This is a genomic window from Streptococcus handemini (assembly GCF_040984445.1).
GTDB classification, from domain to species: domain Bacteria; phylum Bacillota; class Bacilli; order Lactobacillales; family Streptococcaceae; genus Streptococcus; species Streptococcus handemini.
This window is the reverse complement of sequence record NZ_JBFRYH010000001.1, coordinates 1-57,671: the sequence shown is the minus strand read 5'-3', so window position 1 is coordinate 57,671 and position 57,671 is coordinate 1. Positions and strand designations below refer to the sequence as shown.

The window sequence follows — 57,671 nt, the reverse complement described above, 5'->3', positions numbered from 1 at the left end:
GCCGAATGGTCCTTTGAAGCCTGAATCGCTTGATAGAGTTTTGTAGCTGACTTTTCTTTAAAACCTTCTAAGGTCACTAAATTCTCAACAGATAGACGATAAATATCTGCCACATCATGGACTAGATTGGCAGAAAAGAGTTTTTCTACAATCGAACTCCCCAGACCAGCAATACTCATGGCATCTCGACTCGCAAAATGCTCTAATTTACTTTTTAACTGGGCAGGACAAAGTGGATTGATACAACGAAGAGCCACCTCGTCCTCATAGTGACACAATTCGCTTTCACAACTTGGACATTCTCTTGGAATGACTAGAGGTTCTTGCTGATTTCGCTTGGCTTGAACCACCGATAAGACTGCTGGGATAATGTCTCCCGCCTTATAGACGATAACCGTATCATGCAGGCGGATGTCTTTTTCAGCAATATAGTCCACATTGTGCAAGGTCGCACGGCTCACTGTAGTTCCCGCCAGCTGCACAGGTGTTAGATTAGCCGTTGGGGTTACAACCCCCGTCCGACCGACTGTCCAGTCCACCGATAGAATCTCTGCTTCCTTTTCTTCAGCAGGAAATTTATAGGCAATCGCCCAGCGTGGTGCCTTAACTGTAAAGCCTAATTCATCTTGAATAGCCAGGTTATTGACCTTAACCACAACACCGTCAATCTCATACGGCAAGGCTTCTCTGCGAATCGCTAAGTCTTGGATAAAATTCCAGACATCTTGAATCGTGTCTGCCAAATGGTAATCGTGATTGGTCACAAAGCCTAGCTTGCTTAATTTTTCCAAAATATGAGACTGGCTACCTGCCTCAGTTGGACTAGCTTCTTGGTATAAGAAGGTAGCAAGGCCGCGTTTGGCTACAATTCTGGTATCTAATTGACGCAAAGTACCTGCTGCAGCGTTTCGTGGATTGGCAAATTCGACTTCTCCAGCTTCTTGACGAATCTGATTGATCCGATCAAACGAAGCCTTAGGCATATAGCATTCGCCACGAACAGTTATATCAAGGGCTTCTGGTAATGTCAAAGGAATATCCTGTACTCGCTTGAGATTTTCTGTGATATTTTCACCGATACTGCCATCTCCACGAGTAGCCCCTACAACCAACTGACCAGCCTCATAGGTCAGTGAAATCGACAAGCCATCAATTTTTAATTCGCAAATATAGGTTACATCGGGAAATTCCTTACGAATGCGGCGGTCAAAGCTTTCCAATTCTTCAAAGGAAAAAGCATCTTGTAGGCTATACAAAGGGTATTCGTGTTGGTATTTGCTAAAACCATCTAAGAGTTTCCCACCCACACGATGACTAGGACTGTTGGGTAAGACCAAATCAGGATGTGCTTCCTCTAGTTCCACCAATTCGCGGTAAAGCTGATCATATTCAGCATCCGAGACCACCGGACGGTCTAATCGGTAATAAGCATCTGCGTATTGATTCAGCTGATTTACTAAGTCATTCATTCTATCTTTCATATCCTTATTATATCACGATTCAAGCCAGAATTCGAAACGAAACATCTACATTTCTCCTTTTGAAAATGGCTGAATTCTGCATTTTTCCAGAAGAAAGAGTATAATAGAATTATCATAATCATACAATTATTATTTGGAGGTGTTTCATGGCTGTTACATACAAGCGACAAGATGATTTAGAAAAAATGTTGGAAGAATTTGCTTCTTTTGATGCACTCGAAAAAGTGGAATTTCCAGATCCCAAAGCCCCAAAAGAAACAAAAGACCAGAAATCTGCAGAAAAATAGGTTCGCCTGATGTTGGGATTACAAAACTTACCAGCTTCTGTCTTACAAGCAGGAGCGATTTTTCTTTCTATTGTCATCGAGGCTTTACCTTTTGTACTCATCGGTTCCTTGATTTCAGGCTTTATTGAGGTCTATGTGACACCAGACCGTGTTCATCAGGCCTTACCCCAAAACCGTTTTTTGAGAATTTTATTTGGAACCTTTATCGGCTTTATTTTTCCTTCTTGTGAATGTGGCATTGTCCCTATTGTCAACCGATTGTTGGAGAAAAAAGTGCCTACTTATACAGCTATTCCCTTTCTAGCCACGGCTCCTGTTATCAACCCCATTGTCTTATTTTCCACTTTTACAGCCTTTGGAAATTCCGTCAAATTTGCCCTTTATCGAGCTCTTGGCTCCATCCTTGTAGCACTGGTTTTGGGATTATTTCTCGGTTTTGTACGGACAGATTCAATTGTAAAAGAAACTTCGACACCTCTACATGAACATCACTTTTCTCATCTAACCGGTTGGAAAAAAGTCGGCCAAGCCTTGGTACAAAGTATTGATGAGTTTTTCGATACCGGTCGCTATTTGATTTTTGGTTGCCTATTTGCTAGTCTTGTCCAAGTTTACATTCCAACCAGTATCCTGACCAAAATCGGCCACAATCCATTAACGGCTATTCTCCTAATGATGTTACTTGCCTTTTTACTATCACTCTGCTCAGAAGCCGATGCCTTTATCGGTTCTTCCTTACTTACGACCTTTGGTTTTGCTCCTGTTATGGCCTTTCTCGTTATCGGTCCTATGATTGATATTAAAAATCTCATCATGATGAAGCATTCCTTTAAGACATCCTTTATTCTGCAATTTATCAGCATTATCTCGGTTGTCATCGTCCTGTATTGTCTTGCGCTAGGAGGTATTTAGTATGATTCGTTTCTTAATTTTAGTAGGTTATTTTGAAATGACTCTCTATCTCTATATTTCTGGAAAATTGGATCAGTATATCAACCTTCACTACTCTTATTTGGCCTATCTCTCCATGGTATTAACCTTTATCCTGGCTCTCGTCCAACTCTACATTTGGATGAAGCAACTGGAAACCCATAGCCATCTTGCTACAAAAATGGCCAAGTTAACCAGTATCGGTCTTTTACTGATTCCACTACTTATCGCTTGGGGCTTCCCAACGGTACATCTTGACTCCACAACGGTTGCTGCCAAGGGCTACCATTTCCCGCTCGCAGCAGGGACAGATACAGAAATTCAAGAACAAGAAGGAACAACCGTTCAATACTTGAAGCCCGATACCTCTGCTTATTTCACTAAATCCAGTTATCAAGCAGAAATGCGCAAGGTCGCCGAGCGCTATCTAGACCAAGAGACCATATCCGTGACTAGTGAAAATTACATGGAAGTCATGGAAGCCATCTATGATTACCCAAATGAATTTGTTGGAAAAACAATTGAAATGGTGGGCTTTGTTTATAATGACCCTGACAATGCCAACCAGCAATTTCTCTTCCGATTTGGGATTATCCACTGTATTGCCGACTCAGGTGTCTATGGATTACTCTCAACTGGACAGGAAAAACAATTTCAAGATAATACTTGGGTCGTAGCTAAGGGAGTCATTCAACTATCCTACCATAGCTCTCTCCAACAGGCTCTCCCAACGCTCGAATTGACGGAATACAGCAAGATTGAACAACCAAAAAATCCCTATGTCTACCGTGTCTTTTAGGCAGGGAAAACGACTCTAACACATCCCCATCTAGCTCGCTCTTAGAACCTGTATTCATAAGCGAAGTCATTCTAATCGAGAGCTTATTTGACGATAATCACGGCGTTTTTTGAAGGAATACTGACTGTATTTCAAAAAAAGCAACGATGAGTAGCGGAAAATAAGCCCTAAATAGAGTTGCCGAGCTGGGAATACAGGTTTTTACAATGACGAATGCTAGCAGAAAAGAAATACGAGGAAGCTGGACTCAAGTCTGGCTTCTCTTATCTTTGATTTTTGACGAGTATTAGGTGAATTTTCAGACAATTTATGATATACTACTAATAAATTCTACAGATTGGAACTTGTATATGTCATCACACGTATTATTTACTATTTTTGGAGCGAGTGGAGACCTTGCTAAGCGCAAACTCTATCCCTCACTGTTTCGATTATATAAAGCCGGGCATATTGGACAGCATTTTGCCGTGATTGGTACAGCGCGTCGTCCGTGGACCAAGGAGTATTTTGAACAAGTCGTGATTGAATCGCTCGGAGATTTACCAGACAATACGCGTCAGGCGCATGAATTTGCCAGTCATTTCTACTACCAGAGCCACGATGTCAATGATACCGAACACTACATTGCCTTGAAGCAACTGCAGGAAGAATTGGACGCAAAATACCAAACTGAGCACAACAAGGTCTTCTTCTTATCTATGGCGCCTGAATTTTTCGGAACCATTGCCAAACACTTGAAATCCGAAAAAATTGTTGATGGAAAAGGCTTTGAGCGCCTCATCATCGAAAAACCATTCGGAACAAGCTTAGAGACAGCAGAAAAGCTCAATCAGGAATTGTCAGAAACCTTTGAAGAAGAGCAAATTTATCGCATCGACCATTACCTTGGTAAAGAAATGGTGCAGAATATCTTTGCTGTCCGCTTTGCCAATATCATTTTTGAACACATTTGGAATCGCAATTACATCGAATCCGTTCAAATCAACTTTGCAGAATCAATCGGTGTTGAAGACCGTGGGGGCTACTACGACCATTCCGGTGCCTTGAAAGACATGATTCAAAACCACGCGCTGCAAGTTCTATCGCTACTGGCTATGGATAAGCCAGCTAGCTTTAAAGAAGCCGATGTACGAGCAGAGAAAATCAAGGTTTTCCAACATCTGAAACAACAAACTGATGAGGAAATCAAACGCAATTTCATCAGAGGCCAATACACTGCTGGACATATTGACGGCAAAAACTATGTGGGCTATCTAGAAGAACCAAATATCGCAGCAAATTCTCAGACAGAAACCTTTGCAAGTGGTGTCTTCTTTGTGGATACTGATGCCTTTCGAGATGTGCCATTCTTCTTCCGTACCGGCAAACGCTTGACGGAAAAAGGAACACGGATTACCATTGTCTTTAAGCATGCTCATGATATTTTTGGGCAGCAGGCAGAAAAGAATATCTTAACCATTTACATTCAGCCAACAGAAGGATTCTCACTTTCCATCAATGGCAAAGAGGTCGGCTCCCACTTTGCACTCACACCCGCCAAGCTCAACTTCCGCCACAATGCGACTGCTCTTGGTAATTCGCCAGAAGCCTATGAAAAGCTCTTCTTTGATGTCTTGCATGGCGATTCCACAAACTTCAGTCATTGGGAAGAGGTCAAGGCCAGCTGGCAATTCATCGACCAAGTGGTGCGTATCTGGCAGGACAACCAAGTCCCTCTCCACTACTATCCAGCAGGAAGCATGGGGCCACAAGCTGCATTTGATCTATTAGAAAGCTACGGTAGCAAATGGGTATGGACACCAGATGTCTGGTATCGTGAACGAGGATTGTTATAAGATGACACAAAAATTCCAATCACCTGATTGGAATTTTTTCTTATACTAAACCTTCTAAAAGACCTTTCATAAAGGATTCGGAATGAAATTCACCGATGTCGTCAATCTTTTCGCCAAATCCAATCAGTTTGACTGGAATATCTAATTCTTGTCGGATAGCGAGTACAACACCACCACGCGCAGTACCATCCAATTTCGTCAAGACTAGACCAGTTAAAGGAGTAATTTTTGAAAATTCTTTGGCCTGAACCAGGGCATTTTGACCAGTAGAGGCATCAAGAGCCAACAAGGTTTCATGAGGAGCTTCTGGTAAACTACGCTTTATAATGCGACCAATTTTTTCTAGCTCAGCCATGAGATTTTCCTTGTTTTGCAGGCGACCAGCTGTGTCAATCATGAGAATGTCCACCTGCTCTGCCATAGCCTTTTCCATGCCGTCAAAGACCACGCTAGCTGGATCTGATTTCTCTGGCCCTGTTACCACAGGGACATCTACACGACGACCCCACTCAACCAACTGCGCTACTGCACCTGCACGGAAGGTGTCTGCTGCGACCAACATGACCTTCTTGCCTGCTTGCTTGTATCGATACGCCAATTTCCCAATAGAGGTTGTTTTTCCAACTCCGTTGACACCAACAAAAAGCATGACTGTCAGACCATTTTGAAAAGCAATCTGCTCGCTAAACTGACCATCTTTTTCGTAAATATCCACTAATTTCTCGATAATCAAACGGCGCAAGGCTTCTGGCTTTTTAGCATTTTCCAAGCGAGCTTCCTGACGAAGTTCTTCCGTCAAGTTAGAAGCAACCTGTACACCGACATCGCTCGTAATCAGCAATTCCTCTAATTCCTCAAAGAATTCCTCATCTACTGAACGGAAATTCGCAAAGAATTGATTGAGCTTGGCTCCAAATCCTGTCCGAGTTTTCTTGAGAGTCCGTTGGTATTTTTCCTCTTCACTCTCAGATGCTACTATTTCTTCTACTGCTGGCTCATTTTTCGTTTGAACAGCAGGATTTACTCCCTGCTCTTGTGCTTCCTGAATCCGAAGAGCGGCCGCTTCCTTAGCCGCATAATATTCTGCCATAAAGTCCAGTGTCCGCTGTTTTTGAGCATCTAGGGATTCATCAGAAGGCTCAGAAATAATGGGTTCTACAGGATCTATTTCTTCCAGTACTTCCTTAGATATTTCCTCGGTAGTCTCCGCTAGTTCCTCAATTACCTCTACCTGCTCTCTATCATCTATCTCTTGTTCTGCAACACCACTATCTTCTGTCTCCTCTTGTATCTGGTTTTCTTCTGACAGGGTGAGTGCTTCTTCTTTTTCCTTGTGACCAAACAATCGATCAAATAGTCCCATTTTCTTCCTCGCTTACTACATATTGCTCAATTGCCCAAGCAATACCATCTTCATCATTGGTAACTGGCAACACCACCTTGGCAACTTCTTTTAGTTTTGAACTAGCGTTTGCCATTGCAACACCGAGTCCAGCCCATTCGACCATACTGAGATCATTTTCTTCATCACCACAAGCCATTACTTCTGATTGATCAATTCCTAAATGCTCAATCAACTTGGCAAGACCGTTTGCCTTGTGAACTCCCTTAGGGCTCCATTCCAAGAGAATATCCCGCGATTTAAAAATTTCAAATCGATCATATAAAGTTGCTGGCAATTTAGCAATCTGTTGATCCAAAAATGCTGCTTCAACTGCTGTCACAGCCTTATTATAGGTCACATCTTCAGGAAGAGTAGCATCTGTCGTTGGAATAATACGTAGTAACGGATTGCAGGTTGAATAGAGTGAGGCGCGCGCCGCATCCAAGGAATAGACATCTCCACCGTGAATCGCATCAAGAGGCAATTCAAGCTGATTGGTCACCTCACGAATCGCACGCACATCTTCAACTGAAAAGCCAGTCTGTTCTAGAATACGACCTGTATTTTCTTGAACCAGTCCTCCATTAAAGGTAATCGAAAACTGTCCTTTCCCAAGCAAATCCAATTCTGTCAGAAATTGTTCAATCGCTTTTAAGGGCCGTCCAGTTGTCAAGACCACATAAACTCCCTGTTCTCTTGCTGCTTGCAAGGCTTTTTTGTTCTTATCTGAAATTCGCTTGTCAGATGTCAACAAGGTTCCGTCCAAATCTAAGGCAATCAATTTAATACTCATCTAACATCTCCTCTATATAAGCCAAGACTGCTTCGTCATTGCAATGTCCAATGACACTGTCAGCTACCTTTTTCACTTCTGGTTTTGCATTGCTTGTCGCAAGAGAAGTTCCTGCAAAATCAAGCATTTCCAAATCATTTTGATTGTCCCCAAAGGCTACTACATCAGCCGCCTCTAAACCACAATACTCACATAATTGAGACAAACCAACCGCCTTATGGCTGTCTGATAAAATAATATCAACCGAATTAAAGCCAGTCGTAACAGCTATTACATCATCAAACTCTTGATTCAGCCATTCTTGTGCCACTTCTACTTCCTCCGTTGGGAATGTAGCCACAATCTTGACAATATCTTCTGTCACTTCCGAAAAATCCGATACTAGAGTCGTCTTCACATAAAAGGGGGAGATCATCTCTATGAACTCTTTATCCCCACTCTTTAAGAGATAGGCACCATTTTTCCCTGATAGAATGATACAACTTTTCTGACCGTATGGACTAGCCGATAATCGACGGATAATTTCTAGATATACTTTCGGTTCAATGGGCTGATCTTCAAAAATAATCTTTCCTTTATAGGATACGATTGAACCATTTTCAGCAATAAAAGCCATTTCATCTTCAAAGCCTTGGAAAACGTCCTGCAAACTCATCAAGGAACGCCCACTTGCTGCTGCAAAAAGGTAATCTTTTTGATGAAATTGATCCAATATTTTACGGAATCGGTCTCGATTGAACTGATGGTCTTCTCGAAGAAATGTGCCATCCATATCCGTTGCGATTATTTTTTGAAACATCTGTTTACTCACTTTCTATCTCTTTCAACTTCACAGACACAATCTTTGATACACCAGATTCTTGCATTGTCACTCCATACATGGCATCTGCTGCCGCCATTGTCCCTTTTCTGTGTGTCACAACAATAAACTGACTAGATTGATCAAAGCGGTTGAGATAATCACCAAAGCGTTTCACATTGGCTTCATCAAGGGCTGCCTCTACTTCATCCAAAATGACAAATGGAATGGTTTTGACACGAATAATCGAAAACAGCAAGGCTAGAGCTGACAAGGCTTTTTCCCCACCAGACATCAAGTTAAGGGATTGAATTTTCTTTCCTGGTGGTTGAACAGAAATCTCCACCCCTGCTGTCAAAATATCAGAATTGGTCAAGATGAGATCTGCTGATCCCCCACCAAACATTTGCTGAAAGGTTCGCTTGAAACTATCACGAATAGCTTCAAAGGTCTGCTTAAAGCGTGCTGTCACCTCTGAATCCATTTCATGAATGGTGTCCAGTAAGAGATCGCGAGCTGATAGAATATCCTCGCGCTGTTCCTTTAAGAAATGCAAGCGTTGACCAACTTCTTCGTACTGTTCGATGGCTTCGATATTCACGGGGCCTAGATTGCGAATTGCTCGCTCCAATTCTTTTAAGGTCTGCTCAGACTGAGCCAAATTTTCCACTAGTTCTGCTTTTTGGCTCGCTTCATCAAAACTCATTTTATAATGCTCTGTTAGATTGGCCAACAAGAATTTTAAGCGATTAGCTTCCCGGTCATAGTCTGCTTCCAATTTCGCTTGCTTGCGGATAAACTCGTCATTTTTCAAGCGCATCTGCTCCAAACGTGTAGCAATGTCGTCAAACTGACCCTCGATATCCTCTAATTCTAGCTTCACCCGAACAATCAACTGATTGGTTTCATCCTGTTTTGCTTTTGCAGCAGATAATTGTTCCGTTAATACATCTAAGCTGGTATCGTCCTGGGCTTCTACTTTTTGGTCAATAACCGCCTGTAATATCTCTATTTCATGCGCAAAATTAGCCTGTTCTTCCTGCAAACGAGTCTGATCGGACTGAACAAAGCGCACCTCACTAGCCAACTGGCTTTGAGTGACTTTAAGACTAGATAGGCTGTCCTGTAAGGCCTGTATTTGCTCTTGGATAGCATAGCGATTGGTCTTCATCTCCTCAATCTGCCCTGACAATGCCACTTTCTTTTCGGAAAACTCGGACAATTGTGCTTGGTACTGGGCTAACAAGTCCTCTAAATCAGACAATGTATCCTGACTAGCCTGTCCTGATTGGAGCTCATAGAGGGCATCCAATTCCGCCACCTTCTCTGCTAGCTGTTCATAGGAAAGGCGAACCCGCTGTTCCACCAATCGTGCTTCCTCACCAGCTTCCTTGATTTCTTCTAAGGAAAGGCGAGTAGCTTCCGCTGCTGCTTTTTTAGCCGCAACTTGCTTTTCTTGCTCTACTAGGGTCTGATTTAATAGTCTGATTTCTTCTACCAAGGCATCCAACTCTGGTTTAACAAAAGTTGTATTGTTGGTACGGTTACTTCCCCCTGCAAAAGCCCCACCGGGACGAATCTCTGTACCATCTAGACTCACTAAGCGAACTTGAAACTTAGTCGCTCGTGCTGCTTGATTGGCATGCTCGACTGTATCAAAAATCGCTATCGTCCCTAGTAAATTTTGAAAAATAACCTTCAAGCGCTCATTATAGGATACCAAATCGCTGGCTAAACCTAAGAATCCTTTAGAAGATTGCAATTGACTGACGAGATGACTTGCTAACTGACGTGGTTTAATGGTTGTTAGCGGTAAAAAGGTTGCCCGTCCTTGGCGACCTTGTTTTAAGAAGGCAATTGCTGCTTTGGCAGTTGCTTCATCTTCGACAATAATATGCTGACTAGCACCGCCAAGAGCAATCTCAAGCGCTGTCTGATACTGCATCTCAAAGGTGACATTGGCACTAACTGCTCCGACAATTCCACCGATTCTATCAGCTTGTTGTAAGACAGCTTTGACACCCGCATAGAAATTCGAGTGATTTTGCAAAATCGCTTCTAAACTAGCTTGTCGTGCCTTCTTCGTTTTCACTCGATCTAACACATCAAACAACTGCGATTGACTTGCTTGATACTCCTGATCTAAGACTACCAATTTTGTTTGTTTCTGCTGATAATCTTCTAGCAGTTCTTTTAGCCTTGTCTCAGCTTCTCTTAAGCGAATCTCCAATTGAGATAAGCCTGCTTGGTGTGTTTCCTTTTCCATCAACAGGCGGGTCAATTCCTCCGACCGACTTTCAGAAATGCGCCGTTGGTTGGCAAGGTCTTGCTCTACTTTCGCCAGTGCATTCGACAATTCTGCTTCATCTTGTAACAAGGTCACATAGCGCTCCCTAAGACGATCCAATACTTGGTCTGGATCTTCCGAAAAGTTGGATAAGTCCTGCTCTTTTTCTGCAATTATCTGCTTAATCTGGCTCAATTCTTCCTGCAATTGCACCAAACGACTTGCCTTTTCTGTCAGTTCTTCTTTTGTTTTAATAGCTTTTGCTTCTACATCTCGTAACCTAGCTTGTGCTTCTTGGCGACTGCTTTCATTCTGGCTCGACTCTAGTTGGTGAACCGTAATCTTTCGCTCTAAATCGCTGATTAACTTGGTAACATCAAGCAATACTGCCTGCTCACGTTCTAGCTGGGTTGTTAACTGCTGTCTTTGCCGCTTCAAACCTTGATTTTCTGTCTCAAGGCTATCTCTTTGTACATAATAATGGGTCAAATCAGCCTTAACTTGAGCCAAATCAGCCTCTTTTTGGTCAAGTAAAAACCGTCCTTTTGCGATTTGAGCCACCAAGACATTTAGGTACAATTTCTTTCGTTCTTCATCCAACTCCAAGAATTTCTTTGCAACCTGAGCCTGTTTTTCCAAGGGCTTCACTTGTGTGTCTAATTCATAGATAATGTCTTCTAAACGGTCTAAATTATCCTGAGCCTGTGACAGTTTGCTCTCTGTTTCTTTTTTGCGTGTCTTGTATTTGAGAACACCAGCTGCTTCCTCAAAGATAGCTCTACGCTCTTCTGGTTTTGAATTGAAAATAGCCTCTACACGCCCTTGAGAAATAATGGAAAACGAATCTCGTCCAAGGCCCGTATCCATAAATAAATCATGAATATCCCGCAAACGAACCTTCTGCCCGTCAATCAGATATTCACTATCGCCTGAACGATAAATGTGGCGCTCTACCTTGATTTCTTTTTCCCGACCTGCAATAAAACCGCTACTATTATCCAAGGTGACAATGACAGAAGCATAATTGAGAGCTTTTCTGCTTTCTGTCCCAGCAAAAATCACGTCTGGCATTTTGCCTCCACGGAGACTTTTGGCTGATGATTCGCCCAAGGCCCAACGAAGACTTTCTGTAATATTGGATTTGCCTGACCCGTTTGGACCAACGATTGCCGTCACTCCTCGGTCAAAGACAACCTTTGTTTTATCTGCAAAGGACTTGAAGCCTTGCATTTCAATTGATTTGAGATACATACCTACTCACTTGCCTCCACGGCATTCTTGGCCGCAGCCTGTTCCGCTTGCTTTTTAGAGCGCCCCTGACCTCTTCCTATGGCTTGACCATTTACCAATACTTCAACCTCAAACAGTTTATTGTGAGCTGGGCCTACTTCAGATACAACCTGGTACTGAATCACTACTTCTCCGTTCACTTGCAATAATTCCTGCAAACTAGTCTTGTAGTCTGTCACTCGCTCAAAATTTCCAACTTCAAGTTGGGGAATCATCACTTGGTAAAGAAAGGATTCAACCGCTTTGACTCCCTTATCTAACAAGAGTGCACCAAGAAAGGCCTCAAATAAATCACCTAAAATGGTATCACGATTGCGCCCACCCGATTTTTCTTCCCCTTTTCCCAAACGAAGGAATCGATCAAATCCACAAGTACGTGCAAAGCCTGCTAAACTCTCCTCTCGAACGAAGGTTGAGCGCATTTTTGACATCTCACCTTCTGGAAATTGAGGATAGGTCTGATACAAATAGCGGGAAATAACCAATTGCAGAACAGCGTCTCCTAAAAATTCCAAACGCTCATTATGTGAAATTTTTAGAAGGCGGTGCTCATTGGCATAAGATGTGTGTGTAAAAGCTGTCTCAAGTAGAGTCAAATCCGAAAAATCAATTCCAAACTCGGCAGCCAATTTCTTTTGTAATTGTTGCATAATTGCTCCTTTTTGTCTATCCCCTTTATTATACCATATTTTAATAAAGAGCATAGAGAAACAGGGCGTTCTCCATGCAAAGTAAATGAAAAAATCTGTATTCTCAACAATTTTGAGAATACAGATCCTTTCTATTCAAACAGTTGACCAGTCAGAATGTCAGAACAGCCTAACCATGAGGTTTTTCTAACTCTCCTATGCCTTACCACTAAGGAAAACGACAAGCGCAAGGGTCTGCAACTTTTTGCGGCCACTTGATTTCTACGTTTACAATTCAAAATCTTCTTCCAACTTTGCAATCATTTCCCGTAATAAGCCCTTGTTGACATCAAATTTGACGGTCTTATCTTCAGAGTTAAATAGTAAGAGATTAGCATTGATCAATTTCTGGGTGTGAAAGGACACTGCAGCACCCGTAATCGCCAACTCCTCTGCAATATCCTTACTCTTCGCATATGGTTTGGTCAGAGCCACCATGACTTTGTAGCGTGTCTCATCACTTATGACTTTTAAGGTCATTGTTAACATATCCTCATCGATAGACTGTTTCGCAAGCAGGACTTCATCAATGGCTACTGACGCACATAAGATAACCGGACAGGTTTGATACTGGGAATGATATAAATAGGAAAAATGCACCAGCCAAGGACTGATGACGAAAAATTGAATCTGATGATAGCCCAACTCTTCAACTCCACTTGATTTATATAATCCATGTTCACCATAGATTTCTTCAAGGGAAAAACGTTTTGCAAACTCCAGCCTCTGCTCTTGAAACTGCTCGTAGTAAGGTCGATACAAGGAGGTTACTTCTTTTACCAACTCCACTTGCTTACGAACGGTCTCAAGAGGATTGCGAATAGCTTGGAACCATTTCCATTTCTCCTCAGCCTTTAGATCTATCTGCTCTAAAAGAGCTACTAAATCCGATTCCTTGTCAACTTGTTGTTGATGAAGACTTGACAAACCAAAACGAATAGCTCGCTCAATTGTTTCCTGGGACACAGTGGCAACTAACTGACAGGCCTCTTCTAGCGTTCTAGGATCCTTTCCCGCCTCCAGTAATTCAAAATACACGAAATGGAGCAGACTAAAATTCGCCGCAAACAAGTAGCTGGATAACCGCTCGCTCATGCTCTCAAAAATCGATTCTAACTGTGTTTGAACAAGAAGGGTATCTTTTAAAATCTCCTTTTCCCTCTGGCTTCGCTCCTCAAACTCCCCTATTCGATCCTTTTGAACATAGAAAGGTACCATTAAAAATTCTACAATCTCACTTCGATGTTTGCAATACACTAATTCCATACGATTCTTTCCTATTCTCTTACTTCAGACGACACTCTTCTTATAGTATAGACCATAAGTAGCAGAGAAAGCAAAAGAAAGACGAGGGAAATACCTCTAGCTGAACAGGCCACAATTAAAACAGCCGTAACTCCACGCATCACCACCATGCCTAATTGAACAAAAGTAGAAATCCCTGCACCAACCGTAGCTAATTGATGTTCTGGCACGGCGCGATAAATGAGGGCATTTATTTTGGGATTCAAAACACCTGAAAGGACTGCTGTCACAAGCAAGCAGGCGAAAACACCATAAATAAAACGGAAATAAAAGGCAATAAAAAGCAGAACCGGGAGATAAACTGTCCACTTCGTTAACTTGGAAATAGACACCTCTTTAAATAGGCTTGTCGTCAATAAGCTTCCTAAGATAGAACCGACGAGAAAGATAATGGAAACGGCTGCAATAGTCGTTGTAGAATTTACAATGACAAAACTTGGTGTTTCCTTAATCAATAAAAGCATCAAAGGAGTCAAAGCGACAAAGAGAGCATTCAAAGCCGTCAATACTAGAACCACAGCTTTTAAAACAGGGATTCCTTGAATCGCTTGGTAAGAAGCTACAAGGCTTTTTTTCATATCTGAGACGAGATTTCCAGACTCTTCCTTCTTGACCTCTTGCTTCAAAGGATTTTCAGCCAGTAGTTTCTTCAAAGCAGGTCGGATACTCAAGGTCACCAAGAGACTGATAAAAAATGTCCCCGCATTGAAAAAGGCCAACTGTTGATAGGTCATCACTCCAATTAAGACTGCTCCACTGGACTGAAAGACAATCTGCAAAATAGAGCCGATTCCCTGACGAAAGGCAGAAGCTGCCTCCCTATCTTCATTTGGAATCACTCGTAGGCTAACCGGCATAAAAAGATAGGATTCGTACTGTCCTGCAATATCGGAAAAGAGATTGATGATACAAACAACTGCGACAATCCACAGGGCTGGTGAAAAGCCCATGACAAGACCAACAATCCCGTAGAACAGGACCCGAACAACCAAGGTTCCTACAATCGTATCCAGCTTATTTTTGGTCTTGTCCGCCCACATCCCAATGAAGAGACCAGACAAAATCGGTAGAGTTTCAGACAGGGTAATCATGGATACGGCTAACTTAGTATCAGGTAGAACAAGAACATAGTTCATCAAGGCCAAATAGTAAAGTACATCCCCAAAATTAGATACCATATCCGCCACAAATGAGAACATAAATAGTCGGTTGCTCAACATCTTTTTCATAAACAATCTCCTTTGTTTTTCATTTATTATAGCAAGAAATCCCTTCAATACAAGCTTCTTTCATCAAGTGGTGCGCATCCTCCAGTAAGTGGTCAGAAATACTCCCTTACCTGCACCCTGAGTTTATTCTCATCTCTTGTTTTTGTTCGCTTTATTTTTGTTAAACAATTGTTTAATTTTGTTTTACACGATTTTTCGAAAAAGCCAATAATTTATTTAATAAAAATTAAGCATTTGTTTAAAGATATAATTTTAATAAAATAACGGTAAATCGTTTTCTTTTTGAAAACTTTTTATTATAATCTTAAAAGAGGTGAAAAATGTGAAAAAAATTGCTTTTGATTCAACGAAATACTTACAATTACAGCGTGACCATATTTTAGAGCGTATCCAGCAATTCGACGGAAAATTGTATATGGAATTTGGTGGAAAAATGCTGGAAGATTTCCATGCTGCCCGTGTTCTCCCTGGTTATGAGCCTGACAATAAAATTAAGCTCCTTCAAGAATTAAAGGAACAGGTTGAAATTGTCATCGCTATTAACGCCAGCAACATTGAGCATTCTAAAGCTCGTGGTGATTTAGGCATCTCCTACGACCAAGAAGTGCTTCGCTTGATTGATACCTTTAATGACTTGGGGATTTATGTCGGATCTGTCGTCATTACTCAGTACACCAACCAACCAGCTGCTGACGCTTTCCGTCACCAGTTGGAAAAAAATGGTATCAAGTCCTATCTTCATTATCCGATTAAAGGCTATCCGTCTGATATCGACCATATTATTTCTCCTGAAGGCATGGGGAAAAATGAGTATATCGAAACGAGTCGCAATCTGATTGTCGTGACTGCACCTGGTCCTGGTTCTGGTAAGTTAGCGACTTGTATTTCGCAACTCTACCATGACCAATTGCACGGTATCAAGGCAGGCTATGCCAAATTTGAAACCTTCCCAGTGTGGAACTTACCGCTCCATCATCCTGTCAATCTCGCCTATGAAGCAGCGACTGCTGACCTAGACGACCTCAATATGATTGATCCATTCCATTTGCAAACCTATGGCAAAACTGCGGTTAACTACAACCGTGACATCGAAGTCTTCCCTGTTCTCAATCGGACATTTGAGCGGATTTTAGCCAAATCGCCATACGCTTCCCCAACTGATATGGGGGTCAATATGGTGGGCTATTCCATTATAGATGAAGAGGCCGCCATTGCAGCTTCTAAAGAAGAAATTATCCGCCGCTACTACCAAACCTTAGTAGACTTCAAGGCTGAACGGGTTCCAGCATCTGCTGTGAAGAAGATTGAGCTCTTGATGAATGAAGTTGGTGTTTCACCGAGCGACCGCAAGGTGACCATTACTGCGCGTGAAAAAGCAGAAGCAACCGGTCAGCCAGCACTTGCCATTGAACTGCCAAATGGAGATATTGTCACAGGTAAAACTTCTGAACTTTTTGGTCCGTCTGCAGCTGTCATTATCAATGCTATTAAAAATCTCGCTAATATTGACAAGGCAACGCATTTGATTGAACCAGAGTATGTCAAACCGATTCAAAATCTCAAAATCAATCACCTCGGCAACCGTAATCCACGCCTGCACTCCAGTGAACTACTGATTGCCCTTGCCATTACTGCCATGAACAAGCCAGAAGCAGACCTTGCCATGAAACAATTAGGCAATTTGAGCGGTAGTGAATGCCACTCTACCGTAACCCTACCAGAAGAAGACCGCAACGTCCTACGAAAACTTGGTATCAACGTCACCTTTGACCCTAACTACCAGCACAATAAGTTTTATCATAAATGAGAAAATAGCTAGGCTAGACAAAGGCTCTATTTTGATTCAAAATAGAGCTACGATTCATATTAAAAAATGCATAGAATCAGGTTATTCAAACGTTGATTTTATGCATTTTTACTATACTGAAGATTTTTTACCCAGTCTTACACGATTGAAAATTCTGCAGCTCGTGAAAAAACAGCCCACTGGGCTTGACTCGCTCTCTTATTTCTTAGCTCGTGAAAAAACAGCCCACTGGGCTGTTTTTTTAATCAAAATTTACGTATTCTTTTTGTAAAGCTAGGACTTCTTCTGCTGTTGCACATTCTGTTAGCGCACGGTTTGCATATTCTTGCATTTTCGCAGTGTCTAATTGTTTCATCAGGCTGCGTGTACGAAGGACTGAAGTGGCACTCATTGAGAACTCATCCAAGCCCATACCTACGAGAAGCGGCACTGCTTGTTGGTCCCCTGCCATTTCTCCGCACATACCTGCCCATTTGCCTTCTGCATGCGCTGCTTTAATCACATTGTTGATTAAGCGAAGGATAGAAGGGTTATATGGTTGGTAGAGGTAGGAAACTTGCTCGTTCATCCGGTCGGCAGCCATGGTGTATTGGATAAGGTCGTTTGTACCGATTGAGAAGAAATCAACTTCTTTAGCAAATTGATCTGCTAACATTGCTGCTGCTGGAATCTCAATCATGATCCCCACTTGAATATTATCCGCAACTGGAACACCTTCTGCAATCAATTTTGCTTTTTCTTCTTCATAGATTGCTTTTGCAGCACGGAATTCTGTAATCAAGGCCACCATCGGGAACATAATCCGCAATTGACCATGGACAGACGCACGAAGAAGGGCACGTAATTGTGTACGGAACATTTGATTTCCAGTTTCAGAAATCGAAATACGAAGGGCACGGAAACCAAGGAATGGGTTCATTTCATGTGGAAGATCAAAATAAGGAAGCTCCTTATCTCCACCAATATCCATCGTACGAACGACAACTGGTTTGCCATTCATTCCCTCAAGAACAGCCTTGTATGCTTCGTACTGCTCATCTTCTGTTGGGAAGTCTTGCGAATCCATATAAAGGAACTCTGTACGGTAAAGACCAACAGCTTCTGCACCGTTATCGTTTACTCCCTCAACATCTTTTGGTGTTCCGATGTTGGCCGCTAGCTCAAAATGCTTGCCATCAGCTGTGACTGTTTTTGCATCTTTCAGCAAAGCCCATTCTGCCTTTTGCTTCGCATAAGCTTCACCAGCTGCTTTAAATGTTGCAATTTCTTCTTCTGACGGATTGATAATCACTTCACCAGTAATACCATTTACTGCAAGAACATCCCCGTCTTTAACAATTTCAGTAATGTTGTTTGTTCCAAGAACAGCCGCAATTTCAAGTGTACGCGCCATAATCGCTGAGTGACTTGTACGACCACCGATGTTAGTTACAAATGCTTTTACAAAGTTTTTGTCCAATTGTGCTGTATCAGAAGGCGTTAGGTCATGAGCAATGACGATTGACTCTTCTGAGATTGCTGCAGGATCCGGCAACCGAACCCCCAACAAATGAGCCAAGACACGTTTTGTCACATCGCGAATATCCGCTGCACGCTCTTGCATATATGGATTGTCGTCCATTCCTTCAAAAATGGCAATAAACATATCGGTAACTTCTGTCAATCCACTTTCAGCATTTACCTTTTTCGCACGAATCGTTTCTTTAATTTGACCGACCATCTCTGGGTCAGCAAGAACCATCAAATGGGCATCAAAAACCGCTGCCGCTTCTTCTCCAAGGCTTGCTACTGCGTTCTCTCGAATAACAGAAAGCTCGTTTTGTGACGCTTCTAAAGCAGCATCCAAACGAGCTTCTTCTGCATCTGTATTTGTAACTGTAACAGTTTCAAATGACAAATCTGGTTGAACGAGTAGATAGGCCTTAGCAACTGCAACACCATCAGATGCTGCAATTCCTTTAAGCATTTCTGTCATACTCCTTATGCCAAACCTTCCTTGTTCATTGTTTCAGTGATTGCTGCAATTGCATCGTCAGCATCAGCACCTTCAGCAGAGATTGTCACATCAGCACCTTGACCAACACCAAGACTCATCACACCCATGATAGATTTAAGGTTTACGGATTTGTCTTTGTAGTTCAAAGTGATATCTGAAGCAAATTTGCTAGCTGTTTGCACAAGCAATGTTGCTGGACGTGCGTGGATACCTGTTTCTGCCACAATGTGGAAATCTTTTGAAGCCATAGTTGGATTCTCCTTTATTTTTTCAATATTGAAGGTTATTTGTGATAACCCTTACAATGGTCATTATACCATTTTTTGAAATCATTTTCAAGAATTTTTTATCATTCTTTCAAAAATCATAAGGGAATCAAGCAGCTATTCCCTAGTGTTTTCTCCTCCAAAATGTGAAAAACTCTTGTAAAAAAACAGAAAACTCTAGCAAACGCCTTGACTATAGGGATTCATACCATATATAGTGTCTCATTCTCTGCTCAAGCACTATATTTAGTTTTTTCTGTTGACAATTTTAGTATTTCATTGTATCCTATATGGGTGATTAAAAAAAGGAGAACTGTATGATTACTGTTTATTCAAAAAATGACTGTGTGCAATGCAAGATGACCAAACGTTTCTTGGACCAGCATCAGGTTCCGTTCAAGGAAATCAACCTCGACGAGCAGCCTGAGTTTATCGAGCATGTCAAGAATCTTGGATTTTCTGCAGCCCCTGTCATCGAAACTGAGACAGAAAGTTTTTCTGGTTTCCAACCTGGAAAATTAAAAAATCTTGTTTCAGCCTAACGTCAAATGTAAATAGATAGAAAGAGTTACGATATGAGTTTAAAAGACTTAGGAGATGTTTCCTACTTCCGTCTAAACAATGAAATCAACCGTCCAGTCAATGGACAAATTCCACTTCATAAAGACCAAGAGGCTCTCAAGGCCTTTTTCAAGGAAAACGTCCTCCCGAATACCAAATCATTTGTAAACATTACAGAAAAAATTCAGTACTTATTAGAAGAAAACTACCTAGAAAAAGCGTTTTTAGAACAGTATAGTTCTGCTTTTATTGAAAAACTAGCTCAATTTTTGCAAAATCAGGATTTTCGTTTCAAGTCTTTCATGGCAGCTTATAAATTCTACAATCAATATGCGCTCAAGACTAATGATGGTGCCTACTATTTAGAAAGCATGGAAGACCGTGTCCTCTTTAATGCTCTTTATTTTGCAGAAGGCAATGAAGAGTTGGCGATGGATTTGGCAAACGAAATGATTCACCTCCGCTATCAGCCAGCAACACCAAGTTTCTTAAACGCTGGTCGTGCTCGTCGAGGGGAATTGGTCTCTTGTTTCCTGATTCAAGTGACAGATGATATGAACTCGATTGGGCGTTCCATTAATTCAGCACTCCAACTCTCTCGTATCGGTGGTGGTGTTGGGATTTCCCTCAGCAATCTACGTGAAGCAGGCGCACCCATTAAGGGATACGAAGGAGCTGCATCAGGAGTTGTGCCTGTCATGAAACTCTTTGAAGATAGCTTCTCTTATTCTAATCAATTGGGGCAACGTCAGGGAGCTGGTGTTGTCTACCTCGATGTCTTCCACCCAGACATCATCGCATTTCTTTCTACTAAAAAGGAAAATGCGGATGAAAAAGTTCGTGTCAAAACCCTATCTCTTGGAATTACCATTCCAGATAAATTCTACGAATTAGCACGTAAGAACGAGGACATGTATCTCTTTAGTCCCTACTCTATCGAGCGTGAATATGGTATTCCCTACAGCTACATTGACATTACTGAAAAATACGATGAATTAGTTGCTAATCCAAAAATTCGCAAGACCAAGATTAAGGCGCGCGATTTGGAAACAGAAATTTCGAAACTCCAACAAGAATCTGGCTACCCTTATGTCATCAACATTGATACAGCTAACCGTAGTAATCCGGTAGACGGCAAAATCATCATGTCTAACCTTTGCTCAGAGATTCTTCAAGTTCAGACTCCGAGTGAATTGAACGATTCACAAAAGTACCTCAAAATGGGAACCGACGTTTCATGTAATCTTGGCTCAACAAATATTGTCAATCTCATGAAATCACCTGACTTTGGCCGTTCTGTCCGTACCATGACACGCGCTCTGACCTACGTAACAGACCACTCTCATATCTCAGCTGTCCCGTCTATCGAACATGGTAATAGCCAGGCTCACTCAATCGGACTGGGTGCGATGGGACTACATAGCTTCCTTGCCCAAAACTTGATTGATTACGGATCAGCTGAAGCTGTTGAATTTACCAACATCTACTTTATGCTCCTCAACTACTGGACGCTCGTAGAATCGAATAACATTGCTCGTGAACGCAAGACTACCTTCCACAACTTTGAAAAGTCAAAATATGCAGACGGTTCTTACTTCGATAAGTACATCACTAGGGAATATCAGCCTCATTCTCCTCGTGTCAAAGAACTCTTTGAAGGAATCTTTATACCAAGTGGAGAAGATTGGACAGAGCTTCGTGATAAGGTACAGGCAGACGGTCTTTACCATCAAAACCGCCTTGCCGTTGCTCCAAACGGCTCAATCAGCTATATCAATGATGTTTCTGCTTCTATCCACCCCATTACGCAACGGATTGAAGAGCGCCAAGAAAAGAAAATCGGTAAAATCTATTACCCGGCCGCAGGTCTATCAACTGAAACTATTCCATTCTACAAGTCAGCTTATGATATGGATATGCGAAAAGTTATTGATGTCTATGCTGCTGCTACTGAGCACGTTGACCAAGGGTTGTCCTTAACCCTCTTCATGCGTAGTGATATTCCACAGGGTATCTACGAGTGGAAAACTGAAAACAAGCAGACCACGCGTGATCTTTCAATCTTGCGCAATTATGCCTTTAATAAAGGTGTTAAATCGATTTACTACGTCCGTACCTTTACAGATGACGGCGAGGAAGTTGGCGCAAATCAATGTGAAAGCTGCGTCATCTAGCATACACGACGAGGTTGGGAAAAGCCCCAGCCTTGTTATACTTTACAGCCTAAACAGCTTAACACCTAAATCATGAAAACTAGAGGAGTGGGTCAAATGAATTTCATTGAAGTTGGAATTAAGCTACTACTATCTTTTTCTGCCGTTAAAATTTCCATTATTAGCTGTAAAATATGATATAATGAAGAGGATTGAAAAATCTGGGAGGAAGCTATGTCTCAATTAGACAAGAACAAGCAAGCTGCTATCAATTTCTATAAAATAGCCTTTGAGAGCAATCCCGCAAAAGCTGTTGCAGATTACGTAGGCAGTGAGTACCGTCAACACAATCCCCATGTGGAAGATGGCCCTAGCGGTTTCATTGCTTATTTTGAGCGTATGCAGGCAGAATATCCAGAAAAATCTGTTGAGTTTGTTCGTGCAATCGCTCAGGAGGACCTCGTTGCCCTTCATACTCATCAAATCTGGGGAGAACCGGACATTTTCCGCTTTGATGAAAATGGTAAAATTGTCAAACATTGGGACAGTATCCAAGAAGTGATAACAGATACTAAATCTGGCAGAACCATGTACTAAATTGAATCAAATCGAACTGAGGAGAAACAAATGAAAACCTACTACGAAGCCATAAACTGGAACGCTATTGAAGATGTCATTGATAAGTCAACTTGGGAAAAATTGACCGAGCAATTCTGGCTCGATACACGTATTCCTCTCTCTAATGACTTAGATGACTGGAGAAAGCTCTCTCACAAAGAAAAAGACCTCGTCGGAAAAGTCTTTGGAGGATTAACGCTTTTAGATACTCTCCAATCTGAGTCTGGTGTGGATGCCCTTCGCAAAGATGTTCGAACTGCTCACGAAGAAGCCGTCTTCAATAATATCCAATTTATGGAATCGGTCCATGCAAAATCCTATTCATCTATCTTTTCAACCCTCAACACCAAGGCTGAAATTGATGAGATTTTTGAGTGGACCAATACCAATCCTTATTTGCAAAAAAAGGCTGAAATCGTCAATGAAATCTACCTGACTGGCTCTCCACTTGAAAAGAAAGTAGCCAGCGTATTTCTTGAAACCTTCCTCTTCTACTCTGGATTCTTTACACCACTTTACTATCTTGGAAATAACAAACTCGCCAACGTAGCAGAGATTATCAAACTCATCATCCGCGACGAATCAGTCCATGGGACCTATATCGGCTACAAATTCCAGCTTGGATTTAACGAATTATCTGAGAACGAGCAAGACAAGCTTCGAGAATGGATGTATGATCTCCTCTACACTCTCTATGAAAACGAAGAAGGCTATACAGAGAGCCTCTATGATGGTGTTGGTTGGACCGAGGAAGTCAAGACCTTCCTTCGTTACAATGCCAACAAGGCCCTCATGAACCTAGGACAAGATCCCCTCTTTCCAGATACCGCAGACGATGTCAATCCAATCGTCATGAACGGTATCTCGACCGGCACCTCCAACCACGACTTCTTCTCTCAAGTCGGAAATGGTTACCTCCTCGGTAGCGTAGAAGCCATGCAAGACAATGACTATCTCTATGGTTTATAAACAAAAACGACTGGAAAGCATTTTCCAGTTCTTTTTTATCCCAATAGCCAACAATACTTCTAAAAAATAGAAAAAGTTTTTTAATAGAGAATGTAAGATTGGAAAGCAAGAGAGCAGTTTTTCAATAAAGATTGCGAGACTTGACACAAATACTCATAAAACTTCAAAAAAGGTTGATTCTAATTAACTATCAAGTAGACTATGTACTGTGAAAAAGGTGAGCCGAAAAAAAGAAGTGAATTCTCTCACTTCTTTTTATAATAAAATCATCAAAAAGGATAATAGATTATTGGCAAAATGTAGTCCGACAGAGTAACGTAAGTCTCGTTTTGCCATATACAGCCATCCTAGACTCACTCCCATAGTAAAATAGATTAAAAAGTCTGATACCGTACGTGGTCCATGTGCCAAGCAGAATAGAGCACTGCTCAAGATTAAATAGAAAATAATGCTGGTCTTTTTGGTCAAATTTGGAAAGAAGTAACCTGCAAACACACTTCTAAAGAGCAATTCTTCCATAATGGGTGCAAAAACGACAACTGCAAAGAAAGAAAAGAGAGGCTGTGACGAGATACTTTGTTCTACAAGCTGTTGGTTATCGCTAGGAGGAACTGGAAGAACCAGTTGCACAACAATGAGTAGGATAAATAAACCGATTGGATAAAGGATATTAGACATCCATGGTTTTGGCAGTTCAATTGTAATGTCTTTTTTGCTATAGACATACTTCCAGTAGAGATAGGACATTGCTGTCAGAAAAACTAGACCAATTACTCCAAAAATCGGCACCATGCTCTCTGCCCATTCAGCAGGTATATCAGGTCTCTGATGTGCTACCATCTCAAACGTTAACAAACCGGCTCCATTTAAGTAGACATATAGAGCTAAAAACCATAAAACAACGCGAATAAGTATTTTTTTCATCTTTTTCTCCTTATTTGAAGTAATTTTTAACTTGCTGAATCCCTCTGAAATTAATATAAATATGGATAAAGGCGACAATCAGAAAGGCTATCAGCTGAAATTCTTGTAACATCATAGAAATAATAGCAATAAGTGGATACAAGACTGGCAAGACAATTTGATTCAGTTGAAAGAGAGTCATAAAGCTATTTTCATAATTTGCCTCTCGCTCTCCCTCATCGTAACTCCTTACTAAATTCAAAGCATCTTCTGGCATGGTGAATCTAGGAAAATCATAGTTCCGTACAAACCTCAGCGTTTTTTGAAGATTTTTCAGAAGAAAGAACAAAACCAAGTACAATAGCACAGGTATCATCATACTCAGCCAATGAGTAAAATGAATTGTCACCATGTATAGGCTACCAAAGAGAGAAAAAATCATACTGATTGAAAAGATATTAAAGGCAATCGTTCCATATTCCAACTTCTTAAAAGAAGAGGTGTAAAATGTGTCCATGCCTTCTTCGTCATCCTTTTCTTCTGCCTTTTGATAAGCAATCATATCTCGACGACTGTGGCTGAGGAAATACCATGTCAAACCAGCCAATAAGATACTTGCTACTTGAGCAAGGTACACATATCCGTCTAAAATTAACAATGGGCGTATAACTTCTTTAAATGCAACACCTTGTGCAATTCCTTTACCAAAAAAATAACCAATCAATCCACACACAAATAGAAAACCAACTGTACGTAATCGTTTCTGCATTTTCATTCCCTCACCCCATTATCTTTACCAAAAGCATTCCCCATACTTGCTACAAGCCCAGCAATGATGAGCCAATCTTCTAACTGAAAAACGTAACCCATTAAACATCTGACCAACATTGCAAGCATTCCAAGAATCCAGCTTGCTTTGAGTACCATTCTGCCTGTAATAACGATTTCATTTTTCTTCATTTTTGATTTCCTTTGCTGTCTTCTTCTATCAGCAAGCAAGACAGAGCTGATAGGATAATGAGAAATTCGTTTGTCACATCATAGTTTCCTGCAAAGACTTTCCCAGCTACATAGCCCATCATAAATAGTCTAAATAGCAACGCGACTACTTTAAAAGATATCTCATTTCCTGCTTGAATCTGTTTCTTTTTCATATTATTTCTCCTACTCTCACTCTACTTCATGCTTGATGGAAGAACTATTCTTCTTCCTCTAAGCGAAAGACTTGCTCCAAGGGTTCATTGAAAATTTGGGCAATTTTAAGGGCAATGATGACAGATGGGGTGTACTCTCCCCGCTCAATCAAGCTAATGGTTTGTCTTGAAACTCCAGCTTCCTTTGCTAGAGCCGTTTGGTTTAACCCATCTCTGGCTCGTAATTCCTTGAGCCTATTTTTGAGTATCATGCATGCCAGCTCCTTTCTTTAAAAACACTTTTATTTTTTTGATAAAAGCAAATTCCTAGCCCCATTAGTAACACTGGAAAATAACAATCTTCTCTCCCAAATCCTGTATGTAGCACCTTAATGAGAAGAATTAAACTTGCTGTTCCAAAAAATCCAAATAAAAAACTTGTCAGAACTTCCTGTATGTTTTTTAGTTTCATATCATTTTCTTACTTAACTTGATTTTATTGTAACACATCTTTTTCTTTTTGACAAATATAGTTGTCAAAAAGTTATGATTTTTGTCAAAAAGATAATTATTATAGTCAGAATAGCTATTTTCTTTATCGGTGAAAATACTTCTTTCTTGCTAACTAGATAACGAAAGAAGCTCTTTCTCTAGTTTCTACAGTTCGTTGAAGATAAAAAAGAAACTAGGGGCTTAATCCTAGTTTCTGGCGTATTCAATTATAGGTGACTACCAACTGCGGCTAACAGTTTTCCGATTGCAGAAGCATCGCTTCCTCCTGCCATGGCCATGTCTGGTTTACCACCACCGCGACCAGCTACGATTGGAGCGAGTTCTTTAATCAGATTTCCTGCATGGACATCCTTGGTCTTGCTTGCGACAAGAACATTGACTTTTTCACCGATAGCCGCCACTAGGACCAAGACATCTGAATAATCTTTTTGTTTCCAGTTGTCAGCAAAGGTGCGTAGTGCTCCCGCATCTGACACTTCGATTTGGCTAGCAATATAGCGCAGACCATTTGCTTCTTTGATATCTTTGAAAACATCACCAGCCGCAGTTGCTGCTGCTTTTTCTTTTAAGGCTGCATTTTCTTTTTGCAATTCACGCAACTGTTCTTGCAGGCTTGCAACCTTGTTTGGTACTTCCTTGATTTGTGGCGCTTTAATGGTTGCAGCGACTGCTTTGAGCAATTCTTCTTCTTCGCGGTAGGAAAGGAAAGCTTCACGGCTAGTTACCGCTACGATACGACGTGTTCCAGAACCGATTCCTTCTTCTTTTACAATCTTGAAGAGACCAATTTCAGCGGTATTTGCCACGTGCGTACCACCACACAATTCGATAGAATAATCACCGATAGTTACAACGCGAACTTCTTTGCCATACTTTTCACCAAAGAGAGCCATGGCCCCCATTTCTTTCGCCGTGTCAATGTCCGTCTCGACTGTCACGACTGGAAGGGCTGCCCAGATTTGGGCGTTGACTTCTTCTTCGATACGACGGAGTTCTTCAGCTGTTACTGCTTCAAAGTGGGTAAAGTCAAAGCGTAAGAATTCCTGCTCATTGAGAGAACCCGCCTGCGTTGCATGCTCACCGATGACATGGTGAAGAGCTGCATGCAACAAGTGAGTCGCTGTATGGTTTTTCATGACGCGATGGCGACGATGCGTGTCAATCGCAAGTGTATAGATTGCTCCTGTACGCAATTCTCCAAGCACTTCCGCAGTATGAAGCGGCTGACCATTTGGTGCTTTTTGGACATCTTTAATACGAGCAACAAGCTGACCAGTTTCATCGATAATAGCACCGTGATCTGCTACCTGTCCACCCATTTCCGCATAGAAAGGAGTTTGATCAAAGACTAACAAGGCTTCACCACTTGCTAAGCTATCCACACGCGCATTGTCTGCAATCATAACCACTAGGCTTGCGCTCAGTTCGTCTGCACCATAGACAAAGGTAGACTCTTCCGTAATACCTGCAAGGGTCTCATTTTGCATGCCCATTGAGCCGCCCTTGACAACAGACGCACGTGCACGCTCTTGCTGCTCTTTCATGGCTGTTTTAAAGCCTTCGTGGTCGATGGCAAATCCTTGATCTTCTGCTAATTCTTCGGTCAATTCAACTGGGAATCCGTAGGTATCATAGAGTTTGAAAATATCTTTTCCTTCGAGGGTTGATTTTCCAGCTTCTTTCAACTCAGCTAACAATTCATCCAAATGGATTGAACCCGCATCAATGGTGCGTGCAAAGGTTTCTTCTTCCCGTTTAACAATTTTTTCGATAAATTCATGCTTTTCAAGCACTTCTGGATAGTAACTTTCCATGATGTGACCGACTGGCACGACTAATTTGTACAAGAAGGATTCGTTAATGCCCAAGCGGCGACCATGCATGACCGCACGACGAAGCAAACGACGAAGGACATAGCCACGTCCCTCATTTCCAGGAAGCGCACCGTCACCAATCGCAAAGGAAAGGGCGCGAATATGGTCTGCAATGACCTTGAAGCTCATGTTGTCCCCGTCTGGATTATAGCTTTTACCAGATAGTTTTTCTACTTCACGGATAATCGGCATGAAAAGGTCTGTTTCAAAGTTGGTCTTAGCCCCTTGGAAAATGGCTGCCAAACGCTCCAAACCTGCACCCGTATCGATGTTCTTGTTAGGCAATTCCTTGTACTCAGAACGTGGTACTTCTGGGTCTGCATTGAATTGGGAGAGTACAATATTCCAAATCTCGATGTAACGGTCATTTTCAATATCTTCTTCTAAGAGACGAATGCCGATATTTTCTGGGTCAAAAGCTTCTCCACGGTCAAAGAAGATTTCTGTGTCTGGTCCAGAAGGTCCCGCACCAATTTCCCAGAAGTTGTCCTCAAGCGGAATCAAGTGACTTGGGTCAACCCCCAGAGCAAGCCAACGGTTATAAGAATCCGTATCGTCTGGATAATAGGTCATATAGAGCTTTTCTTTTGGAAAAGCAAACCACTCTGGGCTGGTCAACAGTTCAAAGCCCCACTCGATTGCTTCATCGCGGAAATAATCTCCGATAGAGAAGTTCCCAAGCATTTCAAACATGGTGTGGTGACGGGCTGTCTTTCCGACATTTTCAATATCGTTGGTCCGAATGGACTTTTGAGCATTGGTAATCCGTGGATTTTCAGGAATCACTGAGCCGTCAAAATATTTTTTTAGGGTTGCTACCCCAGAGTTAATCCACAAGAGAGTTGGATCGTTGACTGGGACGAGATTAGCAGAAGGTTCTACGGAATGTCCTTTTGACTTCCAGAAGTCCAACCACATTTGACGAATTTGTGCACTAGATAATTGTTTCATTTTTCCTATTTCCTTTCCTTTACGTTGCGGCATTTGCCGCTGCTCTTTGTATCTCCTTAACGTAATCAATTGCAATAACCAAAGCAATCGTAACATCTGCATACGCATCTTCATAGACCGTAACTTGGTAGGTCGAGGTCATCCGAAACCATTCCTGATCAATGCGGGCAATGGTTACACCATTATGGAGCAAGTCAAACTTCATATCCCAAAAATCACCAAGAACTTCAAGAGCTAGATTCTCAATTTCATAACGAGAATTGAACCAAGAGAATTTTCTTTGAATGGTGCTGACAACCTTTCCACCAGCATTATGAATCTCAAAGTTTTTAAACCATTTGAAAACACTACCTTCGACTTGATAACAGAGTTGGCCTCGGTTATCTTTTATATCAAATTTGACACCCTAGGACCAAAAACGTTGTTTAATCTTAAACTGTTTCATCCTAGACCTCCAAAAAGAAAAAACAAGAACACTAACGAAGGGCGAAAAACCGCGGTACCACCTTCATTCAATGAACTTGTCATTCTCATTTTTTATGCAATTGTCATGATTAAGTAGCAAGATAGTCTACCTTATATGGCTCGCACCGACCGCCAATTCTCTGAAATAAGGGGATAGAATACCCATTCTTAATCTTATTTATCTTTTTCTGAACTTGATTATTTGGTTTCAGAACTGCTTGATGCTTCAGTTGAAGAAGCTGAACTTGAAGAGCTTGAAGAATCTCCAGTTGGAATGTATTGCGACAAAATACCTTGGAAGGCTTGGTCTTTCACTTTAACATTGGCTTTCTTGAAGACTTCTGAAATCACATTTTTCACATACGTTGCATCAGCTTGTTTTGATTTGATAAAGCTATCTTTCAAGATATCTTTGTACTCTTTCCAGTCAGCAGCTTTTTCTGATTTGGAATTCAACTTCACGACATAGTAGCTGACTTGATAATTTGAAAGATTGACGCTTTTGACAACGGAAGCTCCTACTTGACCATTGTTTAGGGCAAAGACTGCTGTCTTCACTTCATTTGGTACAGTTGTAGAAGTTGAGTCAAATTTAACTGTTCCACCATTTGCTTTGGTTTCAGCATCGGTTGAGTTATCTTTTGCCAATTGTGCAAAATCTGCACCTTCAGCCTGTGCCTGAGCCAAGACTTCATTTGCTTTTGCTTCATCTGCTAATTTAATGATTTGAGCAGTTACTTCTGGGGTATAAGACTCGAAAGCTTTTTGATATTCTTCATCTGTTAATTCTTTTTCTGCTTTTTCTTTTATAGCAAATTCAACTAACTTATTGGTACGAATTTGTTGTTTGTAAGTCTCTTGTGTTAATCCTGCTGAAGCCAAGGCTCCTGCAAAGGATTCACCGTAGTTCTTTGCCATCTTATCATATGCTTCATCTACTTCTTTTGCAGAAACTTCTTTTCCGTACTGCTCCTCAAAAACATCGCCAATTACCATTGATAATAGTGTTTGCTGCGCTTGCTGATTTGTTTTTACACGCTCATAAAACTCTGAAACGCTGATTGTGTTTCCTTTCATCGTGACAATATCTTTGTCAGATCCATTTGCACAAGCCGCAAGTGTCACAGCTGCAAACAAGGTTACTGCTCCTGCTAGAATTTTTTTAGTCTTCATTCTGAATTGCTTCTCCTTTTTTATTAACTGTACCATTATACCACATTTGCTTAAAAAATACTTAATTTTCTTCTGTAATTAAATGGACTGTTTCTACATTTTTTCTAAGCATAAGCAAGCCATCGCTCATGGAAACCAGACTAGCTGTCAAGTCCGGATTATCCAATGTCGCATCGAACAATCGCTGCAAACCTCGATAAATCGTTCGCTGACCACGACGGACTTCCATAATATCACGCGCCACATCACCACCTTGAAAAATATCGTCCAGAATAATCAATCCTCCGACTTTTACTTTCTTCAAGACTTCTGGCAAAAAGACAATGTACTTCGACTTAGCAGAATCCATAAAGACGAAATCGTAGCTATCATCTGCTAAAGTCGGCAACACATCCATGGCTTCGCCTTCTACTAATTCAATCTGATTTCGCTTGTCATATTTGGCAAAATTTTCCTTGGCAAGGCCAATCATCTCTTCATTGCGATCAATAGTCGTAATCTTGGAAGTCGGGCTATTTTCTGCCATTAACAAAGCAGAATAGCCAATAGCTGTCCCAATTTCTAAGATAGTAGCAGGCTGCAACACTTGCATGAGCAAACGGAAATAAGCTGTTGTCTCGTGAGGAATAATGGGAATATTTTCCTTGCGAGCAAAGTCTTCTAACTCTTTTAAAAAGCCTGTGTTTTGCGCCTGACGTGTCCGCATCATCTCCACAATTTCTTCCTTTACTACCGGCCGGCGCATATTGTGGTTTGCGTTTTTACTGTATGATTCTACCATTTTTTCAGTATATCACAAGGGATTTTTGCGGTCAACTGATACTCTTTGGAAATCAGAGCACTATCGCTTACCGTACAAAAAGGCTGAGAAAAATTTCTCAACCTCATTACATTTTAGAACCTGTATTCATAAGCGAAGTCATTCTAATCGGGAACTTATTTTACGATAATCAAGACGTTTTTTGAAGGAATACTGACTGTATTTCGTAAAAAGCAACGATGAGTAACGAAAAATAAGCCCTGAATAGAGTTGCTGAGCTGTGAATACAGCTTCTTACAGGTGAACACCTTTTTCAACCAATGCTTCTAGCTCTGTCAAACGAGCTTCAAAGACCTTGAAAGCATCGTTCAAGTAATCTTCTTTTGTCATATCCACGCCAGCTTTTTTGATGACATGTAATGGATAATCTGAACTTCCTGCCTTGAGGTAATCCAAATACCGTTCCTTGTCTTCTGGACTGCCATGCACAATCTTATGAGAGAGGGCAGAGGCTGCTGCAAAGCCTGTCGCATATTGATATACATAGAAATTGTAATAGAAATGCGGAATGCGGGCCCATTCAAATTGAATTTGTGGATTTTCCTCAGCAGACAAACCGTAGTATTTCTCATTAATTTCACTATATAAGTGATTTAAAAACTCAGCTGTTAATACTTGACCTTCTTGATCGGCTTTGTAGATGGCTTGTTCAAACTCAGCAAATTGTGTCTGACGGAAGACTGTACCACGGAAGCCATCCAAGTAATGGTTGAGAATAGCAAAGCGCGTCTTGTCATCTTCGACTTCTGACAATAGTTTTTCTGTCAGGATATTTTCATTGGTCGTAGAAGCAATTTCTGCCAAGAAAATAGAATAATGACCATACACATACGGCTGATTCTTACGTGTAAACATGGAATGAAGCGAATGACCTGTCTCATGGATTAGGGTATAGAGATTATCAAGTGTATCTTGCCAGTTCAAGAGCATGAAGGCATTAGTATCATAAGCTCCTCCAGAGTAAGCTCCTGAGCGTTTTCCTTCATTTTCATGAACATCAATCCAACGATTTTCAAAAGCTTCCTTGACTTGGGCACTATATTCATCACCGAAAATCGTTAAGGTATCCGCAGCTTTTGCCAAAGCATCTTCGTAGGTGAATTTGTAATCTACATCTGAAAGCGGTGTGTACATATCGTACATTTTCAAATCGTCAATTCCCAATAATTTCTTCCGCAAGTTGATATAACGATGTAAGAGTGGCAAATGTTTATTGACAGCCTCTACTAAGGTATCGTAAACAGACTCCGGAATAAAGTTTGCAGACAAGGCTGCATGACGAGCGCTGTCGTATTTGCGCAAGCGAGCTTTTAAATTATTGACTTTGACATTGGATTGCAGGGTCTTCGCATAAGTGTGTTGGAATTGCTCATACGTGCTATACAAACCTTCATAAGCTTCTTGACGAACGGCACGGTTGCTTGATTCCATAAACGAAATGTAACTGCCGTGTGATAGGGGGACCAGATTTCCCTCTTCATCTGTGATTTCTGGGAAACGAATGCTAGCATTATCAAGAACAGCAAAGGTTTCTGATGGTGCATCAAACACCTCACTTGTTGCAGCTAATACTTCTTCCACTTCTTGAGATAGGACATGTTTCTTTCCTGCTAATAATTTCTCAAATTGGTGGCTATACTGTTGCAAAGCTGGTTCTTCTTCCATGAAAGCTGCTAACTGCTCTTCTGTCGCTTCTAAGAATTCTGGTTCATAGAAGGCAAAGGCTTGTGAAAGGGTTGAATAGAGTCCCAAAGCCTTAGCCTGAAATTCTTGGTATTTTCCTTCACGTGTATCTTGGTCATTTTTCATGGAAGCATAAACATAAAGAGTCTCCATACGGCGCATGAGCTCTAATTGAGTTTCACTAATCTCTAGTAAACTCTTTGCTGAATCAAGCAGGTGACCAGCAAATCCTGTTGTCTTTTCTACATCGGCTTGTAAGGCTGCTAATTCGCCTTCCCAGGCTTCATCTGTTGGAAAAATCGTGGTCAAGTCCCACTGGTATTTTTCTTCAATTTCACTACGTTGTTTTGTCATAATTGATTTACCTCCGTACAGACTATTTTACCATAACCAAAGGAGTTCTTCTAACGTTAAATCGATTGTGAGAGATTTTTCCTTAATTTTATGTGATAAAATGCTGGAGAGTAGAGATACTGCTCTGTCTTACAGTCCAATTGTTGATAATATTCCCAAAAATGAGCATAATAAGCAGACAAATCTTGCTCAATTTGGGCAAATCCGATTGTCGACTCAGGCAGACGAATCTGAGGGTAAAAATCATCTAACGACTGAGTAAGAAGATTGTCTCCCTTCTGATAGAGTTGAGCTTGAACTGCCATCCATTTTGGGGATTGATGATACAACTGGCGAGCTAGATACTCCAGCAACTGCCCATCTGGCTTGCCTTTTAGTACAGATACTTTTTCCCCTTGATACGGAAAACGCAATACCGTCAGGAGATTCCCAACTCCTAAAGAAAATTCCTGAGTCAAGCATTGCACACGTCCATGCAAATCCTCATGAATAAGATAACGCAAGCGTATTTTGTCACGATCTCTATCCAATTCCCAGAGAAAAAAACCTACGTGGGAACTAAAATAGAGAAATTGCTTTTGCAGATTTGTCAAACGCTTCTTTAACCATAAATCCTTTCCCAATAGCCAAAGAACACGGTAACCGGCATGCTGATAAGAATGCGTCCGCTCTTGTAATCGCCTAATTGGTAGACTCGAGCATTGGACCTCAAGAGCCAGCTTATCCCCAATAAAAATATCCGCAATTTGCTCAATCTCTGGCAATCGCTTTTCGAGCTCTGCTTGACTGTGCTTTCTAGCCCACTGATACAAACTTGTCTTCAAATGAAGATGTTGTTCTGATTCGTTTTCTGAAAAATAATGGCAATTTTTCAATGATACATGAGCAAAATGGGATCGAATGACTTGCCCGTTGCGTAGGCGAACAGGTCCACCACAGCCAGGACAGAAGAACGCTCGACCTGCTACTGGTTGCTCTTCAAGCAAGTGAATCGATTGTCCTTGTTCATTTTTTGCAACTAACATAGGCCCTCCTCCTACCTATTTATTCGCAAAAAGATGGAACTAGCATCAAATAGTTCCGCCTCAAATATAACCGAAGAAGAGCATAAAACAAAAACCCAGAAGTTCCGTCAATAGAACTTCTGGGTTTTTAACTGGTCGGGATATTTTTGCCCCAGCCTCATCTTTTTTATTTCTTTTCATCTACCCAATCACACTACCGTTTGGTACGCTAGCATCAACTGTCAAGAGGGTTAAGCTGTCGCCATGTTCGGCCGAGAGAATCATGCCTTGACTGATATGGCCCATCATCTTACGAGGTTTGAGATTAGCTACGATTTGAACTTTTTTACCGACCAATTCTTGCTCGTTTGGATAGTATTTGGCGATACCTGAAAGAATTTGGCGGTCTTCCTTGTCACCTGCATCTAAGCGGAATTGAAGCAACTTATCACTACCTTCAACTTTTTTGACTTCCTTAACTTCCGCCACACGGATTTCGACCTTTTCAAAGTCATCAAACTTGATTTCCTTACGGTTTAAGGTCAATTCAACCTCTTCTGGTTTCCATTCTTTTTCAGTAGCTACAGCTGGCTTACCTGCTGCCATTTGTTCCTTGATGTAGGCAATTTCTTCGTCCATATCAAGTCGTGGGAAGATTGGCTGACCTTTCGCAACCACTCTCAAGTTCGTTGGTAGGTTTGCAAGTGCTAAATCCTCTAAGCTGCTTGCTTTTTCCATTCCCAACTGCTCTAAGATAGCAGCGCTTGTCGCCATCATGAATGGCTCGATCAAGTGGGCAACCACACGTAGACTTGCTACCAAGTGGCTCATGACAGACGCAAGCTCCGTACGTTTTTCTTCCTCTTTTGCCAATAGCCATGGAGCTGTTTCGTCGATATACTTGTTGGTACGGGCAATTAGAGTCCAGACTGCTTCTAAGGCACGTGGATAATCTACCGCATCCATTTGCTTGTGGTATTCCGCAATCGATTCTGCCGCTACCTGCGCCAAATCCGCATCAAAGGCTGTGACATTTTCTGCATAGGTAGGCACTTGCCCATCAAAGTATTTATTCACCATGGCCACAGTACGGTTAAGAAGGTTTCCAAGGTCATTGGCAAGTTCATAGTTAATCCGCCCTACATAATCCTCTGGTGTAAATGTTCCATCTGAACCGACTGGCAAACTTCTCATGAGGTAGTAACGTAAGGGATCCAGTCCATAGCGCTCCACCAACATATCTGGATAGACGACATTTCCTTTGGACTTAGACATTTTCCCGTCTTTCATGACAAACCAACCGTGGGCAATCAAGCGCTCTGGTAGTGGCAAATCAAGCATCATGAGAAGAATTGGCCAGTAAATGGAGTGGAAGCGTAAGATGTCTTTGGCAACCATGTGGAAAACAGTTCCGTTATTCCAGAACTTATCAAAATTCGCATGATTTGCTTGACCATAACCAAGAGCTGTCACATAGTTCAAGAGGGCATCAATCCAGACATAAACCACATGCTTGGGATTAGACGGTACAGGGACTCCCCAGGTAAAGGAAGTACGGCTGACTGCCAAATCCTCAAGGCCTGGCTCGATAAAGTTTTTCACGATTTCATTCATCCGTCCGTCTGGCTGGATAAAGTCAGGATGTTCTTTAAAGAAGGCTACCAAGCGATCCGCATACTTGCTCAAACGAAGGAAATAGGATTCTTCTGATACCCATTCTACTTGGTGGCCAGAAGGAGCGATTCCTCCGATAACCTTGCCGTCTTCATCACGAAAGACCTCTTCCAACTGGCTTTCTGTGAAAAATTCCTCATCAGACACAGAATACCAGCCAGAGTATTCCCCAAGATAAATATCGTCTTGTGCCAGCAAACGTTCAAACACTTCTGCCACTACCGTTTCATGGTAGTCGTCTGTCGTACGAATAAAGCCGTCATAGGAAATATCTAGGAGTTTCCATAATTCTTTGACCCCCACAGCCATGCCGTCCACATATTCTTTCGGAGTAATACCAGCTTCAGCTGCCTTGTCTTGAATCTTTTGGCCATGCTCATCAAGACCTGTCAACGAGAAAACATCATAGCCCATAAGACGTTTGTAACGTGCTAAAACATCGCAGGCAATCGTAGTTGTCGCATTTCCAATGTGGAGCTTCCCAGATGGGTAGTAAATTGGCGTCGTAATGTAAAAATTCTTTTCTGTCATAAGTATTCCTTTCAGGGCAAATGAAACCCAGTTCTATTTTTTTATTATATCATAAAAAAGAGCCTGATAACAGACTAAATATCCGCTGTTCAAGCAGCTCTTCTCAAACGATTGAGCGCAAAAGAGACCTACTTTTCTCACATTTTGATATAATACAAGAAGAACAAAAAGAAAAGGATAGATTATGAAACTTATCTCATGGAATATTGATTCTCTCAATGCAGCCTTGACCAGCGACTCTGCTCGTGCACAACTTTCACAGGCTGTTTTGCAAACTGTCGTTACAGAAGATGCGGATATTATCGCCATTCAAGAAACGAAATTGTCAGCCAAAGGCCCAACTAGCAAACACGTAGAAATCTTAGAGAAGCTCTTCCCAAACTATGAACACACTTGGCGTTCTTCTGTCGAGCCAGCTCGTAAGGGCTATGCAGGAACTATGTTTCTCTATAAAAAAGGCTTGACACCAACCATTACTTTTCCAGAAATTGGAGCGCCAACGACCATGGACTTGGAAGGGCGAATCATCACCCTAGAATTTGACAATTTCTTTGTCACCCAAGTCTATACGCCAAATGCAGGAGACGGCTTGAAGCGCCTTGCTGACCGCCAAGTCTGGGATGAAAAGTACGCAGAATATCTAGCAAAACTCGATCAAGAAAAACCCGTTCTTGCAACAGGTGACTATAATGTTGCCCACCACGAAATCGATCTTGCAAATCCAGCCAGCAACCGTCAATCGCCTGGATTTACTGATGAAGAACGTGCAGGATTTACCAATCTCCTTGCCAAAGGATTCACCGATACCTTCCGCCACTTGCACGGTGACCTTCCTCATCAATACACTTGGTGGGCGCAACGCAGCAAGACCAGCAAAATCAACAATACCGGCTGGAGAATTGACTACTGGCTTACCAGCAACTGTGTGGCGGACAAGGTGACTAAGTCTGAGATGATTGACTCAGGCGCGCGCCAAGATCATACGCCAATTGTCATGGAAATTGATCTATAAGAAGAAATGATGATTATAACCTCAACCACCATGCTCTATGTAGAGAATACCATAGCCGCCATGGAATTTTGGATAGAAAAGATGGGCTTTGTCCTCCTAGACACAGCTGACTATGGGGACGCTATTTCCTATGAAATTGTGCCATCGCTTGATGCTGCGACCAGATTTGGCATTCATGGTAAGGAGTGGGTTGCAAAAGCAAATCCTGGTATGACTCTCAGCTTTCCAAGTCTGTTGTTTGAAGCAGAAGATTTGAAATCTGAGTACGAACGTTTGACACAAGCAGGCATTTCCACCAATCCCATCATGGAGTACCAAGGGATGGTTCATTTCACCTTTTCCGACAATGAAGGACATTACATCGCTATGCGGGAAAACACCGCCAAATAATGTAAAACGGCAGAGAGCTTCGCTCTCGCCTTTTCATTTACACCTTGTCAACTTCCTGTCAACTCATTTTTCAGTCTTCAATATGTCTTATTTCCTTGACAGTACGCATTTTTCACCCTTTGTCAAAGGATTTTGCTAGCAAAAAATGCAATCATTTTGTATGCTAGAGATAGAAGGAGGAAACCATTATGGAACTTGGAAAACAGATTCAACTGTATCGCAAGGAATTTGGCTTGTCTCAAGATGATTTGGCAGAAGAGCTATTTGTCAGTCGACAAACTATTTCCAATTGGGAACGTGGGAGCACCTATCCTGATATTCAAAATCTTCTGCTCCTTTGCCAGATTTTTGATACTGACCTGAACCAACTCGTGCAAGGGGATATTGTGACATTCAGAGAAATTCTCCACGGAGCAGACTATGACAGATACGAACGCCATGCACGCATCATGACTTGGGGAATGTTTCTTTGTGCCATCCTCTCATTTCCACTCTTTTACTATCTAGGTTGGATAGGTGTTGCCATTTTCTTGATTCTCTGGGGAGTCTCTCTTTATTACGCTCATCAGGTCGATCGGTTCAAGAAGCAATATGATTTGAAAACCATCAAAGAATTGATGACCTATAGCGAGGGGAAAAACCTCAGCAAAATCGAAAAACGCGAGGAAAAGGCCAAGGCGCCTTATCAAAAAATTCTCATTGTTGCGGGATTTACAATTGCTAGCACCTTGATTGCCCTTCTTGTCGCAGGGATTTGCCTGTTCCTCTTTCCTTAGATTTGAACGAAATAAAATATAAAACCACAAACATTGTTTCACCTAAAATAGTAGTAAACAATATCTGTGGTTTTTCTGTTAAGATTGATAACATTCACTATAAGATGCTACTTCCTCATAACCTTGCTTGCGGTACATCTCGTAAACAGAAGCGTCCTTTTCGACAATCAGAATCACTTTCTGATTCGATTTTTTCCTTTTCAGGACCTCACGTTGAAGCAGACTGCCAACTCCTTGACCTTGATAGGTTTCATCCACCATAAAGTTATCAATTTCTATATACTCCTCACTAAAATGAAGAGTCACCTCTCCGATGATCTTTCCCTGATAAATGGCGAGTAAGATTTCATTGTTCAACATGATTTCTGATACAAATTGCCGCACCTGTTGGCCATACAGCTCCCCGTATTCCTTAACATCTTGGTCCAATCTCTCAAAATACGGCTCTAACCATTTCTCTGTCAAGGGCTCAAGCTCAATATCCAAAGGGGATTCCTTGGAAAAATCTGCTTTCTGTTCGTTGAGAATCAGAATCGCTTCCATCGAGATTTCAAAGGATAGGTCTTCTAATTTCTGTCTGATTTCTTCTGGCAGATCTTGGTTTTCTGGAAAGCTCAAATGCACATAGTCTGACGTGTAACTCTTCTGCTTTTCCTTGACAAAAGCAATATCCTCTTCTAACTCTTTCACCGTCGGCATAATCTTGTAGTAGAGGAGATTACTATCATAGCGTTCAGAATAGGTTGGATTTTGGGTATAGGTATAGTGCTTAGTTTGCACATCCATTGGTGAGCTGGTTGAAACAATCTCTTTATACATCTCTTCACCTCCTAAACAGGGTGTGGCATTGGCCTACAACCCTAATTCTTTATACGCTGTTCGGTAGCCAATCTGCAGGATTTTGCCGTCCTGAATGAGGAGAGGGCGTTTAATCAGCATTCCGTCATTTGCTAGCAGGTCCAAGACTTGATCTACTGTCAATTGGTCAAATTTGTCTTTTAAACCAAGAGCACGATAGCTATTACCAGAGGTATTGAAATACTTCTTTAGTTCAAGTCCTGTCGCTTCCATCCACTCTTTTAACTGACTAGCCTTAGGTGGATTGGTCTTAATATCAATCGCTTCAAATTCAAGACCAAGGGCTTGCAATTCAGCCTTGGCTGCTCGACAGGTTGAGCATTTTGGATATTCATAAAATGTTAACATATGTTGCCCTCTTTTTTCATTGATAATTCATGGGTCAGTAACCAGCTTTTCTTCTCAAGACCAGCTGCGTAGCCTGTCAATTGCCCCGTACTACCTACTACTCGGTGGCATGGAATCAGAATCGCAATCGGATTTTTGCCCACCGCACCACCGACCGCTTGACTAGAAGCCATGCCTAAGCGCTTGGCAATTTGACCATAGGTCATGGTCTGCCCACAGGGGATTTCTTGTAACACTTGCCAAACCGTTTCTTGAAATGGTGTGGCAGGAACATCTAATGCTAGGGTGGATATATCCACTCTCCGACCAGCAAAATAATCATCTAACAAGGAAACGGCTTGTCTTAGGACAGGGTGTTCTATCAACATTGGTTTCTCTGTAATGCCACGCTCGAAATACTGCTGATTTACAAACCAAATACCGCGTAATCCTTTATCGGTTGCAATGATAGACAATTCCCCCATTGGTGACGAATATAGGCATTTATAGTACATCGTCTTGGAATTTCTTGTTGATGTTTGGCTTTCCTTCTGAATTCAACAATAGGCGCAATTCACCATCCCCCAGACGAAGATACTCAACACCAGTTTCCTTATCAATCCAGAGGGCTGTAACAAGATTGACTTGAAAGACTTCAAAGCGTTCTTTTAATTCTTTCACATATTCTTTTCGTTCTTTTTTATCCATTAGTTTTTTCTACCTTCAATGATACGAACCTTGACAATATTCTCATCTCTTTCAAATTGCTCAGCAAGTGCCTTGATTTTTTCCTTGTCTGCCTCATCCAAGTCAAGCATGGTGTAGGCATAATCGCCTTTGGAACGATTTAGGATATTGTCAATATTGATATTTAAGTTAGAAACGGCTGTCGAAATCTTAGCTACCATATTTGGCACATTTTTGTTAATCAGAGTAATACGAAACGGAGTTGAAAGCGCCTGGTGCATATTAGGGAAATTGACCGAGTTCGTAATTTCTCCTGTTTCCATAAAACGACGAATGGTCTGACCAGCTGCAATGGCACAGTTTAGCTCAGCTTCCTCAGTTGAACCACCAACATGAGGAAAGACTGTAATGTGGGGCTTGTTAAGTAAATCTTCTGTTCCGAAATCTGTCACATATTGACCGACAACACCTGTTGCAATGGCATCAAACAAGTCCTGATGATTCACCAATTCTCCACGAGCAAAGTTGATAATGGTCGTTCCTTTTTTCATCATCGCAAATGCTTGCGCATTGAACAAGTCACGTGTATGCTCCGTTAGCGGCACATGTACTGTAATGTAGTCTGACTGCGCAAAAATCTCCTTCAAATCAGCAACACGTTTGACATGACTTGAAATACTCCATGCAGTCTCAACCGATACATAAGGATCATAGCCTAGAACATTCATGCCTAGACGGCGAGCATCATTAGCAATGCGACCACCGATAGCTCCAAGCCCAATGACACCAAGGGTTTTCCCTGCAATCTCAGTCCCTGCAAATTGTTTTTTCCCTGCCTCTATTTGCTTGGGCACATCATTACCTGATAACGTATTGGTCCAAGCACTCGCGCCGATATAGTCACGCGCAGAGAGTAAAATAGAGGCTAGAACTGCTTCTTTTACCGCATTGGCATTGGCTCCTGGCGTGTTAAACACGACAATTCCTTTGGCTGTTGCTTCTTCGATAGGAATGTTGTTAGTCCCCGCACCTGCACGGGCAATCGCTTTTAGATTCTCAGGAAAGGCAAAGCCATGCAAATTTTCAGAGCGGATGATAAAGGCATCTGGATTGGCTGCCTGGTCGCCGTCAATTTGGAATTGATTTCCCAATTCTTTCAAGCCAATCTGGTTAATATTGTTAAAGGTTCGTACACTAAATACCATGTTGTTTCCTAAAAGGGAGTGGTTCTTAGCCATTCCCTCTCTTTCTATCTATTTTTTTGTTAATCATTTCTCCCAAGCATCCAGCGGTCATCTTCTGCGATTTCTTGATAGAGGCTACTTTCTATCTTGGTTTTAATCTTCTGATAAGCCAAGCGCTCCCCGTCAATGGGAACTTTTCCACAATAGAAAAAGCCCAGTTTTTCTAAAATATGCTGCATGGGCAGATTTTTTTCATGGGTATCACACCGAAAATCTGGCCCCTTTTGTCCTTCAATCAAGCCCTGTAAAAAGGTCTGAATGATTTGCTGCCCACGAAATTGTTGCGCAACTGCTACGCGGTGAAAAGTGGTGTAGAGAAAATTATTGTGCTGCCATTTTCCGTCATAAATCTCATTATAGGCCGGTTCATTGCCGACTTGGACAGCTGTATAGGCTGCTACCTGTCCCTCTACAATCGCCACATAGCCACGACCTGATAAAATATCCTCAAAGACATCATCCTGACTCGGATAGATGCCCTGCCACTGGCTGCTACCTGATTGAGCTAAGAAAGCTCGTGCATCTTGAAAAATCTGGCAGATTGCAGTCACTTCATTGGGATGGGCAAGTCGAATTTCCATTAGGCATTCTCCTCTTCAAATTTCTTCATAAAGGCAATCAAATCAACCACTCCCTGACGCGGGAAAGCGTTGTAAAGACTCGCACGCATACCACCTACTGAGCGGTGACCTTTGATATTTTTAAAGCCTGCCGCAGTAGCTTCCTTGACGAATTTTGCATCGAGTTCTGGACTTGGTGAGACAAAAGGAATATTGGCTACAGAGCGTTCTTCTACCTTACGAACTGGGTTACTATAAAACTCAGACTGGTCAATGTAATCATACAAAAGCCCTGATTTTTCACGGTTGCGTTTTTCCATTTCATCGACACCACCGATTTCCTTGACCCATTCAAAGACTAGTTTCGAAATGTAGATAGAGTAGGCTGGCGGTGTATTGTAGAGCGATTCATTCTCTGCTTGAATGCGGTAGTCTAACATGCTAGACAAAACAGGCTCATCTGACAAGAAATCCTCACGAACAATGACGACTGTCACACCTGCAGGACCAATATTTTTCTGCGCACCAGCATAAATCATGGCAAAATCTTCCACACGATAGCGAGCCGCCAAGATATTCGACGACATGTCTGCGATAACTGGGACACCATTGGTATCTGGAATCGTATAAACAGCTGTTCCTTCAATGGTATTGTTGGTGGTCAAGTGGACATAGGCTGCCTCAGGATCAATTGTACTCTTATCAAAACTTGGTAGTTCTGCGTAGGTAATATCCTCTGTCGAACCAAGTAAAATCGGCTCAAAAACAATTGTTTTAGAGAGTTTGACTGCTTCCGTGTAGGCTTTTTTTCCCCATGAACCACCTGCTAGATAGTAGGCTTTCTTACCACGAGCGAAATTGAGCGGAATCATGGTAAATTCAAGCGAAGCCCCGCCTTGTAAGAAGAGGACCTTGTAATTGTCTGGAATAGCCATTAACTCCCGTAAAGTCGCTTCAGCACCCTTGATAATCTCATCAAATTCCTTGGAGCGATGCGACATCTCTAATACACTCATTCCTGAGCCTTTGTAATCCAGCAATTCAGCCTGCGCTTTTTCTAAGACAGGGGTTGGCAATACTGCAGGACCTGCAGAAAAATTATAGATTGTCATTATACTCCTCCAAGAACAAAAGATTTTGTTTATTATATCACAAATTTTCAGACTATTCCATCTTTTTTACTTATATTAGACCATTTATTCGTGTTTCAAAGGAAAAAAATACAAGGCAGAAAAAATTCTAACCTCGTTTAAACCTATTAGCGTATCTGAAATGACAACTTCTATCTCACTACAGTCCATGATAGAGATCATAGACTTCTTGCTTTTTGAGCTGGTAGCGTTTGGCTACTTCTTTAATCGCATGATTGGGCTTCGAACCTGCGGTGATTAAGGCATCTACCTCTGCTTTCAGGTCTACTGCTTCAGTCCCAGTCACTTCTTCTCCATCATGACCCGCTACGATGATCAAGCATTCGCCTTTTAAGGGATTCTCCGCAATAAAGGACACAATTTCACTAATCAGTCCACGTTGGTATTCTTCGTACAGTTTTGTCAATTCGCGAACTACGACCACAGAACGATCCCCGTAGACAGCCTGCATATTTTCCAAGGTTGCTTTAACCCGATGGGGTGATTCGTAGAAAATCTGTGTTTCTGGATAGTGCTTTTTCTCTTCGAAAAATGCTTTTTGCTGGCCAGATTTCCGTGGTAAAAATCCATAAAAAATATGCGGTTGGGGAGCTAGACCAGAAGCAATCAAAGCTGTAATCCCAGCAGAAGCGCCTGGAAGCGCTACAACCGGAATGTTTTCTGCAACCGCAGCTTTGACCAAATCATGCCCTGGATCTGAAATACTTGGAAGCCCCGCATCTGACACCTGAGCGATTGACTGACCGGAACGCAACATGTCGAGCAAGATAGGAATTTTTTCATAGGCATTGTGCTCATGAAAGGAAATCTGTCGCGTCTCAATCCCAAAATGTTTCAGTAAAAGCCCTGTATTGCGTGTATCTTCTGCCGCAATACTATCTACCTCTTTTAGAACCTCAATCGCTCGAAGGGTCATATCCTGAAGATTACCAATCGGAGTTGGGACAAGGTATAGGGTGCCATAGGGCAAGGAATGTTTAACTGATTTTTGAATCTGCATGGCTACTCTCTATTTAACAATTCATCACAAAACATACATGGCTCAACATTATCCGCACGTTGACCATAGTAATAGGAACAAATGTGAAAGCCATCATCATAGATACTTTTCAAATTTTCTTTTCCAAAATTCGCCGTCCGATTTTGTTCACGGTCTTCTTTTTCTAGGCGTTCCCGAAGTTTGGAATTTTCCAAGCGGAGTGCAGTATTTTCTTCGATAACCCCTCGCAAATGTTTCTTAATTGCATCAACTTCTGCAATCGTAACCAGCAAGGTATTTGAAAAACCTTCTAGGGCATCAAAAATCTCTCTCTTATCCATTCTCTATCCTTTCACTTGTTTTTCTGTTGCTAATAACCAGTATTCTAAGGCATTCTGTAAACTAACATTGCTCTGCCATTGATGGCGTGCTAGTTGCAGAGTTTCCAAATAGACCAAAACTTTCGGTTCCGTCATTCGTTCTGCTAATAGGAGGGTGAGCAGTTCTAGCAAACGAGCTTGATCTCCCTTTTCACCTGCTAAACGGACCAGAACCCCCACCTGCAGATAGGCTTGATCAGGTTGATTCAAGAGCAGTTCAAGCCATTTTCTAGCGAATGCTAGTAGGTCCAAAAAAGGTTTGTGACTGGCTAATTGTTTCGCTTCTTCAATACTCTCAACCAGACGAGCAAGTAGTTGAGCTTGTGTTTTTAACAGCCCTTCTTCCTCTAATAACCGTTCTAAAATGGGCAGATTTTTGGGAAATGTTACCAACTGCACACGGCTTTTAATGGTTGGCAAAACGGCCTGTTCCTGGCTGGTCAATAAAAAGATACGAACATCGCTTTGAGGCTCTTCGATTACTTTTAAAAGAGAATTGGCAGCATTTGGGTGCATTTTTTCTGCATCACAAATGATAAAGACCTGTTGAGTAGACTCAAAACCTGACCGAGAAAATTGCTTGACCAAATCCCGAATGGTCTCTGTCTTAATCGTATTGCCTTGAGGACGGATAATCGTCACATCTGTATATTCATCTTCTTCAATCAAACGACAGGTTCGGCAATGGCCACAAGGAATATATCCGTCCTTCTCCTCACAAAAAATCGCTTGACTAAGAAAGATAGCCATTTCAAAACTCGCAAAATCACCTGAAAAGAGATAGGCATGCGCTAGCCGTTCTTGTTGCAAGACCAGTTGAAAAGACTGGAAAAGCTGAGGTTGTAGTCTTTGTAATTCTTCTTTTTTCATCGCTTATCTAAAAAAGCGGCCATAGATAGCAGCATAGGCTGCCTCTACCACTTTCTCCACATTCTCAGAAGCATCAATCTTCACCACACGTTCTGCTTCCTTGTCTACAATCGTTAAATACCCTTTTCGCACACGCTCGTGCAAATCTAAGGTTTCCATATCCAGTCGATCAACATCCCGATGTTTGTTTCGAGCAATCCGAGCCAATCCCTCTTCGACATCAATATCAAAATAAAGGGTCAAATCTGGCTTGAGACCATCTGTAGCATACTGGTTTAACCAATCAATGGCTTCAATATCTAGTCCTCGTCCAAAACCTTGATAGGCAACAGATGAGTCAATAAAGCGATCTACTAATAGCAGGGCTCCATTTTCTAAGGCTGGAATAATTCGCTCTTTCAAATGCTGACGTCTAGCTGCAATGTAAAGCAATAATTCTGTTTTATCATCCATCGCTGTATTCTGAGGATTTAGAATAACTGTGCGAATGTCTTCTGCAATCGCAACACCACCTGGCTCACGAGTCGTGATGACTTGCTTTCCTAATGCTTCCAAGCGAGGCACCAATTTCTGTAAGACCGTTGTCTTTCCTGCACCGTCTGGTCCTTCCAATGTAATAAAAATTCCTTTTGTCATACGAATCCCCTATTTCATACTACTCTTTACAAGTCAGTTGCTTCTTCTACTTGAATTTAGAGTCTTTCCATTTTCATTTAGCACTAGGAAACAAGTCGTAGGCAGAACGAATCTTAGGCAAGACAAGTTACCAACCTGCTACATCAAAGTGATTGGCTATACTTCTTTTTATTCTACCAAAAAAGCCACGAAAAAGCACTTCTTATTTGTCTTGTGCATCCTTTTTAAATCTGTTAGAATGGGAATAGACAAAATGAAGGGAGCAGGTGAATGCTACGAGCCAAAAATCTTTTTTTTATTCTGATAGGAGCGGGGTTATTTTCTTTTGGGCTCTACTATCTAATTATTCCAAACCACCTCTATGAAGGCGGTGCAACTGGTATTAACCTCATTCTTTACTACCTGTTTGGGATTCAACCGTGGCTCATGAATATTCTCATCAATATCCCTCTCTTTATTCTTGGTTGGAAAATTCTCGGAAAACGGACTCTCTATTACAGTCTAGTGGGCACGCTTGGAGTGACGGCTTGGCTAGCCATATTTGAGCACATTCACATCACCATTCCGTTAGAAAATGACCTTATATTAGTCGCTCTTCTAGGAGGAATTCTTATGGGAGCTGGTCTAGGAATTATTTTCAAGGCTGGAGGAACAACTGGAGGAAGTGATATTCTAGCTCGCATTGGTCATAAGTACACTTCTTATACAATTGGTCAGATTATCCTTGCCTTTGATATCTTTGTCTTAACCCTCACCATTCTGGTCTTCCATGATTTGAGAAATGTCTTATATACCCTTATGATGGTCACCATTGTTTCCCGTGTGATTGACTTTATCAGTGATGGAAATTACGGAAGTAAGGGTGTCATGATTGTTTCTGAAAAATCACACGAATTGGCGCAAGCGATTGACGAAAATATCGAACGTGGGATTACACTGATTAAAGCACAGGGCTTCTATAGTCGAAAAGAGATTGATTTGGTTTATTCTGTCATCTACAAGAGCCAACTCCAAGAAATGAAAGAACTAATCCACCGCATCGATCCCAATGCCTTTATCACGATTACCGATGCCCACGAGGTTCTAGGAGAAGGATTTACACTCGACAGCAACAAACAACCCTTTGAAAAATGAGATTTTACGAAAGGTGGACCCAAGCTCAGTTTCTCCTATCTCCCTCTCACCATGTTCCATTATGAAAGTAAAGTAGATGTTGATTGTCATACAACACACATCATTACAAAACAAAAAGAGCAAGCTGCTCTTTTTATATTTTCTTTGTTTCTGTCGCCACCATACTGTCTACCTTGATAGCAGCCTGTTCGAAGACACTTGCCAGCTGTTGGCTATCCACCTTGCCTTCAATTTGGACTTCAATGACTACGCTACCTGATTTATCAGCAATCTGAACAGTGCTTACAATGTTGTAACCTTGGTCTGAAATCAAGCGGATAATTTTTTCGAGTTCACCAGCCTTATTTTCTACCAAAAAGCGCACACGTACGCCTGCTTCCCCATAACCAGATACATGTAGAAAGGCCGCAAAAACATCACGATCTGTAATGACCCCTGCCATTTGATCATTGTCCACAACAGGCAAAATACCGACCTTATTTTTATACATCAAGTAAACGGCATCTTCTAGGCTGGCAAATTTCGACACAGTGATGACATCCCGTATCATGACATCACGAACCTTGGTTTTGTTCAAGAGATAATTCATCTCATAGATGGACAGACTGGTCGCCTTTGAAGGACTTGCTTCTGCAATTGTTCCTTCTGTAACAAGACCAACTAGTCGATCATCTTCAATGACAGGCAGACGATGAATCGCTTGCTCTCGCATCAATTCAGCGGCATGTGCAATCGTCGTATCTGGGGAAATGTAGACAACCTTTCGTGTCATAAAATCTTTAACTGCCATATGCAATCCTCCTAGTCTCTTCTATAGTTCTAGTATACCACAAATCAGAAAACGATTTCAATTTTTATTGAAAAAATCTGATATTTTCTTTCTTTCAACAAAAGATACCGTTAATAGAAACTTTACACTTCAGGCTGCAAAGGCTATCTAGTAGCAGATCATACTCTTCCACAATCATGCTATTATCCTGTATTTATAAAAAGACGAAAGCAGGACCTCGCCTTCCCACTCCCGCAGATGATACTTCAGTTTATCATGAGTCAACCATCATACAACTCTATTAAATACTAGAAATCTAGTGAAAAATAATGCTGACCTTCCCAGAGGTTCACGGCGCCCCAAGGAGAATTTATACCAGCACCGATAATGACACTTCCATTTGCTCGCTGTCCGTATGGAAGTGAACTTTTCCATGTTGAACGGTTACTTATAGTATTTGGGAAAATTGTCCAATCTGTAAAATACATATTGGTCACGGATCCACTATCACTATTTGAGTAGCCCGAAGCATGAAATGTCACATTGAGAACATGCAAACCAACCAAACTATACCCATCAAGGGGTTGTGAGTATGTCACAAATCCAGCACTCACAGTACTAGTAAATAATAGAGTGAGAAAACTCAACGCCACCAAGACTACTTTTACTCGTTTTCTTTTCATTTTTAACTACCTCATCTATTCGTTCGCAGTGTATCAACGATTGACTGCTTACAGGTTTGATAAATTGGCACCAGACCACTCAGCGTCAATACGGTGAATGTGAGACAAAGAAGCCATATGATAGAAGTTAGGTAAAACTGAATGATATCCTGTAATTGTAATTGGAGCACCTGCATCGAAAGAAATCCTAAAATGAAAAATATGCCCGCAGAAATAAAGAAAATTCTTCTGCCATCCACTAGTAATTCTTTAAAGAACAGCACAAGAACTTGTTTCGTCTGATAACCTAAGGCTTTTAAAATTCCAACCTCAAACCGTCTTGTACGATTCACCAAATAAAATACAAATGACAAGATTGCTACTACCAGTAGTAGTAATACGCCAGAAATGATGAGCAAGAAATGTTTTATATACCGCAAGCTTTGACTAAATTGTTCATAGTTTTCAAAAGAAGATACAATTGAAAAATCCGAAGAAAGACCTTTAATTCGATTAACCTCTTGTGGGATAGTTTGACTATCTCTTACAATTAGATGAACTGCGCTTGGAAACCAGTTTTTCAGAGTAAGTCCGCCTAGGTTTGTCTCCCTAAGGGGATTTTTAGCAACAACTTCCTCTTGAATTTTTTTCATCTGCTGACTATTCATAAAGAGAGTATTGCTATATGGAGAATAGTCAAATGGATAATCTGATTTTACTATCCCTAAAATCTTAAACGTTCTCTCTTCCTTGACATACAAGTCTCCGTCTCCATTAAAAATAGTCCCATCCTTATCAATACTATTTTCATACAAAGCAATCGGGACATAAAAGGAAACGGTCACTTCTGATCCAGCAACAATATTTTCTAACTTCTCATTGGTGATAAATTGTTCCGACAGATAGAGACCATCTGTCTGCGTTTGATCAAAATATTGAATCTGTCGCTGAGTCGTATTCGTATCAAACAGAGGCTGGATTGAATAATGTTTACTCAAAGACACCGTCTGGCCATTTATCGTTATAGAAGGCTCTGTACTTCGTCCTATCGTCAAATAATCTCTAGCATTTTCAACAGTCATACCGATACTTGGAAATTCCATATAGGGCTGGGCTGATGCTATTTGATCACTATTTTTAATTTGATTGATATCTTCATTCGTCAAACTTAAAAAATCATCCATGACTTTTTTTGAATTCAAATGAAGCGTGTCATGAATAACTAAAAAACCATTTTCTAATGAGTTACTCACTGAAGACTGATAACGGCTGGAAAATAACGATTGAATATTAAAAGATGCAACAGCTATCGCTACAACTATTGAGACAAAGACAGACAACAACCTTGGTAGATGATGTCTCCTATGCTTTTGCAAAGGGATGCTAACCTTTGAGTCTATATTCGTATGCCACTCCCCTTTTGGTTCAAGTGAGCGTCCAATTGTTCCTCCTATCAGATGCTTGTCTTGGAAATGAAGCTGCTCATCACCGATTTTGATGACAGATGGATCATGAGAGACCAATATAACAATTTTATTGAATTTCTTTGCAAGATCCTCCAAGAGCGAACAAACAATCCTTCTGTTGTCTTCATCTAAGAAATTTGTCGGCTCATCTGCTAAAATGATGGTTTTATCGGCAACTAAAGCACGTGCAATCGTAACTCTCTGTTCCTCTCCACCAGATAAATCCTCTGGATACCGATCTAATAAGTCCTCAATCCCAATTTCTTTTAAAATATTTTCAATTCGACAGTCATTACTCTCCTCAGATTCCTGATAAAATTGCAAGGGTAACAGTAAATTTTCCCTAACTGTTAAATCTTTTACAAGATTCTGGTGTTGAAATATAAAAGCTACTTCCTCAGCTATAAATAATGATACTAAGGCATGATTCTTGGTATCAATTCGCTGACCATCAAAGAAATAATCCATTTCTGGATCACTAGCTGTTACTAGCCCTATCTTATGTAAAAGAGAAGATTTTCCTACCCCAGATTTTCCATAGACAGTATAGAGTTTTCCTCTGTGAAACTGAAGATTCGTAGCTTCTAGCAAAACTTTTCCTGAATAGGCTAGACGAACATTTCTCAATTCTAACATAAGAACCTCCTTTTGCAACCGCTTTCTTTTTCTAATTTATTATACTTTTTTTCAAACTCTGTCAACCATTTTGTCATTTTGACCGTCTCAATTATATTGATTTAATAAATGAAGGCTAGAAGCCTTGGTAGCCACCACTCTTTAAGAAAAACTGGCTTGAAGCCATAGCAAAAGAGGCTGGGACAAAAGTTCCTTACCTCTCTACGTTTTATAGTTTTAACAGTTTGACATATATCAAGAGTCAGGGGAGTAACTATTGATACCTGAGCTTGTAAATCAAAAAGCGAGGATTGTCTGGTTTGTAAAAGGTGATAAATCAACATTCTATGAAAGAGGCTAGCGAGCTATTCTTCACTAGCCTTATTTCCAACCTTCCACAATTCTCAATTCTCAATTGTGGAAGCTAGTCAACCTTGCGGATATTGACAGTCCAGTGGACTGTTAATACCCGAGCCTAAAAACTCGAGAGCGAGGATTGTCCAGTGGACTGTTAATATTTGAGCCTAGAAATTAGAAATCGAAATTGGCAAAATCGATTTCTACGAAATCATGATTTCTGCCTCACTCCCCTTTAGTGCTTTTTATACTATTTTACATAGAATTTTCGTCGTCAACTCTTTTATTATAACATAAAAACGTTTTTAAAAACAGAATTGTTTTTTGGGAAAATTTGATTTACAATTAAATTGAAAAAATTTAAATGATATAAGAAGGCTGTCTTATGAACACCAAGCTAAAAAAATTATTTTTGATCTCTAGTGCAATTGTTTTATTGTCTAGTAATATTGATCCTGTTGTTGTTTTAGCGGAAGAAGCCAATACTACTGTTGGATACACGCAGACTGAATCAGTTGAAAATGTTATCTATTTTTCTAACAGTGATCTTCTTAAGGCTGCTGAGGATTTATATAATCAAGGTGTATTCACTAAAAAACGTCTAGGTGTAAAAGGAGTAAATAAGGTTGTTAATTTAGGAAATGGAATGACTGATGTTTATATTAATAATATTACATGGTCTGCGATGGTTGCTGCTGGCGCGGGTGCTCTTGGATTATTGTTAGGAGCTATACCACATATAAGTGCTGGTGTGGCAGGAATGATAGGAGCGATAGGCGGAGGTGTCGGATCTACTTATTTGAATGCTGAGCGAGGTGTTATTGTCAGACTAAAACAAGTTTATGAACCACCTACACAAATTTCAGGTGCAAAACTTTATCCTAAAATTATTAGTATTAGAGAACAATGATGGAAATTTTTGAAGATATTGCTATATATATTGTTGTAAAAATTCTCCCCCCTATTTCTATTCTATTGGGGTACATAATTATGAGGTATATAAAAGCTAAAAAACAAAAAAAGCGGCTAGGTCGAAAGTCCTAGTCTCTTTTTCCAACTTAAAAAGGTCCACTGGGCAAAACAACCTTACTCCAGACAAGATGAAAACCGCTTACCAGCGCTTCCTATTTCCAACTTAAAACGAGGCGTAAGCCTCTTAGGCAAAGAGGAGACTTGCTAACGCAAATCTTTATTTCCAACTTAAAAAGGTTCACTGGACCTTTTTAACCACCTAGATATGCTTTTTTGACTTCTTCTGAGGCGAGGAGTTCTTTTCCTGTTCCTGAGAGGACGATTCTCCCTGTTTCAAGTACATAGCCTCGGTCTGCGATTGAAAGTGCCTTGTTGGCATTTTGTTCAATCAAGAGGACGGTTGTCCCTTGTTTTTGAATATCTTGAATAATATCAAAAATTTCTTGAATGAAGATAGGCGCAAGTCCCATAGACGGCTCATCAAGGAGCAATAATTTTGGTTGGCTCATAAGAGCTCGTCCCATCGCAAGCATTTGTTGCTCTCCTCCTGAAAGGGTTGCGGCATCTTGATTTTTCCGTTCTTCCAAACGCGGGAAACGGGCAAAGATTTTCTTCAGATTTGCTTGATTTTCTTCACGATTATTGCGCAAGAACGCACCCATTTCCAAGTTTTCCATGACGGTCAAGCCTGCAAAAACATGGCGACCTTCTGGTACTTGAGATAAGCCATCTGCCACGATTTTACGGGCTGGAACACGTTGGATTTCATTTCCTAAGAAGCTGATTTTCCCAGAAGAAGGACGGACTAAGCCTGAAATGGTCCGCAAGATCGAGGTCTTGCCTGCACCGTTGGCACCAATCAGTGTGACTACTTCTCCTTCATTGACTTCAAAGGATACATTTTTCACCGCTTCGATGACACCGTAATGGACGGATAAATTTTCCACTTTTAACATTGACATTAGGCCTCACCTCCAAGATAGGCTTCGATAACACGTTTATTGGTCTTAATTTCCTCTGGTGTGCCATGGGCAATCAGGCGACCGTATTCCAAGACATAAATCCGTTCTGTAACCTCCATAACCAAGCTCATATCGTGCTCAATCAGCATGATTGTAATGTTGAACTCATTTTTGATTTTACGGATCAATTGGGTCAATTCAGCAGTTTCTTGTGGGTTCATCCCTGCTGCTGGTTCATCAAGAAAAAGAATTTTAGGCTCAGTTGCTAAGGCACGAACAATTTCCAAACGACGTTGTTGGCCGTAGGGAAGATTTTTAGCCAAGGTATCAGCATCCTTGTCCAAATCAAAGATTTTTAAGAGTTCAATAGCCTTTTCACGTAGCTCCACCTCATTTTTGTAAAAGGCTGGCAGGCGGAAAAAACTGGCAAACACATGATTTTTCCCATGATTACTTAAGCCAATCAGCACATTTTCCAAGACGGTCATATCTTTGAACAAACGAATATTTTGGAAGGTCCGCCCCAATCCTAGCGAAGCAATTTTAGAAGGTGCTTTCCCATTTAAGGTAGTGCCTGCTAGACTAATCGTTCCTTCGCTCGGCTCATAGACGCCTGTCAAGAGATTAAAGAGGGTTGTCTTTCCTGCACCATTTGGACCAATCAAGCCGACCAATTCACCCTCGTGTAATTCCATTGTGACATCACCAACGGCGGTTAACCCACCGAAATTTTTAGTTAATTTTTTTACATCAAGAAGTGCCATTAGTTCGCATCCTCCTTCTTCTTGAAGAATCGAGCAAAGGATAATTCCTTCGTTCCCAATAAACCACCTGGACGGAAAATCATCAACAAGATGAGAGCAAGTGAATAGATAATCATACTCACACTAGCGTAACTTTTGAGGTAGACATTCAACATACCTAGTACAATCGCTGCAACAAAGGTCCCTGTAACGGAGCCAAGTCCACCCAATACGATGATAATCAAAATATTGACAGAGGTCATAAACGCAAAGTCTTTTGGCACAATTGTACCAACGTAGCCTGCATGAAGACCACCCGCAATAGCCGCTGTCATGGCACCGAAGACAAAGGCAATGACCTTCATTTTAGTAGGATTCACCCCAACAGATTCTGCGGCAATTTCGTCTTCACGGACAGAAATGACTGTCCGTCCCATAGGACTACGTAGAAAGTTCACAGTAAAAATCGTTGTAATCACAACAAAGACATACACTAATTGCCAGCTAGTAAAGAGGGGAATTCCCATAATCCCAGCTGCACCGTTAGTAACTTTTCCGCCATTGATAATAAAAATACGGATAATCTCTGCCACACCAAGCGTTGCGATTGCCAGATAATCTCCTTTCAAACGGAGAGTTGGCAAACCAACCAAGAGAGCAACCCCACCTGCAAGTACCATTCCAACAAGCAGTGAAACGGCAAATCCTGCGTAGCTAGGCATCATTTTCCCGAGAACACCAACTGAGTAAGCACCAATGGCCATAAAACCAGCATGCCCGAGTGAGAATTGACCTGAAAAGCCAACAATCAAGTTCAAACCTACTGCCATGATAATGTTGATTCCGATTTGCTGAACCACTTGAATATAGTAGAAATTTAAAACACCTGTTGCAACGAGTCCTTGAATCACTCCAAAACCAGCTAGTAAGACAGCTAGCCAGATTGCATTTACTTTTAGATTTCTTGCCATGATTACACCTTCTCTTTCATATTTTTCCCAAGAATACCACTTGGTCTTACCAATAAAATGATAATCAAGACAATATAGACAATCGCATCACGGAAGGTGTCTAAACCAATAACATAGGTAAAGGTTTCAATAACCCCGATGACAAAGCCACCTAGAGCAGCACCAGGAATAATTCCGATTCCACCTAAAACCGCGGCAACAAAGGCTTTCAGTCCCGGTGTCATTCCCATCAGTGGCTCGATCTGGTTGTAGTACAAGCCCAGTAAGACACCAGCAGCACCTGCCAAGGCTGATCCTAAAGCAAAGGTAAAGCTAATCGTACGATTGACATTGATTCCCATAAGTTGTGCGGCGTCACTATCGACAGAAACAGCACGCATGGCTTTTCCCATCTTTGTTTTCTGAACAATCAACTGTAAGGCAACCATCAAGAAGAGAGAAACACCCAAGATAATCAATTGGATACTGTCTATGGTAACAGGACCAAGGTTAAATTTGGTCGCATCTAAGACCTGCGGAAAAGGTTTAACATCCGCGGTGAAGAAATAAACCATGATGTATTCCAAGAAGAAGGAAACACCGATCGCTGTAATCAAGGCTGCGATACGGGTCGAATTTCGTAAAGGTCGATAGGCCAAAAATTCAATAACAACCCCTAAAATGGCTGTTCCAATCATAGTCGCAATCAAGGCAACAAATAAGCGAAGACCACCATTTGAAATAAAGGTTAACTTATTTAAAAAATAATATCCCATAAAGGCTCCCATCATATAGAGATCCCCGTGGGCAAAGTTAATCAGTTTGATAATTCCATATACCATTGTATAACCTAGAGCCAACAAGGCATACACGGAACCGAGAATCAAACCATTGACCAGTTGTTGAAGCATGTGTTCACCAAACTTTCTAAAAAATTGATACGCACCTATTTCCTATTGATAAATAGGATGCTAGGCTATTTTTTTTGACTGTCTATACATGGCAATGGAGTCTGGGACAATCGTCCTAGACTCCTTGCTTGTATCAGTAAACAATCATTGTTATTGTTGCTTTTTTATTTAGCTGATTCTGTAAGAGATACTGTATCAACTGTATCTGCTTTACCGTCTTTCAAGCTCACTACATAAACAGATTTTACAACGTTGTGGTCTTTATCGATAGACATTTTACCAGTTACACCGTCAAAGTCTTTCAAAGCAGCCAATTTATCTTTTACTTCTACAGAGTTTTTAGATCCTTTTGATGCTTCTGCTGCCATATAAACTGAGTCATAAGCAAGGGCTGAGAACATAGAAGGCTCTTCACCGTATTCTTTCATGTAAGCATCATGGAATTCTTTTGCACGGTCGCTTGCTGATGGAACAAAGGCAGAAAGGTAGTAAACCTTGTTAGCTGCTGAAGCGGTTGCCAATTCTGCAAACAATGGTGAGTCAAAACCATCTGAACCAAGGATTGGTTGGTTCAAGCCAAGACCACGCGCTTGTTTTACGATTGTACCAGTTTCATTGTAGTATCCTGGCATGATGATGGCATCAAAGTCAAGACCTTTTAATTTTGTAAGAGCTGCTTGGAAATCTTTATCTCCTGAAGCAAAGGTAATAGTTGAAACAATCTCACCCTTGTAGGCATTTTGGAAGGATTCTGCAACACCTTTACCATAGTCTGAAGAGTTGTCATAGTAAAGGACAACTTTCTTAGCATTCAAGGTTTTAGTTGCATATTCTGCCATGATTTCACCTTGGTATCCATCAGTAAAGGTTGTACGGAAGAAGAAATCTTGTACTTTTCCTTCGCTGTTAACAACAAGATCTGTTTGCGTTCCTGAAGGAGTAATCATTGGGACACCTGCAGCTGTTACGTTTGCAATAGAAGCACCTGACGCACCTGACGTTGCAGGACCGATGATGACGCTTACCCCTTCACTTGCAAGGCTGGTTGCAACTGTTGCTGCTTCAGCAGTTTCTGATTTGTTATCTTTTGCAACCACTTCGATTTTTTTACCGTCAACGCCACCAGCTTCGTTGATTTCTTTAACAGCAAGATCTGCACCATTTTTCTCTGTTTGACCATAAGATGAAACGGCACCTGACAATTCCAAGTTGTAACCGATTTTCAATGTATCTTCTTTTAATTCAGTACCAGTAGCAGATGAATTTGTGCTTGATACGTTTCCACAAGCTGCAAGAAGCGCTGCAGAAGCAAAACTAACCAAGGCTAATTTGAATTTATTTGTTTTCATAAAAACTCCTTAAAACTTTCTTAATTTTTGCGATGTATCTAATATACTGAATTATCAGAAAATTGTCAACAAAAAAAGAAAAATAATTTTATAAACTATTTTTCTCTTCTTCTTCGAAAGTTCTAAAATGAAGTTAGCCAGTCAAGGGTATTAAAAAACATCTCAGAGAGATATAATTGTAATCACCACAACAACAATTAGAAAGACTCTGAGATGCAACACTATTATACACCAAAAAGAAGACATTTGACACTAGCTGAGCGTAGAATGATTGAACGTTGGCTTCAAGAAGGGTTCTCAAATCGTGAAATCGCTAAGAGATTGTCTAAAGCTCCTCAAACTATTCACAACGAAG

Annotated in this window: 56 protein-coding genes (1 of these 56 running past the window's edge); 15 read left to right on the top strand and 41 right to left on the bottom strand. The window is 41.2% G+C overall.

Annotated features, from left to right (window positions below):
• On the bottom strand, positions 1-1,481 hold the 5' portion of the coding sequence (gene ligA / locus ABPH35_RS00280) for an NAD-dependent DNA ligase LigA (protein WP_349987857.1). Its footprint begins 478 nt before the window's first position; only the first 1,481 of its 1,959 coding nucleotides appear in the window; its start codon is at positions 1,479-1,481; the stop codon falls past the left edge of the window.
• Positions 1,482-1,627: 146 nt separating this feature from the next.
• Here ligA and ABPH35_RS00275 point away from each other — a divergent pair, with 146 nt between their 5' ends.
• The 4 genes from ABPH35_RS00275 to zwf all read left to right on the top strand — a co-directional run bounded on the left by ABPH35_RS00275 (position 1,628) and on the right by zwf (position 5,332).
• Positions 1,628-1,768 (top strand): SPJ_0845 family protein, encoded by a 141-nt coding sequence (locus ABPH35_RS00275; RefSeq protein WP_349987858.1) that lies wholly within the window; start codon positions 1,628-1,630, stop codon positions 1,766-1,768.
• 9 nt (positions 1,769-1,777) lie between these two features.
• A complete protein-coding gene (locus ABPH35_RS00270) occupies positions 1,778-2,680 on the top strand; it encodes a permease (RefSeq protein ID WP_349987859.1) in 903 nt (300 codons plus the stop codon).
• A gap of 1 nt (position 2,681) precedes the next feature.
• Complete coding sequence (locus tag ABPH35_RS00265) at positions 2,682-3,497, top strand: TIGR03943 family putative permease subunit (RefSeq protein WP_349987860.1); 816 nt, start codon at positions 2,682-2,684, stop codon at positions 3,495-3,497.
• A 350-nt stretch (positions 3,498-3,847) separates the two neighbouring features.
• Positions 3,848-5,332, top strand: coding sequence for a glucose-6-phosphate dehydrogenase (zwf, locus tag ABPH35_RS00260; protein ID WP_349987861.1), 1,485 nt, complete (start codon positions 3,848-3,850; stop codon positions 5,330-5,332).
• A 40-nt stretch (positions 5,333-5,372) separates the two neighbouring features.
• On the opposite strand, the gene ftsY is transcribed toward zwf, so the two are convergent.
• The 7 genes from ftsY to ABPH35_RS00225 all read right to left on the bottom strand — a co-directional run bounded on the left by ftsY (position 5,373) and on the right by ABPH35_RS00225 (position 15,108).
• The gene (gene ftsY / locus ABPH35_RS00255; protein WP_349987862.1) at positions 5,373-6,695 is read right to left on the bottom strand and encodes a signal recognition particle-docking protein FtsY; all 1,323 of its coding nucleotides are present in this window, start codon (positions 6,693-6,695) and stop codon (positions 5,373-5,375) included.
• A complete protein-coding gene (locus ABPH35_RS00250; RefSeq protein ID WP_349987863.1) occupies positions 6,682-7,509 on the bottom strand; it encodes a Cof-type HAD-IIB family hydrolase in 828 nt (275 codons plus the stop codon). Before ABPH35_RS00250 ends, ftsY begins: the two co-directional genes overlap by 14 nt.
• Positions 7,499-8,320 (bottom strand): Cof-type HAD-IIB family hydrolase, encoded by an 822-nt coding sequence (locus tag ABPH35_RS00245; RefSeq protein WP_349987864.1) that lies wholly within the window; start codon positions 8,318-8,320, stop codon positions 7,499-7,501. Before ABPH35_RS00245 ends, ABPH35_RS00250 begins: the two co-directional genes overlap by 11 nt.
• On the bottom strand, positions 8,313-11,846 hold the full coding sequence (smc, locus tag ABPH35_RS00240; protein ID WP_349987865.1) for a chromosome segregation protein SMC: 3,534 nt from the start codon (positions 11,844-11,846) through the stop codon (positions 8,313-8,315). The genes ABPH35_RS00245 and smc overlap by 8 nt, the downstream gene beginning before the upstream one ends.
• Before the next feature lie 2 nt (positions 11,847-11,848).
• Complete coding sequence (gene rnc, locus ABPH35_RS00235) at positions 11,849-12,535, bottom strand: ribonuclease III (RefSeq protein WP_349987866.1); 687 nt, start codon at positions 12,533-12,535, stop codon at positions 11,849-11,851.
• A 267-nt stretch (positions 12,536-12,802) separates the two neighbouring features.
• Positions 12,803-13,840 carry an ArsR/SmtB family transcription factor gene (locus ABPH35_RS00230; RefSeq protein WP_349987867.1) on the bottom strand — a complete coding sequence of 346 codons (1,038 nt, stop codon included), beginning with the start codon at positions 13,838-13,840 and terminating at the stop codon, positions 12,803-12,805.
• Between the two features lie 11 nt (positions 13,841-13,851).
• A complete protein-coding gene (locus tag ABPH35_RS00225) occupies positions 13,852-15,108 on the bottom strand; it encodes an MFS transporter (RefSeq protein ID WP_349987868.1) in 1,257 nt (418 codons plus the stop codon).
• 322 nt (positions 15,109-15,430) lie between these two features.
• Here ABPH35_RS00225 and ABPH35_RS00220 point away from each other — a divergent pair, with 322 nt between their 5' ends.
• Entirely contained in the window at positions 15,431-16,915 is a 1,485-nt protein-coding gene (locus tag ABPH35_RS00220; protein WP_349987869.1) for a DUF1846 domain-containing protein, read from the top strand.
• A 241-nt stretch (positions 16,916-17,156) separates the two neighbouring features.
• Here the strand turns inward: ABPH35_RS00220 and ptsP are convergent, their stop codons facing one another.
• Both ptsP and ABPH35_RS00210 read right to left on the bottom strand, forming a co-directional pair.
• Entirely contained in the window at positions 17,157-18,890 is a 1,734-nt protein-coding gene (gene ptsP / locus ABPH35_RS00215; RefSeq protein WP_349987870.1) for a phosphoenolpyruvate--protein phosphotransferase, read from the bottom strand.
• Positions 18,891-18,895: 5 nt separating this feature from the next.
• Positions 18,896-19,159 carry a phosphocarrier protein HPr gene (locus tag ABPH35_RS00210; protein WP_067088737.1) on the bottom strand — a complete coding sequence of 88 codons (264 nt, stop codon included), beginning with the start codon at positions 19,157-19,159 and terminating at the stop codon, positions 18,896-18,898.
• Between the two features lie 335 nt (positions 19,160-19,494).
• On the opposite strand from ABPH35_RS00210, the gene nrdH reads away from it, so the two are divergent.
• The 4 genes from nrdH to nrdF all read left to right on the top strand — a co-directional run bounded on the left by nrdH (position 19,495) and on the right by nrdF (position 23,478).
• Positions 19,495-19,719 carry a glutaredoxin-like protein NrdH gene (nrdH, locus tag ABPH35_RS00205; RefSeq protein ID WP_349987871.1) on the top strand — a complete coding sequence of 75 codons (225 nt, stop codon included), beginning with the start codon at positions 19,495-19,497 and terminating at the stop codon, positions 19,717-19,719.
• Positions 19,720-19,752: 33 nt separating this feature from the next.
• Positions 19,753-21,912, top strand: coding sequence for a class 1b ribonucleoside-diphosphate reductase subunit alpha (gene nrdE, locus ABPH35_RS00200; RefSeq protein ID WP_368849445.1), 2,160 nt, complete (start codon positions 19,753-19,755; stop codon positions 21,910-21,912).
• A gap of 213 nt (positions 21,913-22,125) precedes the next feature.
• Positions 22,126-22,488 (top strand): nuclear transport factor 2 family protein, encoded by a 363-nt coding sequence (locus ABPH35_RS00195; RefSeq protein WP_349987873.1) that lies wholly within the window; start codon positions 22,126-22,128, stop codon positions 22,486-22,488.
• 30 nt (positions 22,489-22,518) lie between these two features.
• Positions 22,519-23,478: a class 1b ribonucleoside-diphosphate reductase subunit beta gene (gene nrdF / locus ABPH35_RS00190; RefSeq protein WP_349987874.1), complete on the top strand. Its 960-nt coding sequence runs from the start codon at positions 22,519-22,521 to the stop codon at positions 23,476-23,478.
• Between the two features lie 255 nt (positions 23,479-23,733).
• On the opposite strand, the gene ABPH35_RS00185 is transcribed toward nrdF, so the two are convergent.
• The 12 genes from ABPH35_RS00185 to metG form a co-directional block, all read right to left on the bottom strand.
• On the bottom strand, positions 23,734-24,402 hold the full coding sequence (locus ABPH35_RS00185; protein ID WP_349987875.1) for a CPBP family intramembrane glutamic endopeptidase: 669 nt from the start codon (positions 24,400-24,402) through the stop codon (positions 23,734-23,736).
• A 10-nt stretch (positions 24,403-24,412) separates the two neighbouring features.
• Entirely contained in the window at positions 24,413-25,150 is a 738-nt protein-coding gene (locus ABPH35_RS00180) for a DUF3169 family protein (protein WP_349987876.1), read from the bottom strand.
• A gap of 2 nt (positions 25,151-25,152) precedes the next feature.
• Positions 25,153-25,341 (bottom strand): hypothetical protein, encoded by a 189-nt coding sequence (locus ABPH35_RS00175; protein WP_349987877.1) that lies wholly within the window; start codon positions 25,339-25,341, stop codon positions 25,153-25,155.
• Complete coding sequence (locus ABPH35_RS00170; protein ID WP_349987878.1) at positions 25,338-25,535, bottom strand: hypothetical protein; 198 nt, start codon at positions 25,533-25,535, stop codon at positions 25,338-25,340. The genes ABPH35_RS00175 and ABPH35_RS00170 overlap by 4 nt, the downstream gene beginning before the upstream one ends.
• 44 nt (positions 25,536-25,579) lie before the next feature.
• Positions 25,580-25,786 (bottom strand): helix-turn-helix transcriptional regulator, encoded by a 207-nt coding sequence (locus tag ABPH35_RS00165; protein WP_154608279.1) that lies wholly within the window; start codon positions 25,784-25,786, stop codon positions 25,580-25,582.
• A 447-nt stretch (positions 25,787-26,233) separates the two neighbouring features.
• Positions 26,234-28,852, bottom strand: coding sequence for an alanine--tRNA ligase (gene alaS, locus ABPH35_RS00160; protein ID WP_349987879.1), 2,619 nt, complete (start codon positions 28,850-28,852; stop codon positions 26,234-26,236).
• A 19-nt stretch (positions 28,853-28,871) separates the two neighbouring features.
• Positions 28,872-29,243: an LURP-one-related/scramblase family protein gene (locus ABPH35_RS00155; RefSeq protein ID WP_349987886.1), complete on the bottom strand. Its 372-nt coding sequence runs from the start codon at positions 29,241-29,243 to the stop codon at positions 28,872-28,874.
• 272 nt (positions 29,244-29,515) lie between these two features.
• Positions 29,516-30,490 (bottom strand): peptidylprolyl isomerase, encoded by a 975-nt coding sequence (locus ABPH35_RS00150; protein ID WP_349987880.1) that lies wholly within the window; start codon positions 30,488-30,490, stop codon positions 29,516-29,518.
• A 61-nt stretch (positions 30,491-30,551) separates the two neighbouring features.
• Positions 30,552-31,271, bottom strand: coding sequence for an O-methyltransferase (locus ABPH35_RS00145; RefSeq protein WP_349987881.1), 720 nt, complete (start codon positions 31,269-31,271; stop codon positions 30,552-30,554).
• Between the two features lie 273 nt (positions 31,272-31,544).
• A complete protein-coding gene (gene pepF, locus ABPH35_RS00140) occupies positions 31,545-33,347 on the bottom strand; it encodes an oligoendopeptidase F (protein WP_349987882.1) in 1,803 nt (600 codons plus the stop codon).
• Between the two features lie 56 nt (positions 33,348-33,403).
• Positions 33,404-34,372 carry a competence protein CoiA gene (locus ABPH35_RS00135; RefSeq protein WP_349987883.1) on the bottom strand — a complete coding sequence of 323 codons (969 nt, stop codon included), beginning with the start codon at positions 34,370-34,372 and terminating at the stop codon, positions 33,404-33,406.
• A gap of 180 nt (positions 34,373-34,552) precedes the next feature.
• Positions 34,553-36,556: a methionine--tRNA ligase gene (gene metG / locus ABPH35_RS00130; RefSeq protein ID WP_349989583.1), complete on the bottom strand. Its 2,004-nt coding sequence runs from the start codon at positions 36,554-36,556 to the stop codon at positions 34,553-34,555.
• Between the two features lie 184 nt (positions 36,557-36,740).
• Here metG and ABPH35_RS00125 point away from each other — a divergent pair, with 184 nt between their 5' ends.
• The 3 genes from ABPH35_RS00125 (at position 36,741) to ABPH35_RS00115 (ending at position 38,734) form a co-directional block, all read left to right on the top strand.
• Positions 36,741-37,568, top strand: coding sequence for an exodeoxyribonuclease III (locus ABPH35_RS00125; RefSeq protein ID WP_349989584.1), 828 nt, complete (start codon positions 36,741-36,743; stop codon positions 37,566-37,568).
• 9 nt (positions 37,569-37,577) lie between these two features.
• Positions 37,578-37,958, top strand: coding sequence for a VOC family protein (locus tag ABPH35_RS00120; RefSeq protein WP_349989588.1), 381 nt, complete (start codon positions 37,578-37,580; stop codon positions 37,956-37,958).
• Between the two features lie 188 nt (positions 37,959-38,146).
• Entirely contained in the window at positions 38,147-38,734 is a 588-nt protein-coding gene (locus ABPH35_RS00115) for a helix-turn-helix transcriptional regulator (RefSeq protein ID WP_349989585.1), read from the top strand.
• A 78-nt stretch (positions 38,735-38,812) separates the two neighbouring features.
• On the opposite strand, the gene ABPH35_RS00110 is transcribed toward ABPH35_RS00115, so the two are convergent.
• From ABPH35_RS00110 to tmk, 11 genes are all read right to left on the bottom strand, one after another.
• Positions 38,813-39,553, bottom strand: coding sequence for a GNAT family N-acetyltransferase (locus ABPH35_RS00110; protein WP_349989586.1), 741 nt, complete (start codon positions 39,551-39,553; stop codon positions 38,813-38,815).
• A 33-nt stretch (positions 39,554-39,586) separates the two neighbouring features.
• The gene (locus ABPH35_RS00105; protein ID WP_349989587.1) at positions 39,587-39,940 is read right to left on the bottom strand and encodes an arsenate reductase family protein; all 354 of its coding nucleotides are present in this window, start codon (positions 39,938-39,940) and stop codon (positions 39,587-39,589) included.
• A complete protein-coding gene (locus tag ABPH35_RS00100) occupies positions 39,934-40,434 on the bottom strand; it encodes a methylated-DNA--[protein]-cysteine S-methyltransferase (RefSeq protein ID WP_368849444.1) in 501 nt (166 codons plus the stop codon). Before ABPH35_RS00100 ends, ABPH35_RS00105 begins: the two co-directional genes overlap by 7 nt.
• A complete protein-coding gene (locus ABPH35_RS00095; RefSeq protein ID WP_349989214.1) occupies positions 40,424-40,627 on the bottom strand; it encodes a DUF6440 family protein in 204 nt (67 codons plus the stop codon). The genes ABPH35_RS00100 and ABPH35_RS00095 overlap by 11 nt, the downstream gene beginning before the upstream one ends.
• The gene (locus ABPH35_RS00090) at positions 40,627-41,811 is read right to left on the bottom strand and encodes a 3-phosphoglycerate dehydrogenase family protein (protein WP_349989215.1); all 1,185 of its coding nucleotides are present in this window, start codon (positions 41,809-41,811) and stop codon (positions 40,627-40,629) included. The genes ABPH35_RS00095 and ABPH35_RS00090 overlap by 1 nt, the downstream gene beginning before the upstream one ends.
• Positions 41,812-41,870: 59 nt before the next feature.
• Positions 41,871-42,431 (bottom strand): GNAT family N-acetyltransferase, encoded by a 561-nt coding sequence (locus ABPH35_RS00085; RefSeq protein ID WP_349989216.1) that lies wholly within the window; start codon positions 42,429-42,431, stop codon positions 41,871-41,873.
• Positions 42,431-43,522, bottom strand: coding sequence for a 3-phosphoserine/phosphohydroxythreonine transaminase (serC, locus tag ABPH35_RS00080; RefSeq protein ID WP_349989217.1), 1,092 nt, complete (start codon positions 43,520-43,522; stop codon positions 42,431-42,433). Before serC ends, ABPH35_RS00085 begins: the two co-directional genes overlap by 1 nt.
• A 178-nt stretch (positions 43,523-43,700) precedes the next feature.
• Positions 43,701-44,561 carry a 16S rRNA (cytidine(1402)-2'-O)-methyltransferase gene (gene rsmI / locus ABPH35_RS00075; protein WP_349989218.1) on the bottom strand — a complete coding sequence of 287 codons (861 nt, stop codon included), beginning with the start codon at positions 44,559-44,561 and terminating at the stop codon, positions 43,701-43,703.
• Between the two features lie 2 nt (positions 44,562-44,563).
• On the bottom strand, positions 44,564-44,881 hold the full coding sequence (gene yabA, locus ABPH35_RS00070) for a DNA replication initiation control protein YabA (protein WP_349989219.1): 318 nt from the start codon (positions 44,879-44,881) through the stop codon (positions 44,564-44,566).
• Between the two features lie 3 nt (positions 44,882-44,884).
• Positions 44,885-45,790, bottom strand: a complete 906-nt coding sequence (locus ABPH35_RS00065; RefSeq protein WP_349989220.1) for a DNA polymerase III subunit delta' — start codon at positions 45,788-45,790, stop codon at positions 44,885-44,887.
• Between the two features lie 3 nt (positions 45,791-45,793).
• Positions 45,794-46,426 carry a dTMP kinase gene (tmk, locus tag ABPH35_RS00060; protein ID WP_349989221.1) on the bottom strand — a complete coding sequence of 211 codons (633 nt, stop codon included), beginning with the start codon at positions 46,424-46,426 and terminating at the stop codon, positions 45,794-45,796.
• 270 nt (positions 46,427-46,696) lie between these two features.
• On the opposite strand from tmk, the gene ABPH35_RS00055 reads away from it, so the two are divergent.
• Complete coding sequence (locus ABPH35_RS00055) at positions 46,697-47,560, top strand: YitT family protein (RefSeq protein WP_349989222.1); 864 nt, start codon at positions 46,697-46,699, stop codon at positions 47,558-47,560.
• A 133-nt stretch (positions 47,561-47,693) separates the two neighbouring features.
• Here the strand turns inward: ABPH35_RS00055 and ABPH35_RS00050 are convergent, their stop codons facing one another.
• The 3 genes from ABPH35_RS00050 to ABPH35_RS00040 all read right to left on the bottom strand — a co-directional run bounded on the left by ABPH35_RS00050 (position 47,694) and on the right by ABPH35_RS00040 (position 51,093).
• Positions 47,694-48,350 (bottom strand): CBS domain-containing protein, encoded by a 657-nt coding sequence (locus ABPH35_RS00050; RefSeq protein WP_349989223.1) that lies wholly within the window; start codon positions 48,348-48,350, stop codon positions 47,694-47,696.
• Between the two features lie 287 nt (positions 48,351-48,637).
• The gene (locus ABPH35_RS00045) at positions 48,638-49,012 is read right to left on the bottom strand and encodes a hypothetical protein (RefSeq protein ID WP_349989224.1); all 375 of its coding nucleotides are present in this window, start codon (positions 49,010-49,012) and stop codon (positions 48,638-48,640) included.
• Between the two features lie 11 nt (positions 49,013-49,023).
• Positions 49,024-51,093, bottom strand: coding sequence for an ATP-binding cassette domain-containing protein (locus tag ABPH35_RS00040; RefSeq protein ID WP_349989225.1), 2,070 nt, complete (start codon positions 51,091-51,093; stop codon positions 49,024-49,026).
• Between the two features lie 721 nt (positions 51,094-51,814).
• Between ABPH35_RS00040 and ABPH35_RS00035 the strand changes: the two genes are divergently transcribed.
• On the top strand, positions 51,815-52,339 hold the full coding sequence (locus tag ABPH35_RS00035) for a hypothetical protein (protein WP_349989226.1): 525 nt from the start codon (positions 51,815-51,817) through the stop codon (positions 52,337-52,339).
• Between the two features lie 313 nt (positions 52,340-52,652).
• Here the strand turns inward: ABPH35_RS00035 and ABPH35_RS00030 are convergent, their stop codons facing one another.
• From ABPH35_RS00030 to ABPH35_RS00010, 5 genes are all read right to left on the bottom strand, one after another.
• Positions 52,653-53,363 (bottom strand): ABC transporter ATP-binding protein, encoded by a 711-nt coding sequence (locus ABPH35_RS00030; RefSeq protein WP_349989227.1) that lies wholly within the window; start codon positions 53,361-53,363, stop codon positions 52,653-52,655.
• Positions 53,363-54,127 (bottom strand): ABC transporter ATP-binding protein, encoded by a 765-nt coding sequence (locus ABPH35_RS00025; RefSeq protein ID WP_349989228.1) that lies wholly within the window; start codon positions 54,125-54,127, stop codon positions 53,363-53,365. The genes ABPH35_RS00030 and ABPH35_RS00025 overlap by 1 nt, the downstream gene beginning before the upstream one ends.
• Positions 54,127-55,077, bottom strand: coding sequence for a branched-chain amino acid ABC transporter permease (locus ABPH35_RS00020; protein WP_349989229.1), 951 nt, complete (start codon positions 55,075-55,077; stop codon positions 54,127-54,129). The genes ABPH35_RS00025 and ABPH35_RS00020 overlap by 1 nt, the downstream gene beginning before the upstream one ends.
• A gap of 2 nt (positions 55,078-55,079) precedes the next feature.
• Entirely contained in the window at positions 55,080-55,967 is an 888-nt protein-coding gene (locus ABPH35_RS00015) for a branched-chain amino acid ABC transporter permease (RefSeq protein ID WP_349989230.1), read from the bottom strand.
• Positions 55,968-56,131: 164 nt separating this feature from the next.
• Entirely contained in the window at positions 56,132-57,316 is a 1,185-nt protein-coding gene (locus tag ABPH35_RS00010) for an ABC transporter substrate-binding protein (RefSeq protein WP_349989231.1), read from the bottom strand.
• Between the two features lie 213 nt (positions 57,317-57,529).
• Between ABPH35_RS00010 and ABPH35_RS00005 the strand changes: the two genes are divergently transcribed.
• Positions 57,530-57,671, top strand: a 142-nt coding sequence (locus ABPH35_RS00005; protein ID WP_368849449.1) for a helix-turn-helix domain-containing protein, incomplete at its 3' end; no start/stop codon positions are given.

What these genes read in the sequence shown, in the direction of transcription:
- ABPH35_RS00010 (WP_349989231.1), bottom strand. Translation starts at nt 57,316, where the DNA reads ATGAAAACAAATAAATTCAAATTAGCCTTGGTTAGTTTTGCTTCTGCA.
- nrdH (WP_349987871.1), top strand. Translation starts at nt 19,495, where the DNA reads ATGATTACTGTTTATTCAAAAAATGACTGTGTGCAATGCAAGATGACC.
- ABPH35_RS00050 (WP_349989223.1), bottom strand. Translation starts at nt 48,350, where the DNA reads ATGGCAGTTAAAGATTTTATGACACGAAAGGTTGTCTACATTTCCCCA.
- ftsY (WP_349987862.1), bottom strand. Translation starts at nt 6,695, where the DNA reads ATGGGACTATTTGATCGATTGTTTGGTCACAAGGAAAAAGAAGAAGCA.
- ABPH35_RS00065 (WP_349989220.1), bottom strand. Translation starts at nt 45,790, where the DNA reads ATGAAAAAAGAAGAATTACAAAGACTACAACCTCAGCTTTTCCAGTCT.
- nrdF (WP_349987874.1), top strand. Translation starts at nt 22,519, where the DNA reads ATGAAAACCTACTACGAAGCCATAAACTGGAACGCTATTGAAGATGTC.
- ABPH35_RS00120 (WP_349989588.1), top strand. Translation starts at nt 37,578, where the DNA reads ATGATTATAACCTCAACCACCATGCTCTATGTAGAGAATACCATAGCC.
- ABPH35_RS00265 (WP_349987860.1), top strand. Translation starts at nt 2,682, where the DNA reads ATGATTCGTTTCTTAATTTTAGTAGGTTATTTTGAAATGACTCTCTAT.
- ABPH35_RS00270 (WP_349987859.1), top strand. Translation starts at nt 1,778, where the DNA reads ATGTTGGGATTACAAAACTTACCAGCTTCTGTCTTACAAGCAGGAGCG.
- ABPH35_RS00150 (WP_349987880.1), bottom strand. Translation starts at nt 30,490, where the DNA reads ATGAAGACTAAAAAAATTCTAGCAGGAGCAGTAACCTTGTTTGCAGCT.
- ABPH35_RS00095 (WP_349989214.1), bottom strand. Translation starts at nt 40,627, where the DNA reads ATGGATAAAAAAGAACGAAAAGAATATGTGAAAGAATTAAAAGAACGC.
- ABPH35_RS00020 (WP_349989229.1), bottom strand. Translation starts at nt 55,077, where the DNA reads ATGGCAAGAAATCTAAAAGTAAATGCAATCTGGCTAGCTGTCTTACTA.
- rsmI (WP_349989218.1), bottom strand. Translation starts at nt 44,561, where the DNA reads ATGCAGATTCAAAAATCAGTTAAACATTCCTTGCCCTATGGCACCCTA.
- ABPH35_RS00170 (WP_349987878.1), bottom strand. Translation starts at nt 25,535, where the DNA reads ATGAAAAAGAAACAGATTCAAGCAGGAAATGAGATATCTTTTAAAGTA.
- ABPH35_RS00035 (WP_349989226.1), top strand. Translation starts at nt 51,815, where the DNA reads ATGAACACCAAGCTAAAAAAATTATTTTTGATCTCTAGTGCAATTGTT.
- ABPH35_RS00100 (WP_368849444.1), bottom strand. Translation starts at nt 40,434, where the DNA reads ATGTACTATAAATGCCTATATTCGTCACCAATGGGGGAATTGTCTATC.
- ABPH35_RS00110 (WP_349989586.1), bottom strand. Translation starts at nt 39,553, where the DNA reads ATGTATAAAGAGATTGTTTCAACCAGCTCACCAATGGATGTGCAAACT.
- ABPH35_RS00165 (WP_154608279.1), bottom strand. Translation starts at nt 25,786, where the DNA reads ATGATACTCAAAAATAGGCTCAAGGAATTACGAGCCAGAGATGGGTTA.
- smc (WP_349987865.1), bottom strand. Translation starts at nt 11,846, where the DNA reads ATGTATCTCAAATCAATTGAAATGCAAGGCTTCAAGTCCTTTGCAGAT.
- ABPH35_RS00105 (WP_349989587.1), bottom strand. Translation starts at nt 39,940, where the DNA reads ATGTTAACATTTTATGAATATCCAAAATGCTCAACCTGTCGAGCAGCC.
- metG (WP_349989583.1), bottom strand. Translation starts at nt 36,556, where the DNA reads ATGACAGAAAAGAATTTTTACATTACGACGCCAATTTACTACCCATCT.
- ABPH35_RS00040 (WP_349989225.1), bottom strand. Translation starts at nt 51,093, where the DNA reads ATGTTAGAATTGAGAAATGTTCGTCTAGCCTATTCAGGAAAAGTTTTG.
- ABPH35_RS00195 (WP_349987873.1), top strand. Translation starts at nt 22,126, where the DNA reads ATGTCTCAATTAGACAAGAACAAGCAAGCTGCTATCAATTTCTATAAA.
- ABPH35_RS00225 (WP_349987868.1), bottom strand. Translation starts at nt 15,108, where the DNA reads ATGAAAAAGATGTTGAGCAACCGACTATTTATGTTCTCATTTGTGGCG.
- serC (WP_349989217.1), bottom strand. Translation starts at nt 43,522, where the DNA reads ATGACAATCTATAATTTTTCTGCAGGTCCTGCAGTATTGCCAACCCCT.
- ABPH35_RS00025 (WP_349989228.1), bottom strand. Translation starts at nt 54,127, where the DNA reads ATGGCACTTCTTGATGTAAAAAAATTAACTAAAAATTTCGGTGGGTTA.
- alaS (WP_349987879.1), bottom strand. Translation starts at nt 28,852, where the DNA reads ATGAAACAATTATCTAGTGCACAAATTCGTCAAATGTGGTTGGACTTC.
- nrdE (WP_368849445.1), top strand. Translation starts at nt 19,753, where the DNA reads ATGAGTTTAAAAGACTTAGGAGATGTTTCCTACTTCCGTCTAAACAAT.
- ABPH35_RS00175 (WP_349987877.1), bottom strand. Translation starts at nt 25,341, where the DNA reads ATGAAGAAAAATGAAATCGTTATTACAGGCAGAATGGTACTCAAAGCA.
- ABPH35_RS00085 (WP_349989216.1), bottom strand. Translation starts at nt 42,431, where the DNA reads ATGGAAATTCGACTTGCCCATCCCAATGAAGTGACTGCAATCTGCCAG.
- ABPH35_RS00145 (WP_349987881.1), bottom strand. Translation starts at nt 31,271, where the DNA reads ATGGTAGAATCATACAGTAAAAACGCAAACCACAATATGCGCCGGCCG.
- ABPH35_RS00090 (WP_349989215.1), bottom strand. Translation starts at nt 41,811, where the DNA reads ATGGTATTTAGTGTACGAACCTTTAACAATATTAACCAGATTGGCTTG.
- ptsP (WP_349987870.1), bottom strand. Translation starts at nt 18,890, where the DNA reads ATGACAGAAATGCTTAAAGGAATTGCAGCATCTGATGGTGTTGCAGTT.
- ABPH35_RS00250 (WP_349987863.1), bottom strand. Translation starts at nt 7,509, where the DNA reads ATGAGTATTAAATTGATTGCCTTAGATTTGGACGGAACCTTGTTGACA.
- ABPH35_RS00055 (WP_349989222.1), top strand. Translation starts at nt 46,697, where the DNA reads ATGCTACGAGCCAAAAATCTTTTTTTTATTCTGATAGGAGCGGGGTTA.
- ABPH35_RS00125 (WP_349989584.1), top strand. Translation starts at nt 36,741, where the DNA reads ATGAAACTTATCTCATGGAATATTGATTCTCTCAATGCAGCCTTGACC.
- ABPH35_RS00275 (WP_349987858.1), top strand. Translation starts at nt 1,628, where the DNA reads ATGGCTGTTACATACAAGCGACAAGATGATTTAGAAAAAATGTTGGAA.
- ABPH35_RS00185 (WP_349987875.1), bottom strand. Translation starts at nt 24,402, where the DNA reads ATGAAAAAAATACTTATTCGCGTTGTTTTATGGTTTTTAGCTCTATAT.
- rnc (WP_349987866.1), bottom strand. Translation starts at nt 12,535, where the DNA reads ATGCAACAATTACAAAAGAAATTGGCTGCCGAGTTTGGAATTGATTTT.
- ABPH35_RS00015 (WP_349989230.1), bottom strand. Translation starts at nt 55,967, where the DNA reads ATGCTTCAACAACTGGTCAATGGTTTGATTCTCGGTTCCGTGTATGCC.
- tmk (WP_349989221.1), bottom strand. Translation starts at nt 46,426, where the DNA reads ATGACAAAAGGAATTTTTATTACATTGGAAGGACCAGACGGTGCAGGA.
- yabA (WP_349989219.1), bottom strand. Translation starts at nt 44,881, where the DNA reads ATGGATAAGAGAGAGATTTTTGATGCCCTAGAAGGTTTTTCAAATACC.
- ABPH35_RS00135 (WP_349987883.1), bottom strand. Translation starts at nt 34,372, where the DNA reads ATGTTAGTTGCAAAAAATGAACAAGGACAATCGATTCACTTGCTTGAA.
- ABPH35_RS00210 (WP_067088737.1), bottom strand. Translation starts at nt 19,159, where the DNA reads ATGGCTTCAAAAGATTTCCACATTGTGGCAGAAACAGGTATCCACGCA.
- ABPH35_RS00115 (WP_349989585.1), top strand. Translation starts at nt 38,147, where the DNA reads ATGGAACTTGGAAAACAGATTCAACTGTATCGCAAGGAATTTGGCTTG.
- ABPH35_RS00230 (WP_349987867.1), bottom strand. Translation starts at nt 13,840, where the DNA reads ATGGAATTAGTGTATTGCAAACATCGAAGTGAGATTGTAGAATTTTTA.
- ABPH35_RS00180 (WP_349987876.1), bottom strand. Translation starts at nt 25,150, where the DNA reads ATGCAGAAACGATTACGTACAGTTGGTTTTCTATTTGTGTGTGGATTG.
- zwf (WP_349987861.1), top strand. Translation starts at nt 3,848, where the DNA reads ATGTCATCACACGTATTATTTACTATTTTTGGAGCGAGTGGAGACCTT.
- pepF (WP_349987882.1), bottom strand. Translation starts at nt 33,347, where the DNA reads ATGACAAAACAACGTAGTGAAATTGAAGAAAAATACCAGTGGGACTTG.
- ABPH35_RS00045 (WP_349989224.1), bottom strand. Translation starts at nt 49,012, where the DNA reads ATGAAAAGAAAACGAGTAAAAGTAGTCTTGGTGGCGTTGAGTTTTCTC.
- ABPH35_RS00030 (WP_349989227.1), bottom strand. Translation starts at nt 53,363, where the DNA reads ATGTCAATGTTAAAAGTGGAAAATTTATCCGTCCATTACGGTGTCATC.